A 55,797-nucleotide genomic window follows, 5' to 3' on the forward strand; every position below is an offset into this window, starting at 1 on the left:
GATCTCGTCGGAGCCGATGCGCGCCGCGCCCGGATCGTCGCCTTGCAGCTCGATGTCGGTGGTGCCGATCAGCGTGAAGTCGTCCTGGTAGGGAATCGCGAAGATGATCCGCTTGTCGGGGTTCTGGAAGATGTAGGCGTGGTCGTGGCCGAAGACGCGCGGCACCACGATGTGACTGCCCTTGACCAGCCGCAGGTGCCGCGTCGCCAGCGCCTCGCCCTGCGCCGAATGCGCCACGCCGCGCAGGAAGGCCTCGGCCCAGGGGCCGGCGGCGTTCACCACGGCGCGGGCACGCACGGTGCGCCGGCCGTCGGGACCCTCGAGCACCGCGGTCCAGCCGTCGGCACTGCGCTGCGCGCTCGCGCAGCGGGTGCGGGTCAGCACCTCGGCGCCGCGGGCGCGGGCGTCGAGCGCGTTCAGCACCACCAGGCGCGCATCGTCGACCCAGCCATCCGAATAGACGAAGCCGCGCTTGAACGCGGGCTTGAGCGCCGCACCGGCCTCGTGGCGGCCCAGGTCGACGGTGCGCGAGCCCGGCAGCACTTCGCGCTTGGCCAGGTGGTCGTAGAGGAACAGGCCGATGCGGATCATCCAGGCCGGCCGCATGGAAGGGTCGTGCGGCATCACGAAGCGCAGCGGCCACATGATGTGCGGCGCGCTCTTGAGCAGCACCTCGCGCTCCTGCAGCGCCTTGCGCACCAGGGAGAACTCGTAGTACTCGAGATAGCGCAGGCCGCCATGGATCAGCTTGGTCGACGAGGACGAGGTGTGGGCCGCGAGGTCATCCTTCTCGCACAGCAGCACGCGCCAGCCGCGGCCCGCGAGGTCGCGCGCGATGCCGCAGCCGTTGATGCCGCCGCCGACGATGAGCACGTCGCAGTCGGTGGCCGGCGGGGTCGGTGGCGAGGCGGTGGCGCTCACGGCGATAGGTTCCGATCCGATGTGACTTAGTTCACGATCAAGGGGCTTTTCGCTTTCGAATCTTTTCATTTTGGTTCCTTACGACGCGATTTTCCTAGTCGTTAACCCTAAAGTCCATTCGTTTTTGTTCGTTCTAAAGTAGAACGCGCCGCTTCCCCTTTTCCCCGTGAATTCCAACCCGCGCCAGCTCAAGCTTCTCAACACCGTGCGCTCGCGCGGCTCGATCACGGTCGAGCAGCTCGCCGACATGCTCGGCGTCACGCTCCAGACGGTGCGCCGCGACGTCCAGCGGCTGGCCGACGAAGGCCTGCTGGCGCGTTTCCACGGCGGCGTGCGGGTGCCAAGCTCGACCACCGAGAACATCGGCTACCAGCAGCGCGAGACGCTGCACGCCGAAGGCAAGGCGCGGATCGCACGCGCGGTGGCGGCCCGGGTGCCCAACGACTGCTCGCTGATCCTCAACATCGGCACCACCACCGAGGCGATCGCCAAGGCGCTGCTGCGCCACACCGGCCTGCGGGTGATCACCAACAACCTCAACGTGGCCAGCATCCTGAGCGACAACCCGGCCTGCGAGGTGATCGTGGCGGGCGGCTCGGTGCGGCTGCGCGACCGCGCCATCGTGGGCGAGGCGACGGTCGACTTCATCCGCCAGTTCAAGGTCGACATCGCGCTGATCGGCGTCTCGAGCATCGAGGACGACGGCACCTTGCGCGACTTCGACCTGCGCGAGGTGAAGGTGGCGCAGACCATCATCGCCCAGGCGCGCGAAGTCTGGCTGGCGGCCGACGCCAGCAAGTTCAACCGGCCGGCGATGATCGAGCTGGCGAAGCTGTCGCAGATCGATTGCCTGTTCACCGATGCCGAGCCGCCGCCGCCTTTTCCCGAACTGCTGGAGCGCGCCCAGGTACGCTGCGAGATCGCGCGCGACACCTGAAGGATTCTTGCCATGACCTACCTGCTGGCCCTCGACCAGGGCACCTCCAGTTCACGCAGCATCGTGTTCGATGCCGAAGGCCGCATCGTCGCCATCGCGCAGCGCGAGCTGACCCAGATCTACCCGCGTCCCGGCTGGGTCGAGCACGATCCGATGGAGATCTGGAACGGCCAGCTCGCCACCGCACGCGAGGTGCTGGACAAGGCCGGGCTGCAGCCCGCCGACATCCATGCCGTCGGCATCACGAACCAGCGCGAGACCACGCTGCTGTGGGACCGCAAGACCGGCCAGCCGGTGCATCACGCGATCGTCTGGCAGGACCGTCGCGCCGAGCCGCTGTGCGCCCAGCTGCGCGCCGACGGCATGGCCGACGCGATCCGCGAGAAGACCGGCCTGGTGATCGACGCCTACTTCTCGGGCACCAAGCTGCGCTGGCTGCTCGACAACGTGCCGGGCGCGCGCGCCGCGGCCGGGCGCGGGGAGCTGGCCTTCGGCACGGTCGACAGCTGGCTCATGTGGCAGCTGACCAGCGGCAAGGTGCACGTGACCGACGTCAGCAATGCCTCGCGCACGATGCTGTTCAACGTCCACGCCAACCAATGGGATGCCGAGCTGCTGAAGGCGCTCGACATCCCGGCCTCGCTGATGCCCGAGGTCAAGCCGTCGAGTGCGCATTTCGCCGACATCGACGCCGCCCTGCTCGGGCGCAGCCTGCCGATCGGCGGTGTCGCGGGGGACCAGCAGAGCGCCCTCTTCGGCCAGGCCTGCTTCGACGCCGGCATGGCCAAGAACACCTACGGCACCGGCTGCTTCATGCTGATGCACACGGGCGGCGCCTTCCAGCCCTCGCACAACGGCCTGCTGGTGACCAGCGCGGCGCAGACCAGTGCGACGCCGCAGTTCGCGATGGAGGGCAGCGTCTTCGTCGGCGGCGCGGTGGTGCAATGGCTGCGCGACGGCCTCAAGGCGATCCAGGGCAGCGCCCAGGTGCAGGCGCTGGCCGAGAGCGTGCCCGATGCCGGCGGCGTGATGATGGTGCCGGCCTTCACCGGGCTCGGCGCGCCCTACTGGGACGCCGACGCGCGCGGCACCATCACCGGCCTGACCCGCGGCACCACGGTCGCCCACATCGCGCGCGCGGCGCTGGAGAGCATCGCCTACCAGAGCGCCGCGCTGCTGCAGGCCATGAGCCGCGACGCGGTCGCCGCGGGCGGCATGCCGGTGGCGGAGCTGCGGGTGGACGGCGGGGCCTGCGTCAACGACTTGCTGATGCAGTTCCAGGCCGACCTGCTGGGGATTCCGGTGGTGCGGCCCGAGGTGACCGAGACCACGGCCCTCGGGGCCGCCTATCTCGCGGGGCTGTCGACCGGGGTCTATGCCGACGTCGGACAGCTGTCGAAGCTGTGGCGGGTCGAGCGGCGCTTCATGCCGACCCTGAGCCGCGCCAAGGCCGAGGAGGCGATGGGGCGGTGGGAGCTGGCGGTGCGGAGGGCGACGCTGGTGTGAGGGCGGGCGGCTGCCTCAGTGCCCCGGCACCAGAAAGTCCTGGCTGATCCGCCACCCCAGCTCGTTCACCCGGTCGAGGAACTGCGTCAGGTAGGCATGCAGCCCGGTCGCGAGAATCTCGTCGACCCGCGCGTACTGCAGGTCGGCCAGCAGCTTGCCGGCGCGGCGCTGCGTTTCGGCGCTCTGCTCGTTCTTGACCATGTCGAGGTTGCTCACCACCTCGCGCAGGCTGGCGTGCAGCGAGCGCGGCATGTCGGCGCGCAGGATCAGGAGCTCGGCCACGCGCTCGGGCTTGATCACGTCGCGGTACACCTTGCGATAGACCTCGAAGGCCGAGACGCTGCGCAGGATCGCGCTCCAGTGATAGAAGTCGTACTCTTGGTCCTCCTCGGTGGCGGTGCCGAAGAACTCGCTGTTGAGCGCATGGAACTTGACGTCGACCAGCCGCGCCGTGTTGTCGGCCCGTTCGAGGAAGGTGCCCAGGCGCGAGAAGTAGAAGGCCTCGTCCTGCAGCATGGTGCCCAGCGTCACGCCGCGCGACAGGTGCGAGCGGAATTTGACCCACTCGAAGAACTGGCCCGGGTCGCGCTCGAAATCGCCCGCGCGCAGCATCCGGTTGACTTCCAGCCAGGTCGTGTTCTGGGTCTCCCAGGCTTCGGTCGGCAGCGAGCCGCGCACGGCCCGCGCGTTCTCGCGCGCGGCGCGCAGGCAGGACAGGATCGACGACGGGTTCGACTCGTCCTTGACCATGAACTCCATCACCTCGTCGGGCTTGAATCCCTGGTGCTCCTCGTTGTAGAGCGGCAGCAGCTCGCTGATCGACAGCAGGCCCTGCCAGCCGTACTGCGCGACCTCGGCCGACTGCGGCAGCATCGAGGTCTGGTAGTTGACGTCGAGCATGCGCGCGGTGTTCTCGGCCCGCTCGGTGTAGCGCGACATCCAGTAGAGGTGATCGGCGGTGCGTGACAACATCATGGGTGTGCTTCCGTGTGCTCTCTTCTTATGATCATGACTGGCTTTGCGACTGCGCCGGCGCGCGCGGCCGGGCGCTGCGATCGGCCTCGAGGATCCAGGTGTCCTTGGTGCCGCCGCCCTGCGACGAGTTGACCACCAGCGAACCCTCCTTGAGCGCCACGCGCGTGAGGCCGCCGGGCACCATCTGGACCTCCTTGCCCGACAGCACGAAGGGCCGCAGGTCGATGTGGCGCGGCGCGATGCCGGCGTCGACGAAGGTCGGCGAGGTCGACAGGCTCAAGGTCGGCTGCGCGATGTAGCCGTCGGGCTTGGCGAGCACGGCCTTCTTGAAGTCCTCGATCTCGGCCTGGGTCGCGGCCGGGCCGATCAGCATGCCGTAGCCGCCGGCGCCGTGCACCTCCTTGACCACCAGGTCCTTCATGTTGTCCAGCGTGTAGGCAAGCTCGTCCTTGTTGCGGCACATGTAGGTCGGCACGTTCTTCAGGATCGGCTTCTCGCCGAGATAGAACTCGATCATCTTCGGCACGTAGGGGTAGATCGACTTGTCGTCCGCCACGCCGGTGCCGACCGCGTTGCAGATCACGACGTTGCCTTCGCGGTAGGCCTGCATCAGGCCGGCGCAGCCGAGGGTGGAGGTCGGGCGGAACACCTCGGGGTCGAGGAAGTCGTCGTCGACCCGGCGGTAGATCACGTCGACCCGGCGCGGGCCGCGCGTGGTGCGCATGTAGACGAAGTCGTCCTTGACGAACAGGTCCTGCCCCTCGACCAGCTCGACGCCCATCTGCTGGGCCAGGAAGGCGTGCTCGAAGTAGGCGCTGTTGTACATGCCGGGCGTCAGCACCACCACCGTCGGCTCGGCGGTGGCCGGCGGCGCCGAGGCGCGCAGGGTCTCGAGCAGCAGGTCGGGATAGTGCGCGACCGGCGCGATCCGATTCTGGCTGAACAGCTCGGGGAACAGCCGCATCATCATCTTGCGGTTCTCGAGCATGTAGCTCACGCCGCTGGGAACGCGCAGGTTGTCCTCGAGCACGTAGTATTCGCCGTTGCCCTGGGCATCGGGGGCGCGCACGATGTCGATGCCCGAGATGTGCGAATAGATGTCGTTCGGTACCTTGACGCCCACCATTTCGGGCCGGTACTGGGCGTTGTTCAGGATCTGCTCGGCGGGGATCACGCCGGCCTTGATGATCTCCTGCCCGTGATAGACGTCGTGGATGAAGCGGTTCAGCGCCGTGACCCGCTGGACCAGTCCTTTTTCCATCGAGGCCCATTCGTGCGCCGGGATGATCCGCGGCAGCAGGTCGAACGGGATCAGGCGCTCGGTGCCCGAGCCGTCCTCGTCCTTCGCGCCATAGACGGCAAAGGTGATGCCCACCCGCCGAAAGATCAATTCGGCTTCCTCGCGCCGCGACCGCATCACCTCGCCGGGTTGCCTGGCGAGCCATTGGTCGTAACGCTTGTAGTGGCTCCGGACCGCCGCGCCGTTGTAGGGCAGCTGTTCGTACATCTCATCGAATTTGTGCATGGGACGACCAATCTCCTTGGCCATAGCTTAGCAAGTTCAAGGCCAAACCCGGGCGGCGAATGATGGAATTTGCGCCCGTGGGGCGTTCAGGGCGGAAGGTGATGCCAGTAGCGCCGACCCTGCACACGCTCGCACCGGAGCTGTTCCGGGGCACTGCTCGCCCAGGTGGCGGCACCGCAGCGCGCCGACTCCACCAGCGAGATATCCCGCGCCCGGTAGCGCGCCACCACCTCCCCGGCCGGATGCCCGAAGCGATTGCGCCAGCCGGCCTGGACCAGCGCGATGCGCGGCTGCACGGCGTCGAGCAGCAGCCCGCTCGACGAGGTCTTGCTGCCATGGTGAGGGACCAGCAGCAGGTCGGCACGCAGCCCGGGCGTGCGCGCCACCAGCGCCGCCTCCTGCAGTCGCTCGATGTCGCCCGCCAGCAGGGCGGCGACCCGGCCGTTGCCGATGCGCAGCACGCACGAGATGGCGTTCGGCTTCGGCGGCGCGAACACGGTGTAGTCGTCGGCCCGGGGATGCAGTACTTCGAAATCCACGCCGTCCCAGGTCCAGCGCTGGCCGGCCTCGCAGCGCTGCGCGGCACGCACCGCCTGCAGCGAATGCCCGGGCTCGATCGAGCTCAGCAGCGTCGACTGCGGCTGCGCAGCGAGCACCGCGGCGGCACCGCCGCTGTGGTCGCTGTCGCGGTGGCTCACCACCACCGCATCGAGCCGCTCGCCAAGCGCGCGCAGCAGCGGCACCAGCACCCGCTGCCCGGCATCGCTTTCGAGGCTGTAGCGCGGGCCCGTGTCGTAGAGCAGGCTGTGCGAGGCGGTGCGCACCAGCACCGCATTGCCCTGCCCGATGTCGGCGGCCAGCAGTTCGAACTCTCCCGCCGCCGGGCGCGGCGCCTGCCACACCAGGGCCGGCAGGAGCAGCGGCAGCCCCAGCATGCGCATCGACCAGGGCAGCCGCATCGCCAGCAGGACGCCGCCGGTCACGCCGGCGATGGCGGTCCAGAGCGGCGGCGCCGCCATCGACAGGGTCGCGAACGGCAGGCCGGCCAGCCACTCCAGCACGGCCAGCAGCGCCTGGACCGACCCGGCGGCCAGGTGCCAGAGCGAAGGCACGACGACGCCCAGCATCGCCAGTGGCGTCACCACCAGCGTGACCCAGGGGATCGCGATCGCATTCGCCAGCAGGCCGACGACCGAGACCTGCTGGAACAGGAGCAATGTGAGCGGCGTCAACGCCAGCGTCACGACCCACTGTTCGCGCAGCATGCGCAGCAGGCGGGCACCGATGCCCGAGGGCGCGTCGCCGGCCGCCGCGCCGTCGGCCGCGAACAGCACGCCGACGGCGACGAAACTGAGCCAGAAACCGGCCTGCATCAGGGCCCAGGGGTCGGCCGCGACCACCACCGCGCAGGCCAGCAGCCAGACGAAGGGCCAGGGCCAGCGCCGGCCCGCGAGACGCAGGACCCCGATGGCCGCGAGCATCAGCACCGTGCGCTGCGAAGGCACGCCCCAGCCGCTGAACACCGCGTAGAGGGTGGCGAGCAGCACGCCGCCGACCAGGGCGGCATGCGGCGCCGGCCAGCGCAGCATCAGGCCCGCACTGCGGCGCCACAGGGCGCCGACGCCCAACGTGGCGAGCCAGGCGAACATCGTGATGTGGAGCCCCGAGATCGACACCAGGTGGGCCACGCCAGTGGCGCGGAAGACATCCCAGTCGCTGCGCTCGATGGCGTTCTGGTCGCCGGTGACCAGCGCCGCGATCACGCCGGCATGGCGTGGCTCGTCGACCTGCTCGAAGATGGCGTCGCGCACCGCCTCGCGCAGGCGCTCCACGGGATGGCGCCAGGTCGATGCCAGCCGTTCGGGCTGCGGATCGCGGACGCCGTTGCGGACCTGGCCGCCGGCCCGCTCGCCCCGCTCCCACATCCACAGCTCGCGATCGAAGCCGTGGGGGTTCAGGCTGCCGTGCGGTGCCCTGAGCCGGACCGCCAGGCGCCAGCGCTCGCCCGCGCGGACCGACGCGGCCGGGGCCGCCGACGGTGCCGCGTCGGTTTCGGACCGGCCCCACAGGCCACCGCCCTGCGCGTACCAGGCGAGCGAAATCCGCGCCGGCACGCGCGGCGCTTCTTCGCCGTCCATCGATCCGGCGACCCAGCGCGCCGACGCCACCTCGAAGGTGAACCGCGTCACGCCCGCGCCATGCTGGGGCATGCCCGCGACCCGCCCCTCGACCCACAGGTCGCGACCCTCGACCGCCGCAGGCAGGGCACCAGCCGCGTACGCCACCGCGCGCCAGCCCGCCAGGCCGCCCCCCGCCATCGCACCGACCCACAGGGCCATCGACAGTTGCAGCCCGGCCGGCAGCCATCGGCTCTGCCCGCGCAGCGCGAACCATCCGGCCACCCCGACGCCGAGCAGCCCGGCATAGACAGCGCCATGCCACAACGCGCCCTGCTGCAGCTGCAGCGCAGCGCCCAGCACCGACCCCGCCATCGCGGCGAAGGCGGCCAGGGCGTGCCGCTCCCGGCCGGCCCTCAAGATCCGACTCCAGACTTCATGTGCAATTCACTCCCTGCGCACTTCTTTGGCGCGCAAATTGCTTTCTGTGTCGGCTAGTATGCGTCTCACTCCGAGGCACCCTCGACGCACCGAGAAACAATGTCCATCCACGCCGCACTCCACCACGTCACCCACTACAAGTACGACCGTCCGGTGCAACTCGGCCCCCAGGTGGTCCGGCTGCGCCCGGCGCCGCATTGCCGCAGCAACGTCATCTCGTATTCGCTGCAGGTCGAGCCCGCCGAGCATTTCGTCAACTGGCAGCAGGACCCGTTCGCGAACTACCAGGCGCGGCTGGTGTTTCCCGAGAAGACGCGCGAGTTCAAGGTCACGGTCGACCTCGTGGTCGAGATGGCGGTCTACAACCCCTTCGACTTCTTCCTCGAGCCGCAGGCCGAGAACTTCCCTTTCAAGTACACCGAGTCGCAGGCCCAGGAACTCGCGCCCTACCTGGTGGCCGACGAGGCGACACCGCTGGTCAAGGCCTACCTCGAGAAAATCGACCGCAAGGAACAGCGCACCATCGACTTCCTGGTCGGCCTGAACCAGCAGGTGCAGCAGGACGTCAACTACCTGATCCGCATGGAGCCCGGCGTGCAGACGCCGGAAGAAACGCTCGCCAACGCCTCGGGCTCCTGCCGCGACTCGGGCTGGCTGCTGGTGCAGCTGCTGCGCCACTGCGGGCTGGCCGCGCGCTTCGTGTCGGGCTACCTGATCCAGCTCACGCCCGACGTCAAGGCGCTCGACGGCCCGAGCGGCACCGAAGTCGACTTCACCGACCTGCACGCCTGGTGCGAGGTCTACCTGCCGGGCGCCGGCTGGGTCGGGCTGGACGCCACCTCCGGTCTGCTGGCCGGCGAAGGCCACATCCCCCTGGCCTGCACGCCGACGCCCTCGAGCGCCGCACCGATCGAAGGCGTGGTCGACGATGCCGAGGTCGAGTTCGGCCACGAGATGAAGGTCACGCGCATCTACGAGTCGCCGCGCGTCACCAAGCCCTACACCGACGAGCAATGGACCGAGATCGTGGCCCTGGGCGATGCGGTCGACAAGCGCCTGAAGGCCGGCGACGTACGGCTCACGATGGGCGGCGAGCCGACCTACGTCGCCACCAGCGACCGCGACGCGCCCGAATGGAACACCGACGCACTCGGCCCGACCAAGCGCGGCTATGCCACCGAACTGGTGCACAAGCTGCGGGCCGAATACGGCCAGGGCGGCTTCCTGCATTTCGGCCAGGGCAAGTGGTACCCGGGCGAGCAGCTGCCGCGCTGGGCGCTGTCGATCTACTGGCGAGCCGACGGCCAGACGCTCTGGCACAACCCCGAGCTGTTCGCCGACGAGCGCCATCCCACGCACTACACCAGCGAGGACGCGCGCCGCTTCACCACCGTGCTGGCGCATCGCCTGGGCCTCACCGAGCGCTACATCCAGCCCGGCTACGAGGACGTCTACTACTACCTGTGGCGCGAACGCCGGCTGCCGGTCAACGTCGATCCCTTCGACTCCAAGCTCGACGACGAGATGGAGCGTGTCCGCTTGCGACGGGTGTTCACGCAGAAGCTCAATGCGGTGATCGGCTACATGCTGCCGATCGAGGCCGGCAACGCCGACCCCGACGCGCCGGCGCTGGCCGGCCCGGGCTGGAAGACCGGCCCCTGGTTCCTGCGCGACGACCGCATGTACCTGATCCCCGGCGACTCGCCGATGGGCTACCGGTTGCCGCTCGACTCCCAGCCCTGGACCAGCAAGGGCGACTACCCCTACCTGGTCGAGCGCGACCCGACCGCGCCGCTCGGCAGCCTGCCCAGTGCCGCCGACTACCGCGCCCGTTACAGCGGCCCCGCGCCGAGCGGCGCGAGCGGCGACCGGGGTGCCGTGCCCTATGCCTTCGGCGCGCCCGAAGCGGCGCCGGCGGCGCTGCGCATGCAGTCGCCGGGCGACGGCCCTGCCCGCACGACGGACGAAACCATCGATCCGACCACGCCGCGCCAGCCGCGGCGCGGCGAGTCGGCGCACTGGATCACCCGCAGCGCGCTCTGCGTCGAGGTCCGCGACCCGCGCCGCGCCAACGGCCCGGCGGCCGAGAAGCTCGGCAGCGCGTCGGGCGTGCTGTATGTCTTCATGCCGCCGCTGGCACGGCTCGAGGACTACCTCGACCTGGTCGCGGCGATCGAGGCCACGGCCGAGCAGCTCGGCGTGAAGATCGTCATGGAAGGCTACCCGCCGCCGCGCGATCCGCGCCTGAAGCTGCTGCAGGTCACGCCGGACCCGGGCGTGATCGAGGTCAACATCCACCCTGCGCACAACTGGCGCGAGCTCGTGGACCACACCGAGTTCCTCTACAACGCGGCCTTCGAGACCCGCCTGTCGGCCGAAAAGTTCATGACCGACGGCCGCCACACCGGCACCGGCGGCGGCAACCACTTCGTGATGGGCGGCGCGGTGCCCACCGACAGCCCCTTCCTGCGCCGGCCCGAACTGCTCGCCAGCCTGCTGCTTTACTGGCACAACCATCCGTCGCTGAGCTACCTGTTCTCGGGCATGTTCATCGGCCCGACCAGCCAGGCGCCACGGGTCGACGAAGCCCGCAACGACCAGCTCTACGAACTCGAGATCGCGCTCAAGGAGATCGCCCGCAACCGCGAGATCTACGGCCAGAACATGCCGGCCTGGCTGGTCGACCGCACCTTGCGCAACATCCTGGTCGACGTCACGGGCAACACGCACCGCAGCGAGTTCTGCATCGACAAGCTCTATTCGCCCGATTCCAGCACCGGCCGCTTGGGCCTGCTCGAGCTGCGCGCCTTCGAGATGCCGCCGCATGCGCGCATGAGCATCGCCCAGCAGCTGCTGCTGCGCGCCTTCATCGCCCGCTTCTGGGACGCGCCGTACCAGGCGCCGGCCACGCGCTGGGGCACCGAGCTGCACGACCGCTTCCTGCTGCCGACCTTCGTCAAGATGGACTTCGACGATGTCATCAGCGAGATGCGGCAGGCCGGCTTCGCCTTCGACCCGAACTGGTTCGCGCCGCATTTCGAGTTCCGCTTCCCGCTGGTCGGGCAGGTGCAGGCGATGGGCGTCGAGCTGTCGCTGCGCAATGCCCTCGAACCGTGGCACGTGATGGGCGAGGAAGGCTCGGCCGGCGGCACCGTGCGCTATGTCGACTCGTCGCTCGAACGCATCGAGGTGCGCGTCACCGGCCTCAACGAGAGCCGCCACGTCGTCACGGTCAACGGCCGCGTGCTGCCGCTGCAGCCCACCGGCACGGTCGGCGAGTTCGTGGCCGGCGTGCGCTACAAGGCCTGGAACCCGCCGTCGTCGCTGCATCCGAGCATCGGCGCCCATGCGCCGCTGACCTTCGACATCGTCGACACCTGGATGAAGCGCTCCCTCGGCGGCTGCCAGTACTTCGTCGCCCATCCGGGCGGGCGCAACTACGACACCTTCCCGGTCAACGCCTACGAGGCCGAGAGCCGGCGCCACTCGCGCTTCACGCGCATGGGCCACACGCCGGGCCTGATGAGCACGCCGCCGGCGACCATCGAGCTGGCCGGCAGCCGCGAGTTCCCGTTCACGCTCGACCTGCGGCGCTGAGCGGATGTCGAGGCGGCGCGGCGTTTCGGACTTTTCTCACGCGAGCGCATCTTGTCGTCGTGACCGCAGTGTGACAATCGGCGCACCGTGGACCCACTGAACGAATCCCTCTTCGACGCCCAGGCCCTGGAAGCGCCTGCGGCGCTCGCGGCCGCGCTCGCACCGCCGGCCGCGCCCGGCCATTTCGACGAATTGCGCGGCGGCGCGACCCCGGAGGACGAAGCGCGCCAGGCTGTCCCGTCGCAGCCGGCGCCGCTCTACGACGCCTCTGCCCCCCGTCCCGAGACGCCACCCGCGCAGGCGGACGAAGATGCCGGCGACCAGGCACCGCTGGCGCCCGCCTGGAGCGGCTTCTTCGAGAACCTCGGTCCGGGCGGCTTCGACGACCTGCCGCGGCGCGCGATCAGCCTCGAGCGCCAGATCCGCGACAACGGCGTCACCTACAACGTCTACGCCGACGCCGACGGTCCGCAGCGGCCATGGTCGCTCGACCTCTTTCCGCTGATCGTCTCGGCGGACAGCTGGGCCCAGATCGAAGCCGGCGTGCAGCAGCGCGTGCGGGTGCTCGACCACGTGATGGCCGACGTCTACGGCCCCCAGCAGCTGCTCGCCGAAGGCCTGCTGCCGCCGGCGCTGGTGCAGGGCCATCCGGGCTACCTGCGGGCGCTGCACGGCGTGCGCCCGCCGGGCGACACCTGGCTGCACATCGCCGCCTTCGACCTCGCACGCGGGCCCGACGGCAACTGGTGGGTGGTCTCGCAGCGCACCCAGGCGCCTTCGGGCCTGGGCTACCTGCTCGAGAACCGGCTCGCCATCGCACGCCAGTTTCCGCAGGCCTTCGAGAACCTGCAGGTGCAGCGCCTGGCCGCCACCTACAACGCGATGATGGAGGGCCTGCAGCGCATGTGCCCGGCCGGCCAGCCGCCGCACATCGCGCTGCTGACGCCCGGCCCCTACAACGAGACCTACTTCGAGCACGCCTACCTGGCGCGCTACCTCGGCATCACGCTGGTCGAGGGCAACGACCTCACGGTGCGCGACCAGCGCCTCTACCTCAAGACGCTGCAGGGCCTGCGGCCGGTGCACGGCCTGGTCAAGCGGCTCGACGACCAATTCCTCGATCCGCTCGAACTGCGGCCCGACTCCACGCTCGGCGTGCCGGGCCTGCTGCAGGCGATCCGCGCCGGCAACGTGCTGGTGGCCAACATGCCCGGGTCGGCCTTCCTCGAATCGCCGGCGCTGCTGGGTTTCCTGCCGGCACTGGCGCGGCGGCTGATCGGCGAGAAGCTGCAGCTGCCCGCGCTGCCGACCTGGTGGTGCGGCGAGCGCGCGGCGATGGAAGCCGTGCTGCCGCAGCTGGCCGACTGCGCCATCAAGGCGACCTACCCCGATGTCGACGCCCACACCAGCTTCGATGCCGTGCTGGGGCGCCACATGGGTCGCCGCGAACTCGACGAGTGGGCGGGCCGCATCGTGCGCCAGGGCGACGCCCATACGGTGCAGAGCTATCTGCCGCTGTCGCAGATGCCGACCTGGACCCAGGACCTCGGCCGCGGCCACATCGCGCAGCGCTCGGTGCTGCTGCGGGTGTTCGCGGTCAGCGACGGTCCGCGCTCCTGGCGCGTGCTGCCGGGCGGGCTGGCGCGGCTGGCCGGACGCGACGCGCAGATCGCCTCGATGCAGCGCGGCGGCAGCAGCGCCGACGTGTGGGTGCGCACCGACGGCGAGGTCGACCGCACCACGCTGCTGCAGCCGCACGCCACGCCGGCCTCGCTGGCGCGGCACCGCGCCCCGGTCACCAGCCGCGCGGCCGAGAACATGTTCTGGCTCGGGCGCTACACCGAGCGGGCCGAGAACGCGGTGCGCCTGGCCCGGCTCACGCTCGACCTGCTGAGCGGCGAAGACCAGTCCTCGCGAGCCCTGCTGGTCTGGCTGCATCAGCTGGCCCAGCGCAATGCGCTGGTGCCGCCCGAAGTACCGAGCCTGCCCAAGTCGCGGCGCGTCTTCGAGCGGGCGCTGATCGCCGAGCTCGGCAACGTCGACACCGGGGGCAGCGTGGGCTGGAGCCTGCGCTGCATCCGCCAGTCGGCCGCCGCGGTGCGCGAACGCCTGTCGCAGGACCACTGGAACCAGATCGTGCGCGCCGAGTCCGACTTCCTGCGCCGCAGCGCCGAACAGGCCGGCGAGAAAGCCGAGGGCGGCTACGCCACCGGCATCGCGCTGCGCCTGCTCGAATCGGCCAGCACCTCGCTGTCGGCCATGACCGGTGCCCAGACCGACCGCATGACGCGCGACGACGCCTGGCGGCTGCTCTCCATCGGCCGCCACATCGAGCGCCTCGGCTTCCTGTCGAGTGCGCTGGCCGCCGGCTTCGAGCATGGCTCGGTGCACGAGGTCAGCGGCTTCGAGGCGATGGTGGCGCTGTTCGACAGCACCATCACCTTCCATGCGCGCTACCAGCAGCGGCGCGACGTCGCCACCCTGGTCGACCTGCTGGTCCAGGACGGCGACAACCCGCGCTCGCTGGCCTGGGTCACGCACACCCTGCGCAAGCGCATCGCCAAGCTGGCGGGCAGCGCGCCCGACAAGCTCACCGCGCTGTCGTACGACCTGCCCGACCCCGACACCTGGACCCTCGAAGGGCTTTGCGAGGCCGGTCCGGATGCCCAGTACCCGACGCTGGTGCAGCTGTTCGCGGCCAGCGAAACCGCCGCCTACCATGTGTCGGATGCCATCGGCACCCGCTACTTCACGCTGACCTCCGAATCGCTGCGTTCCGTGGGCGCCTGAAGCGGCCCGCCTGGGGCGAGTAAAGTCCCGTCCATGCTGCTTCACGTCACCCACGCCACCCGCTACGACTACGCGCCGCCGGTCGAGACGGCGCAGCACCTGGCGCACCTGAAGCCGATGAACACGGCCTCCCAGCGCCTGGTGAGCCACGCGCTGACGATCAGCCCGACCCCGGCCCAGCACGGCGAGTCGCCGGACGTCTACGGCAACGCCCGCGCCTTCTTCGCGCTCGAAGCCACCCACGAGGAGCTGGTGGTCACCGCCGAGAGCGTGGTCGACACCGCCCAGCCGGTGCTGTCGCCGGCGATCGCCCGCGAGTTGCCCTGGGAAGAGGTGCGCGAGCGCTTCCGCTACGTCAAGGATTCGAGCTACGACCCGGCCTCGGATTTCGTCTTTCCGTCGCGCTACGTGCCGCGCCATGATGACTTCGCCGCCTACGCACGGGCCAGCTTCGCGCCCGGCCGGCCAGCCTTCGACGCCGCGATGGACCTGACGCTGCGCATGTACCGCGATCTCGAATACGACGCCGGCAGCACCGAGATCAGCACGCCGGCGATCGAGGCGCTGGCCCAGCGCAAAGGCGTCTGCCAGGACTTCGCCCACATCATGATCGCTTGCCTGCGCACCCTCGGACTGCCGGCCCGCTACGTGAGCGGCTACCTGCTGACCCAGCCGCCGCCGGGCCGGCCGCGCCTGATCGGCGCCGACGCCTCGCATGCCTGGGTCTCGGTCTACCTGCCGGGCGCCGACGGCCCCGGCGACTGGGCCGACTTCGATCCGACCAACGGCCGCCAGCCCGGCGAGGACTACGTGACGCTGGCCATCGGCCGCGACTACTCCGATGTCTCGCCGATGCGCGGCGTGCTGCATGGTGGTGCACGCCACACGCTCGCGGTCAGCGTCACGGTGCGGCCGCTCGAAGAGCTGAAGGAGCAGGCGGCGGCCGTGGCGGCGTCGCAGTCCCAATCACAGTCCCAATCCCAATCCCAGAACAAGGAATCCCCATGAGCGTCTACGACAAACTCACCGCCCTCGGCATCACCCTGCCCCCGGTGGCCACGCCCGCCGCGGCGTACGTGCCCTTCGCGCGCACCGGCAACCTGGTCTTCCTCTCCGGCCACATCGCCCGCAAGGACGGCAAGCCCTGGGTCGGCCAGCTCGGCGGCGCACTCGGCACCGACGAAGGCAAGCAGGCCGCGCGCGCGATCGCGATCGACCTGCTCGGCACCCTGCACGCGGCGGTCGGCGACCTGAACAAGGTCAAGCGCATCGTCAAGCTGATGAGCCTGGTCAATTCCACGCCCACCTTCACCGAGCAGCACCTGGTGACCAACGGCGCCAGCGAGCTGATGGCCGAGGTCTTCGGCATCGAGAAAGGTGCCCATGCGCGCAGCGCCTTCGGCGTGGCGCAGATCCCCTTCGGAGCCTGCGTCGAGATCGAACTGATCGCCGAAGCAGAATAAGTGATTCATTGGACGACACCGACCGCCACCTGCTGAGCCTGCTCCAGGCCGACGCCCGCGAGCCCGCCGCGATGCTGGCGCGCAAGCTCGGCGTGGCGCGCACCACGGTGGTCGCCCGCATCGCGCGGCTGGAGCGCGACGGCGTGATCGCCGGCTATGGCGTGCGGCTCGGCCAACGCCTCGAACACGCAGCCGTGCGCGCGTACTGCGGCCTCAGCGTGGCGCCGAAGGCCGGCGCCACGGTGGTTCGCGCGCTCGAACGGCTGCCCGAAGTCGAAGAACTCTCGGCCGTCAGCGGCCAGTACGACTACATGCTGGCCCTGCGCTGCGAGACCAACGAGCAGCTCGACGCGCTGCTCGACCGCATCGGCCTGATCGAAGGCATCCAGCACACGCACACCTCGGTGGTGCTGAGCCGCAAGATCGACCGGCGCAGCGCGGTGCCGCCGGGGCAGGCCCAGGGCGAACGAGATTGATTTTCCACAGCGGAAGGTTCAAATTCAGCGGCAGGAGTCCCGCCCATGCCTGCCGTTCGCCGCGCCGCTGTCGACGGCCTGTTCTACCCGGCCGCGCCCTCGGCGCTGCGCCAGCAGGTCGAACGCTGCCTGGGCGAGGCCGCTGATGACAACCACTGTCGTGCTGGCGGGCCGCCGAAGCTCCTGATCGCACCCCACGCCGGCTACGCCTACTCCGGCGCGGTGGCCGCCGCGGCCTATGACCTGCTCGGACGCGGGCGCCATGCGGCGGTCACCCGTGTCGTGCTGCTCGGGCCCGCGCATCGGGTCTGGGTGGACGGCTTGGCCGCGCCCGACTGCGCCGCGTTCGAGACCCCGCTCGGGCGCACGGCGATCGATACCGACGCGCTCGCGAAGATCGACGGCCTGCCGCAGGTGCTCCGCAGCGACCGGGCGCACGCGCAAGAGCATTCGATCGAAGTCCAGCTTCCCTTCCTGCAGTGCGTGCTCGACGCCTTCTCGCTGGTCCCGCTGGTCGTCGGCGACGCCGACCCGGAGGCGGTGGCACGGGTCTTGGATCGGCTTTGGGGCGGGCCCGAAACCCTGATCGTGATCAGCTCGGACTTGTCGCACTATCTGCCCTACGCGCAGGCGCAGGCCGCGGACCGCGCGAGCGTGCAGCGCATCCTGGACCTCGATGCCGGCCTCGCGCCGCAGCAGGCCTGCGGAGCGGCGGCGATCAACGGCGCCCTGCGGGCCGCCCGGGCGCATGGGCTGGCGCCGCGACTGCTCGACCTGTGCAACTCCGGCGATACGGCGGGCGATCGCAGCCGGGTGGTGGGCTACGCGGCCTTCGCCTTCGAGCAAGCGCCATGACCAACCTCGACACACGGACGGCCGGTTCGGCCCCTGCCCGCTGGTGGCACCGGCTCGACGACGGCCGCGTCCAGTGTGACCTGTGCCCGCGCGACTGCCGCCTGCACGAGGGCCAGCGCGGACTGTGCTTCGTGCGCCAGCGTGTCGGCGACGCGATGGTGCTCACGACCCATGGCCGCAGCTCGGGCTTCTGCATCGACCCGATCGAGAAAAAGCCGCTCAATCACTTCCTTCCCGGCAGCAGCGTGCTGAGCTTCGGCACCGCGGGCTGCAACCTCGCGTGCAAGTTCTGCCAGAACTGGGACATCTCCAAGAGCCGCGAGCAGGACCGGCTCACGGACAGCGCCTCGCCGCAGCGGATCGCCGAGGCGGCGCGCGCGAACGGCGCCTCGAGCGTGGCCTTCACCTACAACGACCCGGTGGTCTTCGCGGAGTACGCGATGGACACGGCCGACGCCTGCCACGCCATGGGCCTGCACAGCGTCGCGGTCACGGCGGGCTACATGCATGCCGAGCCGCGGCGCGACTTCTACGCCCGGATGGACGCGGCCAACGTCGACCTGAAGGGCTTCACCGAAAGCTTCTACTTCCGGCAGACCGGCGCCCACCTCGCGCCGGTGCTCGACACCCTGCTCTACCTGCGGCACGAAACCGGCTGCTGGCTCGAGATCACGACGCTGCTGATTCCCGGACTCAACGACAGCGATGCGGAGATCGACGCCATGACGCGCTGGATCGCCGATCGGCTCGGCCTCGACGTGCCACTGCATTTCACGGCCTTCCATCCCGACTACCGGATGCTCGACCTGCCGCCGACGCCCCCCGCCACGCTCAGGCGCGCCCGCAGCATCGCCCTGGCCAACGGCCTGCACCACGTCTACACCGGCAACGTGCACGACATCGAGGGCGGCACCACCTTCTGTGCGCAATGCCACGCGGCACTGCTGCGGCGCGACTGGTACGAGGTGCTGGACTGCCGGCTCGACGAGCATGGCGCCTGCCCGCATTGCGGCACACGGGTCGCCGGCCGTTTCGGCACCGTCGCGCGCGCCTTCGGCCGCCGCCGCATCCCGGTGCGGCTGGCGGCCTGAGCGGCTCGCGTTCATGCCTGCGGCTCCTTGCGCGCGCGACGTCGCGGCTGAGGCGGCCAGGTATGAGCGAAGGTGGCGCCGCGATGCGGGCTGGCCGACGCCGCGCCGCTGCCCGGTTCGCCGAGTGCGGCATAGCAGCTGCCGACGCGCGTGGCCAGGAAGTCCTCGAGCGCCGCCTGCTCCTGCCCCACGAAACCCCGCGCCGGCAGGCGGCCCGTGCGCAGCAGCTCGAACACGCCGACCACGCCCGCCGCGGTGGCGAGCTCGATCGCGGTGCGGTCCACGCCGCGCAGGCGGCCACCCTGGATGCGGGCCATGCGCGTCTCCTGTTCGAGGCGCCCGCCACGCAGGCCGGAGGCCGAGGCGAACACGATCACCACGTCTTCGCGGCTGTGCGGCACGGCGTGTTCCAGCACCTCCCGCAGCAGGTCGCGCCGCTCGGCCAGCCGCAGGTCGTGCAGCAGCAGCGCCATCGCATCGCGGTGGCCCGGGTAGCGCAGCGTCTTGTAGTCGAGGTTGCGCACCCGGCCCGCCAGCGTCTCGCACAAGGTGCCGAGCCCGCCCGAGGTGTTGAAGGCTTCGTAGGTGTCGCCGTCGAGCACCAGGGTCTCGTACCCTTCGAGCGGCTGCGCCGACACCGGCTGGCCCTGCACGATGGCCGCGCACGGATGGCAGTACTCGTTGATCAGGCCGTCGATGCTCCAGGTGAAGTTGTAGCGCAAGCCGTTGGTGGCGTGGCGCGAGAGCGCACCGACGCGCAAGTGCAGGTCGTGCAGATCGTCGAAGCGGCCGGCGAGGTGCGCGCCCAGCATGCCGATCACGCCGGGCGCCAGGCCGCACTGCGGCATCAGCACGGTCTCCGCGCCGTCGGCCAGGCCACGGATGACGCGGGTGGCCGCGACATCCTCGGTCAGGTCGAGGTAGTGCACGCCGAGCGCGCGTGCGGCGGTGGCGACGCGCCCGGCCTGCTGGAAAGGCAGCGCGTTGACCAGCAGCTGGTGCCCGGCCAATGCGGCCGCCAGCGCGGCGGTGTCCTCGACGTCGAGCACGGTGCGCCGAACCAGCGGGTCGTCCAGCGCGCGTCGCGGCGGATCGCGGTCAGCGAGCGTGACCGGAATCCGGTGGTAGTCGGCCAGCATGTCGGCCACCGTGCCACCCACCTTGCCGGCCCCCAGCACCAGCACGTTGCGAATCGAGATCATCGGGTCCTCCCTTGCGGCATCGGATGAACCGACTCTAGGAGGCCTCGCGGTCGGGCGGAAGCCGCCATTGCGTCGACGGAGCGCCTCGCGCCGACGAAACGACGGCCCGGACGATCGAAAGGTCAGAGAAAAAGATGGCGGCTTGTAAAGCCGTTGACATACGGCGCTCCGACCGGTTCCTACACTGGGCCGCCATCGACCCGGGTTCAATCACAACACCACGGCCCGCTGCCTCAGCGCCTGCATCTCTCGAATCACGCAATGCGACTTGACCATCTCGATCACGCCCTGCGCCTGCAGCTGCATCAGCACGTTGGAGGTCATGACCCGGCTCAGGCCGGCGAGGTTGGCCATCTCCTGGTGGGTGAACGAGATCCGGATCGCGACGCCCTGCCCCTGCGCCTCGCCGTAGGTGCCGGCCAGCTGCACCAGGTGATGGACCACCCGCTGCGTCGCCGTCGCCTGGCTCAGCAGCAGGTTCTGGTGCGCAAGCACGCGCAGCTTGACGTTCATGAGCCAGAGCACCTGGCGCATGCAGGCTTCGTCGCGCGCCATCCCCTGCTGCAGCAGCGCCGACCTGCCGAGTGACCACGTCCGACGAGGCCACCGCGGTGACCGAATGCCTGCCATCCAGGAACGCGCTGCATTCGCCGACCATCCCCTGCGTTCCGACGATCGCCATGTGCTTCTCGTGGCCGGCCTCCGACAGCAGCACCAGCCGGACACGCCCCTGCTCGACGACGTGGACATGGGTCACGGCGTCGCCCTGCGAGAACAGGGTCTGGCCCTTGCGGAAGTCCACCCGCGGCGCGCCCTGCGCCGTCAGCATCTCCCAGCGGAAGTGCGGCACCTCGATCCACGCCGAAGGGGAAGCCGTCGTCTCTGCGTTCTTGTTCATCGCCTCGAAGCCCGCATGTTCCGGTGGGCCGTTTCATGAAACATCCATTCTCCTCATACCGAAAGCTCTTTCCCATCCTGGACAACGCGGTGCAGCTGTCGAGCTGCTCGCAAAGCGCGCTGAGCCTGCCGGTGCGCCAGGCCATCGACGAGTACCTCGACGTCTGGGTCCGCCGCGGCGCCGACTGGGGCTACTGGATGGACCAGGTGGCCCTGGCCCGCGCCGAGTTCGCTCGCATGATCCACGCCAACGCCGAGGACATCGCGGTGCTGGGCAGCGTGTCGGATGCCGCGTCGGCCATCGCCTCGGCGCTGCGCTTCGACGCCGGACGCCCCGAGGTCGTGACGAGCACGCTGGACTTTCCCTCGATCTGCCACGTCTGGCTGGCGCAGCAGCCGCGCGGCGCGCGGGTGCGCCTCGTCGAAGCCGAGGCGGGCCGCACTGATACCACCCAACGGATCGCGGCGGCAATCAACGACCGCACGGCGCTGGCGTCGGTCTCGCAGGCCTGCTTCTACGATGGCCAGATCGTCGACATCGCGGCCACCGGGCGGGCGGCGCGCGCACAAGGCGCGATCCAGTTCGTCGATGCCTACCAGTCGGCCGGCTCGATCGCGATCGACGTCCGGGCGCAGGAGGTCGACATCCTGGCTGCCGGTGCCCAGAAGTACCTGCTGGGCATTCCGGGCATCGCGTTTCTCTACGTGCGGCCGGCGCTGGCGCGGCAGCTCGTGCCCACGGTCACCGGCTGGTTCGGCCGCGTCAATCCGTTCGCCTTCGATCCCGCGCAACTCGATTTCGCCGACAGCGCCACGCGGTTCAACACCGGCACGCCGCCGATGATGTGCGCCAGCGTCGCGCGCGCCAGCATGGCCCTGCTCAACGAGATCGGGGTTCCCGCGATCGAGGCCTACCTGCAGCAGCTGTCGGCCGTGGCCATCGAGGAAGCAGCGCGCCTGGACCTCGAAGTCGCGAGCCCCCTGGACCCCGCCGCCAAGGGCGCGAACACCGCGATCCGCATCGCCGACGCAGCTGCGGTCGAAGCGCGGATGCTGCAGTCGGGCTACGTGGTCTCGGCACGCAACGACGTGATCCGGATCGCGCCGCACTTCTACAACACGGCCGACGACGTGGTGGGCGCCCTGCGCGAGCTGGCTCGCCTGACGCGATGACGGCCACCCACAGCGCTTCGGTGCTCTGCCGCGCGAGTCCGCAGCAGGCCCTGGACTTCCTTGGCGATGGCCAGGCCCTCGGCCAGTGGGCCCTGGGCTGCTGGCAGACCGAGTCGATCGGCGGCGGCGTGGTGCGCGGCCATTCGCTGTTCGACGACACGCCGAGCTGGGTGCGCCCGGTCGTCGACAGCGCGCGCCTGACCGTGACCTACCACGTGGGCGGCGCGCCCGATGCGCTCGCCCCCCGCATCCACGCCACGGTCGAGCCCGATGCGGCCACCGGCGGCTGCCGCATCGCCCTGCATGCATCGCGCGGCGCCGACATGGACGACGCCCGCTGGCTGCGGCTGGTGCGCTGCCACGAGCTCGAGGTGCTGCTGATCCAGGCCCGCCTGGAACGCAGCGCCGCCGCGGACGCGGCGCAGATTCTGAAACCACGATGAGGAAGAGATGATCATGAACCGACGCCGACTCGGCCAGGCATTCACGGCCGCGCTGCTCGCACCCGCACTCTCGTCGCCCTGGATCGCCCACGCGAACACCAAGGCCTACAGCGGCCCGATCCGCGTTCTGGTGGGCTTCCCGCCGGGCGGGGCCACCGACGTGGTGGCGCGGGCGGTGGTCGACAAGCTCGGCAAGGCCATGAACGGCCAGGTGTTCGTGATCGACAACAAGGCCGGCGCCGGCGGCCAGATCGCTGCCCAGCTCCTCAAGGCGGCGCCGGCCGACGGCTCGACGATCATGCTGTCGATCGACCACACGCAGGTCATCATCCCGCTGACCATTGCCGCGGCCGGCTACGACCCGGTGAACGACTTCACCGCGCTGGCGGGCGTGGCCTCGTACTACAACGTGCTGGCGGTCAGCGCCGCCACCGGCATCAAGACCATGGCCGAGCTCGGCGCCTGGGTCAAGGCCCATCCCAACGAGGCCAACTACGGCGTCCCCGCGGCCGGAAGCGTGCCGCAGTTCATCGGCCACATCATCGGCAAGTCCCTCGGCGTCACGATGAACTCGGTGCCCTACAAGGGCGGCGCGCCGATGGTGCAGGACCTGCTTGCGGGGCAGATCCCGATCGGCATCGCGTCGATGACCGAGCTGATCGAGTACCACCGCGCCGGCAAGGTGCGCATCCTCGCGAGCTCGGGGCAGGAGCGCAGCAAGACCGCGCCCGAGATCCCGACCTTTCTCGAACTCGGCTTCAGCGGCATCGACAAGAACCCCTGGCTGGCCTTCTTCGGACCGAAGGGCCTGCCGGTCGAATTCGTCGAGCAGTTCGACCGCGCGATGAAAAACGTCCTGGCGCAGCCCGACCTACAGGAGAGGCTGGCCAAGATGGGCAACGAGGTCACGGCGGCACCGTCGAAGGAGGTCGAGCAGTGGGTGGTCGATGCCTCGCGCAGCTGGGGCAAGGTCATTCGCGATTCGGGGTTCAAGGCGCAATGAGCGCCGCCCCTCGCACTTTCATCCAGAGCGGTTCACGCTGGGAAGAGCTGGCCGGGTACTCTCGCGCCGTCGTCGACGGCGACTGGGTCTTCGTCTCCGGCACGATCGGCCAGGATTTCGCCAGCGGCGAGTTCCCGGCCACGGCCGAGCGGCAATGCGAACTGGCGCTCGACACCATCGAAGGCGCACTGGCGCAAGCGCAGGCCAGCCTCGCCGACGTGGTGCGGGTGCGGGTCTACGTGCCTGATCGTGCCGACGTGATCGCGGTCAGCGGCGTGCTCAAGCGCCGCCTTGGCGACAACCGGCCCGCCAACACGACCCTGTGCAGCGCACTGGCGGTCGAAGGCGCCAAGGTCGAGATCGAGGTCACGGCCCGGCGCCGGACCTGAACGAGCCAACGAACAAACGAATCTTTCCCACGGATAGGAAACCCCCGATGAGCATCCTGACCCACCTCGCCGCGGCCCTGCGCGATCGATCGATCCGCACGATCGACCTGACCCACACCCTGAGCGAAGATTTCCCGCCGCTGCAGTTGCCGCCTCAATTCGGCCAGGTCGCGGCATTCAAGATGGAGCGCATCTCGCGCTACGACGAAGCCGGTCCCGGCTGGTACTGGAACAACTTCACTTGCGGCGAGCACACGGGCACGCACTTCGACGCGCCCGCCCACTGGGTGACCGGCAAGGACCATCCGGGCAACACGGTGGACACCATCGACGCCAGCAACTTCATCGCGCCGGCGGTGGTGATCGATGCCAGCACCGAGGTGGCAGAGCATGCCGATTGGCTGCTGACGGTGGACTTCCTGCGGGCCTGGGAGGCGCGCCACGGCCGCATTCCCGAAGGCGCCTGGGTGCTGCTGCGCACCGACTGGTCCAAGCGCATCGCCGACCCGGCCGCCTTCGTCAACATGCGCGAGGACGGCGCCCACACACCGGGTCCGACGCAGGAGGCGGTCGAGTGGCTGATTGGCGAGCGCAAGGTGCATGGCTTCGGCGTCGAGACGATCAACACCGACGCGGGACAGTCGCATGGATGGCCGATGGCCTACCCTTGCCACACGCTGATGCACGGCGCGAACCGCTACGGACTGCAATGCCTGAAGAACCTCGATCAGCTGCCGCCGACCGGGGCACTGATCGTATCGGCGCCGCTGAAAATCCAGGAGGGGTCGGGGAGTCCGCTGCGGGTGTTGGCGCTGGTCGAAGGGGGCTCGGGCGGCGCGCGCGGCTAGTCAACCCAGGGATTGATCACCGCCAGTCCAGCCGCCTCGAAAGGACGGGTGTCGCGGGTCGCGACGGAGAATGCGTGAGCACGCGCGATCGCCGCGATGTATCCGTCTGCCACCCCGATCGCCAAGCCGTCGTTCCGCGCGCGTGCCATCAGTTCGGCATAGGCTTGCGAAGCGGCCAGGTCGAACGGCAGCACGCGGCCAGTGAACAGTGGAAGCACCCGGTTTTCAATCTGGTCGTGCAAGGCATCGCGGCGCTTGCCGGCCGGCATCGCCGCCACGCCGAAGCGCAACTCGGCAACCGTGATCGCGGCCAGGTACAGGGTCTCTATTCGCTGGGCATCGATCCATGCCACCACGCGGCCATCGGCAACGCGCATGGGTTCCGATATGACGTTGGTGTCGAGCAGGATCATTCAAATCTCAAAGGCTCCGCGGGCGTCTTGTCCCGGCTGATTTTCAGATCGATGCCCCCGAGTTCGCGGCCGATTCCTGCCAGCAAAGTGCCCAGCTTGACTCGCCCTTCGGGCGTTACAGCCGCCTCAAGGATGAAGCGGATTTCAGCCTCGGTGCTCCGACCATGCGTGGCCGCACGCACGCGGATGGCGCGGTGTACCTCGTCGGGGAGATTGCGAACGGTGATGACCGGCATTGACTTCACCTTTTTTGGTTGCATTCAATGCTGTCATTTTACTATTTTGACGTCACCGCAGCAAGGCTTGGGCAACGTCACACCACGACCGCCCGGCCTCACCCCCCGCCCGACGACCCCCGCACCACCAGCTCCCCCGGCAGCAGCAGCTGCCGCGCCGGCCCCTCCAGCCCTTGCAGCCGCTCCAGCAGGCAGATCGCCGCCGTCCGGCCGATTTCCTCGGTCGGCTGCGCGATGGCACTCAGGCCGGGCCCGATCAGCGGCGCCCATTCGGGATCGTCGAAGCCCACGAAGCCGATGTCCTCGCCGAAGCGCAAGCCCAGCCGCGCCATCGCGGCGGCCACGCGCAGGGTCACGACTGCATTGCCCGCCAGCACCGCCGCGCGCTTGCCGCGCTTCGCCCGCTTGTGCAGGGCGCGCAGCGCCGCATCGAGGCCATCGCCGTCGTCGCCCGTGGATTCGTACACCTCGCCGGCCACGCGCGGCTCGTGCGCCGTCACGCAGTCGCCGAAAGCCGCGGTCCGCTCGCGCCGCGAGCTCACGCCCTTCAGCGGCTCGGTGATGTAGAGCAGCTCGCGATAGCCGCCGTCGACCAGATGGCTGCAGGCCGACTTCATGGCGGCGGCGTTGTCCAGCGAGACGAAATCGGTGTGCATGCCCGCATGGCGGCGGTCGACCAGCACCGCCGGCTTGCCGTGCAGCGCGTCGGCGTCGATCAGGCCGGCGCCGCGCCCGAGCGTGTTGAGGATGAAGCCGTCGACCTGGTAGCCGGCCAGCGCATTGATCGCCTCGCGCTCGCGGTCGATGTCGTTGCCGAGGTTGAACAGCATCACCAGGTAGCCCGCATCCTGGCAGGCCTTCTCGGCGCCGCGCAGCACGGCCACCGAATAGGGATTGGTGATGTCGGCCACGATCAGGCCGATCAGGCGCGAACGGCCATGGCTCAGGGCCTGCGCCATCGGGCTCGGCGTGTAGGCCAGCTTCGCCACCGCGGCCTCGACCCGGGCCGCGATGTCGGGGCTCAGCAGCCGCTCGCGGTGGTTCAGGAAACGCGACACCGTGGCCTTCGAGACGCCGGCCGCCTTGGCCACGTCGGCGATGGTGGCGCGCGCCGGCCGCGGCGCTGGGGCGGCGGCGCTCACGCGGAAGCGGTGTCGAAGACCGCCGCGGGGCGTTCGCCGGCGAGCGCCTGCAGCAGGTTGGTGGTCGCCAGCTCGGCCATGGCGTGCCGGGTCTCGTGCGTGGCCGAGCCGATGTGCGGCAGCGGCGTCACGCGCGGATGGGTGCGCAGCGGCGATGCCGCCGGCAGCGGCTCGGTCGCGAAGACATCGAGGCCGGCGGCCCGAAGCGTGCCGTGATCGAGCGCCGCCAGCAGCGCGTCTTCCTGCACGGTGGCACCCCGCCCGCCGTTGATGAAGACCGCGCCCGGTTTCATCGCAGCGAAGAAGCTTGCATCGATCATCCCGCGCGTGCTGTCGGACAACGGCAGCATCGCGACCACGAAATCGGCGCCCGCCAGCAGTTCGGCGAGCGGCGTATGGACGGCCCGGCCATGCAGCTCGGGCGCCTGCGAGGCAAGGTCGACCGGCCGGCGTGCGTGGTACAGCACGGGCATGCCGAAGCCCAGCGCAGCGCGGCGGGCGATGGCCTGCCCGATGCGGCCGAAGCCCAGCAGGCCCAGCGTCTTGCCGTGGACATCGAAGCCGAACAGGTCCTCGCCGATGTTCTTGGTCCAGGCGCCGTCGCGCACCAGATTGGAGAGTTCGACGACCCGGCGGCTGGTGGCCATCAGGAGCGCGAACACGGTATCGGCCACGGTCTCGTCGAGCACGCCCGGCGTGTGGCACAGCAGGATCCCGCGCGCATGCAGCGCGGCCAGTGCGTAGTTGTCGACGCCGACCGAGACGCTGGACACGACCTCGAGCCGTGGCGCGCGCGCCAGCAGCGCTTCGTCGACCGGAAAGCTGGAACCGATCAGGCCATGGGCCAGCGGCAGCGCCGCGTCGAAGGCGGCGCGCTGCGAGCGCGGATCGGCGACCGTGACCTCGTGCGCGGCCTGCAGCCGCGCCAGTTGATCGTCGGGCAACTCCCGAAAAACAAGGATGTTCTTGCGTGTCACAGGCCGGTCTCCTCAAGTTGGGCGCGCGTCGGCAGGCCTTCGGTGTCGCCGAGCACCTGCACCGCGCGGGCGCCGATCCAGGCACCGCGGCGGACCGCCTCGGGCACCGTCCGGCCTTCGAGCAAGGCACTGACCACGCCGGCCGCAAAGCCGTCGCCGGCGCCCACGGTGTCGACGATCTCCTTGACCGGGAAACCGTCGACGCGTCCCGTGCCGGCCACGTCGCTGTCGTAGTAGGCGCCTTCGGCACCGAGCTTCACGACCACCAGCTTAGCGCCGCGTTGGCGATAGAAGCGCGCCACGCCCTCAGGCGTCGTCTCGCCGGTGAGGATCAGGCCCTCCTCCATGCCGGGCAGCACCCAGTCTGCGCGCGACGCCAGGTCGTTGATCCAGTGCCGCATGGTCTCGGGCGACGCCCACAGGGTCGGCCGCAGGTTGGGGTCGAAGGAGATCGTGCGGCCGGCCTGGCGCATCACGTCCATGCTCTTGATCGCGGCCTGCAGGCTGGTGTCGGAGATGGCCGCGAACACGCCGGTGGCGTGCAGGTGGCGCGCCGAGCGCAGCCAGGCTTCGTCGACGTCGGCCGGCCCCATGTGGCTGGCGGCCGAGCCCTTGCGGTGATATTCGACCGGCGGGTCGCTGCCGTCGGTCACGCGGCCCTTGAACTGGAAGCCGGTGCGCTGCGTCGCATCGCAGATCACGTGCGAGCAGTCGATGCCCTCGCCCTGCATGGTCGCCAGCAGCGCGCGGCCCATCGAGTCGGTGCCGAGCCGGCTGGCCCAGCCGACCTTCAGGCCGAGGCGCGACAGGCCGATCGCGACATTGGTCTCGGCACCGGCGGTGCGCTTGTGGAAGGCGGTGGCGTTTTCGATCGGGCCGGGCCGGTCGGCAACCAGCAGCAGCATGGCTTCGCCGAACAGCGCGACATCGAAGGCGGATGAGGTCATGGCAGTGGTCACAGGGAGCGGATGTGGGCGACCTGGTCGCGCGTGACGGCCAGCAGGTCGTCGCCGATCAGCGGATATTCGATGGCACGCGGCACGTCGGCCGGCAGCGCCCGCAGCACGGCGCGCCAGGGCGCCACCGAATCGGCCAGCGGCACGGCGACCCACTTGGCGGGCAGCCGCTGCGCGCCCTTGCAATGTACGTAGCGCACCCGCCGGCCCAGGGCCTGCGCCGCCTGCAACGGGCATTCGCCGACCCAGTGCCAGTTGCCCATGTCGAAGGTCATGCCGAGGTCGAGGCCGGCGCGGTCGGCGGCGTCGAAGAAGGCCTGCATCGCGGGCAGGGACCCGGCCGAGACGGTCTGGTCGTTCTCGATCACGAGCTCGATCCGGGTCTCGGCCAGCTGCACCTTGAGGCCCCACAGCGAGCCGTGCGAGCCCGGGCCGAAGTCGCCGATCGACATCTTGAGCCGGCGGGCGCCGAGCGTCGTGGCGGCGGCGATGCCGCGGCCGAGCGCCGCGCTGTCGAGCCATCCGCCCTCGGCCCAGAGGCCCTCGGGGCTGGAATAGACCGAGGCCAGACCCGCCATCGCAGGCAGTTCGGAGGCTGGGTCGCGCAGCAGCTCGCCGCGCACCTCGACGCTGTCGGCGCCGGCGGCACGCGCCAGCTGCGCGCACCAGAGCTGGCCATGGCGCCCGGTCTCTGCGGCGCCGAAGGAGGAAAGGGAAATCAGGACGGGCGGCGGCATGGCGATGAGGGCGGGCGCTTCAATGCGCCTGATGGGAGCTGAGGATCTGGCCCAGGAACTGGCGTGTCTTCTCGTTCTTCGGGTTGCCGAAGAACTCCTGCGGCGGCGCCTGCTCGACGATCTTGCCATCGGCCATGAAGATCACGCGGTCGGCCACGCTGCGCGCGAAGCCCATCTCGTGCGTCACGCACAGCATGGTCATGCCGTCTTCGGCCAGGCCGATCATGGTGTCGAGCACTTCCTTGACCATCTCGGGGTCGAGCGCCGAGGTGGGCTCGTCGAACAGCATGATCTTGGGCGCCATGCACAGCGCGCGCGCGATCGCCACCCGCTGCTGCTGGCCACCCGAGAGCTGGCTCGGGTACTTGTGGGCCTGCTCCGGGATGCGCACCCGCGTCAGGTACTTCATCGCCACCTCTTCGGCCTCGGTCTTGCTCATGCCGCGCGAGCGCATTGGCGCCAGCGTGCAGTTCTGCAGGATCGTGAGGTGCGGGAACAGGTTGAACTGCTGGAACACCATGCCGACCTCGGCGCGCACCGCGTCGACGTTCTTGCCGCCGGCCGTGAGGTCGATGCCATCGACCACGATCTTGCCCTGCTGGACCGTCTCGAGCCGGTTGATGCAGCGGATCAGCGTCGACTTGCCCGAGCCCGAGGGCCCGCAGATCACGATGCGCTCGCCGGTGCGCACCGACAGGTCGATGCCGGTCAGCACCTGGAAGCTGCCGTACCACTTGTTGACCGCCTCCATGCGGATGATGGGGTCGGCGGCGGTCGCGACTGCGTCAGTCATGGATGTTCCCTGGAGTTGTCCGGTTTACTGCAGCTTGGGCAGGTCGGTCTGCAGCCACTTCTGGTAGAGCTTGTTCAGCTCGCCGTTGGCCGAGTTCTTGGCCACGAAGTCGTTGACGTTCTTGAGCAGGTCGTCCTGGCCCGGGCGCATGGCGATGCCCATGTTCTGCTGCACCAGGTTGAACTTGTTCTCGAAGGTGTTCGGCGGCACGCGCTTGGCGATCTGCGCTGCGACCGTGGTCGAGGCGCCGATGGCGTCGACCTGGCCCGACATCAGGGCCTGCATGGCCGAGGCGTCGTCGTCGAAGCGGCGGATCTCGGTGCCTTCGGGCGCCGCCTTGGTCACGGCCACGTCCTGCGTGCTGGCACGCGCCACGCCCACGCGCAGGCCCTTCAGGTCGGCCGCGCTCTTGATCGGCGTGCCGGTCTTGCCGTAGAGCACGATGGTCGCGGCCGCGTAGGGCTGCGAGAACTGGACCTGCTTGGCGCGCTCGGGCGTGATCGCCAGCGAGGCGACCAGCAGGTCGACCTTGTTGGTCAGCAGGAAGGGGATGCGGTTCGGGCCGGTGACCGGCACGATGTTGGCCTTGACGCCCCACTCCTTGGCCAGCAGCTTGGCGACGTCGGCGTCGTAGCCGTCGGGCTGGTTCTTGGCGTCGGTGGTGCCGTAGGGCGGGAAGTCGACCAGCATGCCGATCGTGATCTCGCCCTTCTTCTTGATATCGGCCACGCTCTGGGCCGAGGCGAAAGGCGCGAAGGCGGTCAGTGCGGCGCCCAGGCCGAGGGCTGCGAGGGCAGCGCGGCGGGTGGTGGAACGGATCATGTCAGGTCTCCTAGGTTGAGGACTGGAATCGAAGAACGGAAAAACTCAGCGAGCCAGAGCGCGGGCGCGCTTGCGCTCCATGCGCGCGGCGAGCAGCGACAGCGGCCAGCAGATGACGAAGTAAAGCGCCGCCACGGTGGTGAACACATGCAGCGGCTGGAAGGTGGCGTTGTTGATGATCTGGCCGGCCCGCGTGATCTCGGTGAAGCCGATGATGGCGGCCAGCGAGGTGCCCTTGATGATCTGCACTACGTAGCCCACGGTCGGCGGCAGCGCGATCTTGAAGGCCTGCGGCAGCACCACGTCACGCATCCGCGCGCCGTAGTGGAGGTTCAGCGCCTCGGCCGCTTCCCACTGGCCGCGCGGGATCGCCTCGATGCAGCCGCGCCAGATCTCGCCCAGGAAGGCGGCGCTGTTGAGGATCAGCGCCACCCCGGCCGCGATCCACGGATTGATCTCCAGCCCCAGCACCGGCGCGCCGAAGAAGATCAGGAACAGCTGCAGCAGCAGCGGCGTGCCCTGGAAGATCTGGATGAAGCCGGTCGACAGTACGCGTGCCGCCTTGCTGTCGGAGGTGCGCGCCAGCGCGATCGCGAGGCCGAGGATCGCGCCGCCGACGAAGGCGATCGCCGACAGCGCCAGCGTCCACTGGGCCGCTTCGAGGATGAACAGGAATTCGGGGAAACCGAAGGTACGCATGGTGTTCAGCGCCGATCCGGATAGTTGAGGGTGCGCTTGTAGATCAGCTTGAACAGCGCCGAGAACGCCAGCGACAGCGCCAGGTAGATGCAGGCCACGACGATGTAGATCTCGAAGCTGCGGAAGGTCTGCGATTGCAGGTTGGCCGCCACCGAGGTCAGGTCGTCGGCCGAGATGACCGACACCACGGCCGAGCTCAGCATCAGCAGGATGAACTGGCTCGTGAGCGCCGGGTAGATCGCCTTCAGCGCCGGCTTGATGATCACGAAGCGGAAGATCTCCCAGGGCTTGAGGTTGAGCGCCCGGCCGGCCTCGATCTGGCCCTTGGGGATCGACTCGATGCCGGCCCGCACGATCTCGGCCGCATAGGCGCCGAGGTTCACCACCATCGCGGTCAGCGCCGCGGTGTAGGGCGACCAGCGCAGCCCGATGGCCGGCAGCGCGAAGAAAAAGAAGAACAGCTGCACCAGGAACGGCGTGTTGCGGATCACCTCGATGTAGGCATTGACGACGAAGCGCAGCCAGGCCGGCCCGGAGGTCTTGCCCCAGGCGCAGAAGACCGCCACCACCAGGCCCAGCAGCGTCGCCACCAGCGACAGCTGGATCGTGATCCAGGTGCCTTTCAGCAGCAGGGGCCAGGCGGCGAAGACGGCATCGAACTGGAATTGGTAGTTCACGGGGGGCGTCGATTCGAAGGCAGGTTCGGTGTTGGTGCATCCCCGCAGTCGAAAGACTTCATCGGGGGGCAGCGAAGTATATTTGAAACCGGTTTCAGCACCGTCCTAGGGATTCCCCTAGGTCGGAGCGATGCCTACACTGGGCGCCATGCCTATCACCGAACTGGCGGACGTCGAAGCAGAGCTTTCCGGCGCAGTTGCAGCACCCGCCGTGCAGCACCTGCGTCAAACCCTTCTCTGGCCGCTGCGACTGATGCCGACCCAGCAGCCGCGCCATGCGCAGCGCGGCCCGTGGCAGGTGCTGCGGGACCTGGGCGACGCCTCGCCCTGGCGCGAGGAGATCGACGAATACACCGGCGCCAGCGACCGTTTCCACGAGCGCCACTACAACGAGTTCGTGAGCTTCCTGCCCTACGTGCAGCGCTTCCTCTACGGCGATGGCCGCAAGGGCCGCGCCGCCGGCGGCGCCAACGGCGGCGATTCGCCGATGCGCGTGTTCCGCCGCAGCGACGTGGCGGCGGTGCGCGTGGTGGCGCGTCCCGGCACGCCGCCGATCACGCTCGAGGTGGTGCATGTCGACCTCTACTTCTTCTTCGATGTCGATGTCGTGATGCTCAACGTCGAAGTCGGCGCCGACCGGCTGAGCCTTGCGCAGGCGCACGAGGTGCTCTATCGCTTCGGCCGCGCCTACCCCGGCGGTTGGGACGCGCAGGGCCAGGCGCTGCACTGCATGAGCAGCGTCGAGTGGCTGGCGGCCGATGGCAGCGTGCTGGCGGCGTCTGACGCGCAGCAGCGCGAGGCCTTCCTGTCGCACGTGGCCGAGCACCGCGCGCCGCGCCTGGCCGCGCACTGGGCCTGGCTCATGCGGCCGCTGGTCAGCGACCATTCGGACGAAGCCGGCGCGCTGCGCTTTCGCCAGATCGAGTACTACCGCATGCCCGTGATGGCCTATCTGGCACTCGACGATCCGCGGCGGCTGTCGCGCAACGACTTCATCCGGCTGGCGCTGGTGACCGGCGCCGCCGAGCCGGCCACCACCGGCGGCGGACCGCTGCCCTATGCCGACGAGCTGATGCAGGACTTCGAGCAGCGCTATTGCTACGACCGCTTCTGGGTCGATGCCGGCGCCGCGCCGCGCACCCGCTACCTGTGCAACGGCCGCGCCCTGATCGTCGTCGGCGACGCCCACGCCGACTACTTCTGCTGCCGCGACCGCGGCGTGCTGGCGCAATTCCGGCACCAGCACTTCCTGCTGTTCGTGATCGCGCATTTCCAGAAGGCGGCGCTGCTGATGTATTCGGACCGCCTGGTCGAAGCCTTGCGCAATCTGGACGTCAACGACGTCGCCAGCGTCAAGCGATTCAAGCGCGCGATCCGCGCCAGCTTCGAGGGCTTCCTGCGCTTCACGCACCGCTACTGGTTCCACGAGATCTCGGAGCAGGCGCAGGTGCGCGCGCTGTCCCACCTGTGCACCACCCACCTCGGGCTCGATCCGCTCTACGACGAGGTCAAGGAGCGCATCGCCGACATGAACACCTACCTCGAGGCCGACAGCCTGCGCCGGCAGGCCAACACGGTGGTGCGGCTGACGGTGGTCACGCTGTTCGGCCTGATCGGCACCATCACGACCGGCTTCCTCGGCATGAACCTGCTGGCGGAAGCCGAGGCGCCGTTGTGGCGCAAGCTGCTGTGGTTCGGCATCGTCTTCGGCTTCACCACCTGGCTCACGGTCTACACCATGGTCAAGTCGAAGCGGCTGTCGGACTTCATCGATGCGCTGTCCGACGAGCGCAATACGCTGCGCGACAAGCTCGGCGTGCTGGCACGGGTCTGGCGCCCCGGCTCGGACTAGGGCGTGTTCACCACCCTCGGTAACCAGACTTCGATCGCCCCCGGGTCCGTCAGGCCGGGGCGCGGCAGCAGCCGGATCGCCCAGGGCTGGCCGGTCGGCGACTCGGCGGTCTCGGTCAGGGCCTCGGCGCAGGCACGCGCGGACTCGTCGCGGATGACGACGGTCGGCACCGGATGCCCCACCGGCGGTGCCCGGCCGGCGCGGCGCGAGGTGCTCAGCACGTCCTCGATCGGCGGCACCGAGGCGCCGAGTTCGCGCCACGGGCCGCGCCAGGCGCGCGCCTTGTCACGCAGGCCGGTGCCATAGGTCAGGATGTAGACCACCGTGCCTTCGCAGGCATCGGCCGCGATCGGCGTGGCCGGCCCGCGGGTGCCGTCGGGCGACGGCGCGGCGGTCGGCGGCGGCGCGCTCGCGACCCGGTCGCCCGCCCCGAATCCGGCAACGCGGTCGCGCAGCCAGACGGCGAGCTGGAAGGGCTGCGGCAGCGTGCCGCTGCAGTTCTGCTTGGAGCCGGTCTGGCCGCTGTAGTCGCGGGCCCAGTAGCGCGGCGCGCACGGCGGGGCCTGCGCCGGCTGCAGGCAGTCGATGCCGTTGCCGGGATCGAGCAGCCGCGCGCACGCCGGCGAGCGCTGGCCCGCGGCCTCGCCGGCGCAGGCCTGCTTGGCGTCGTCCACCATCCGCACCGAGAGCCGGAACTTGGCCATGAAGTTGTCGCTGCCCTCGCGGCACAGCAGATCCCCGGTGCGCAGCAGTTCGGCCGCCAGCAGGGCCGGCGCATCGCCGCCGCCGCCGCCGTGCAGTCGGGCCCAGCGCTCGGTGAGGTCCTTGAAGGCGCTGTTCTCCGACTTCTCCTGGTCGGCGCGCTGGGCGCGCCAGCTGTCGATGCCCTGCCAGGCGGCGACGCCGAAGGTGGCGGCGGTGCCGATGCCGATCGACGCCGTCACCGCCCCGGCCTTCAGCACCCGCGCCTGCAGCCGGCTCATCGAGCCCACGGCGGCCGCCGCGGCGCTGTCCTTGTCGCCCGGCTTGGCGCCGCGGGCGCTCGAATCCGGCTGGCCGTCGTCAAGCATGAACAGGCCCGGCGCCCCCTGCGCCACGTGCTCGAGCATCTCCTCGTCGAGCCGGAAGCCGATCTCCGAGCCGAGCCGGAAGTAGCTTTCCCACTGCGCCTCGTCGAAGAACTGGTCGGTGGTCGGCTGCTGCGGGAACAAGGGGTTCGCAGCCTTGAAGTTGACCAGGTCGACCGGCAGCGAGGCCGACACATTGGGCTTGACCAGCACGATCTGCCCGGTCTGGCCGCTTGCGTAGCGCACCTGCGCCAGCGCCAGGCAGGCCTGGCTGCTCGGCGAGGCCAGGTCGTTGAGCGAGCCGAAGGCGCCCAGGTGCGTCCATTCGGCATCCGGGCGCGGCTTCATGAAAGTGATCTCGGCGTTGAGGTCGATGCGGGCCCGCCGGATCAGGACCTCGAGATCGCAGAAGCGGTAGTCCGGATCGGCGCCGCAGTCGGCGATCACGATCAAGGCCGCCTCCTGCCGCAGCAGCGCGTAGGCGCCGGTGTTCTCGAAATGGCCGCCGTCGCTCAAGTACCAGTTGGCCGAACTGCTGCCCGGAAAGGCGCCGAAGCATTCGAGCAGCAGGAAGCGGGTCTTCATGAGGAGCGGGCTCGCATGCACCACCGCGCCGTGCTGAACGATCCCGGCCCCGGCGCTGTTCCACCAGTAGCCCAGTCGCAGGCCCGCGAACACCGACAGCGCCGAGATACCGCGCTTGGTGAGGCGGCCCAGCCCCGGGGCGAAGGCCGCGCCCGAGATCGCCATCCAGCCGCCGAGCGTCAGCGCACCGTCGCCATGCGCCTGCGCCCAGGGCGCGCCGCCGGCCTGCATCCAGCCCAGCGGGCCGATGGTCAGCGGCTGGCTCTTGCGGTCGCGGTTGAAGAGCCTTTCCTTGGTGTCGTGCGTCTGGTTGATGCAGACGTTCGCCAGGTGCACCGGACCGCCCTGGGCGTGCGGCGCGTAGCGCAATTGCGAGATGTCGTCGTGCGGGTCGACCTCGCCCACCGGCACCTGCGGCGGCTCCAGGCCCGACACCTTGTCGGTCGGCTGCGCGCCGAGCCGCCGCGCATTGGCGGCTCCGAGGTAGCCGCGCACGATCCGCGCCTTGTAGAACATGTGCAGCGACGACGCATTGAGAAAGGCGAAGTTGCGCCCGGTCGCCAGTGCGTAGACGCCGATGATCACGGCGATGGTGCCGAGCCAGGCCCAGCCGCGCATGAAGTCCAGCCCGGCCGGCGTGAAGACCGGCAGCAGCACCGCCGCATAGACCACGCCGATCCACCAGGCCGCCAGGCAGAAGGCCAGCACCAGCCCGAGCAGGCTGGCCAGGGTGAGCATCACGGTCTTGCCGACGCCGGGCAGTTCCTGCCGGTGCGACAGCAGCATCGGCAGCACGCCGCGCAGCACCGCGGCCGCCACCAGCAGCACCGCGCCATAGGAGACCCGCTGCTGCTGGCCCTCGGCGGCCAGCCACCAGGCGCTGCGGTCGAGCAGGCCCAGCATGACGATCAGCAGCGCGGTGTTGAGCACCGAGGCCAGCCGGTCGGTCAGATCGTTGCGCAATTCGGCCGGCGACCGCCGCCGGCTTCGGTGCAGCACCCACAGCAGCGCGATCACCCAGCAGGCCGCGAAGGCCTCGAAGCTGGGCGCCAGCCACGGCGGCCCGCTGAAGCGCAGCATCAGTTCGGGCGCGACGAAGGCGGCCCCGATGCCGAGCGCCAGCCACATCGCGACCTGCAGCAGCATCGACGAGGTCGATGGCTTGTCGTGCACCGACCAGTAGGCGCAGGCCAGCACCACCGAGGCGAGGAAGGGCCCGACCAGCGTGAACCACAGCGTCGGCCACAGCGTGGCCCACTCGACGGCAAGCCGCATGAACTGCGCGGCATTGACCTGGGTGCTTCGCACCACCGCGTCGGGCGGCACGCTGTTGAGGTCGACCGCGCGGAACACCGCATCCCAGAGCAGGAGGTTGGTGGCCGCCAGCACCATGCCGATCAGGCTGGCGGCGATCGCCAGCTCGATGTGGGTGGCCAGGAGATTGCGCAGGTAGAGCGCGGTGGCGAACAGGGTGTCGCGCATGCCCCCCGGGATCAGGTAGCGGCCGTTGGCGCGCAGCCACCAGCCGAAGCGGGCGCGGTCGACGTCGCCGAGCGCGCTCTCGATCGCGCGCACCTCGCCCGCCGACTTCGCGTTGGTGCACAGCCGCCCGAGTGCCGCGCCGATGTAGCCGCCACCCGAGACGGTCGACATCAGGTCGAACTTGAGCAGTTGCCGCCGCACCGCGAGCGCCTTCAGCAGGCCCAGGCAGAAGGTGGCGCTGCGGATGCCGCCACCCGACAGTGCCAGGCCCCAGGGCCGTCGGCCATCGTCGGCGCCATGCAGGGCGCGTCGACGCTCGGCGACCAGCTTCTGGATGGTCTCGTCCATTCGACTCCTCGTCGTTCGATGCAATATTTCATGCCTGCGGCGGGGTATCAATGGCTCGAACGGCCTATGCCGGCGCCCTGGAAACAGCACGAAGGCGCCGCATTGGTTAAGCTCGCGGCGCCCCGGCCTGCCCCTTTTTCCGGAAATCCCGCCCATGACCACTGCGCTCTCCCGTGCCGCGACTGCCGCCCTGGCACTGGCGGCTGGGGCGCTGCTCGCCGGCTGCGCGAGCAGCGCCCAAGCCTGCGAGAGCCCCTACGCCGCTTCGCCCCAGTTCAAGGACTGCGGTTTCAGCAATCCGCCGAACCCGGACGCCCTGCCCTCCGCCGGCACCTGGAAGATCTGGTCGCGCTTCCTCCTCGAAACCAAGACCGACACCGTGCCGACCGACCCGATCCCGGTGCAGGCACTCGACGGCGCGCAGCTCTCGGCGCTCGACCCGCAGGCCAACCACCTGGTGCGCCTGGGCCACTCGTCGCACCTGCTCAAGCTGCAGGGCCGCTACTGGCTGATCGATCCGGTGTTCAGCGAACGGGCCTCGCCCTTCCAGTGGCTAGGCCCGCGACGCTTCCACCCGCCGCCGATCGCGCTTGAACAATTGCCGCCGATCGCCGGGCTGATCCTGTCGCACGACCACTACGACCATCTCGACGTCGCCACCATCGGCTACCTGGCGCAGCGGGTGCAGCGCTACTTCGTGCCGCTGGGCGTCAAGGCGCGGCTGGTCGAGCTCGGCGTGCCCGCCGACCGGGTCACCGAGCTCGACTGGTGGCAGCAGGCGCAGTTCGACGGCGTCGAGCTCACCGCGACCCCGGCGCAGCATTTCTCCGGCCGCACGCTCAACGACCGCGACCGGACGCTGTGGGCATCGTGGGTGATCCAGAGCGGCGGCCAGCGCATCTTCTACAGCGGCGACTCGGGCTATTTCAAGGGCTTTCGCGAGATCGGCGAGCGCTTCGGCGGCTTCGATCTGGCCATGATGGAGAACGGCGCCTACGACGCCTACTGGCCGGCGGTCCACATGACGCCCGAACAGAGCGTGCAGGCCTTCGAGGACCTGCGCGGCAAGGTCCTGTTCTCGGTCCACAACAGCACCTTCGACCTCGCCTTTCACACGTGGCACGATCCGCTGGACCGCATCGCCGACCTGTCGGAGGCCCGGAACATCACGCTCGCGACGCCGGTGATCGGCGAGGTGCTGACGGTCGGCCGGCCGCGCACCAACGTGCGCTGGTGGGCCGGGTTGAAGTAGCGTCCGACGAGGCTCAGCGCTTCTGCTGCCGCTCCCGCGCCCTTCGCACCTGCCGGCTCTGCCCGGCCTCGGCCGCCGCGCGCGCCTGGTCGGCCTTCTTCTGGCGCCGCCGCTTCGACAGCCAGCGCCCCAGGGCGAAGCTCGCCAGACCGCTGAGCAGCGCGATCACCAACCCGATGATTCCGATTTCCATGCGCGGCTCCGCTACAGCACGCGCACGACCGCCGAGGGCTTGAACCCGAGGTCGGCGGCCTTGCCCTTGCGCGCCCGGGCGCCGCGGGCGTTGTTGAGCGTGCGGATCTCCAGCGTCTCCTCGCGCTCCTTGCCGCCGCGGCCGATGCCCTCGATCTTCACGCTGCGCGTGTAGGCCGCGGCACCGGCGAGCGTGTCCTTGGCCTCGAGGTCGATCAGCGTCAGTCCGCGCCCGCCCTTCGGCAGCGCCTTGAGTTCGCCGATCTCGAAGGTCAGGATGCGGCCGCCGGTCGAGGCGCAGGCCACGTGGGTCGCCGCCGGCATCGGCTCGGCGCCGCCGGCCCCGCCGACCAGCGAGGGCCGGCACAGCTGCTCGCCCTCGCCGACGTCGATGAAGGCCTTGCCGCCGCGCTGGCGCGAGACCATGTTCTCGACCGCCGCGATGAAGCCATAGCCGCCGGTGTTCGCCAGCAGCAGGCTCGCACCGAGCGGGCCCGCGAAGTAATGCGCCACGTGCGTGCCGCTGTCGAGGTCGATCAGGGTCGTCACCGGCTGGCCGTCGCCGCGGCCGCCCGGCAGCGACGCCACCGGCACGCTGTAAACCCGCACGCCCTTGTCCTTGGCGGTACCGAAGACCAGCAGCGTGTCGACCGAGCGGCATTCGAAGGCACCGTAGAGCGCATCGCCCGACTTGAAGGTGTACTCCGGCGCCGCGGCGCCGGCGGCGCGCTCGCTGGCCCAGCCCTTCTGCGTGCGCACCCAGCCCTTCTGCGACACGATCACGGTCACCGGCTCGTCGACCACGCGCACTTCGGCCACGGCGCGCTTCTCGGCCTGGATCAACGTGCGGCGCGCATCCTCGAAGCTCTTGGCGTCGGCCTCGATCTCCTTCACCAGCAGGCGGCGCAGCGCCGCCGGGCTGGCGAGGATGTCTTCGAGCTTCTTCTGTTCTTCGCGCAGGCCCTTGAGCTCCTGCTCGATCTTGATCGCCTCCAGCCGCGCCAATTGGCGCAGCCGGATCTCGAGGATGTCCTCGGCCTGCCGGTCGCTCAGATTGAAGCGCGCGATCAGCGCCGCCTTCGGGTCCTCCGCCGCGCGGATGATCGCGATCACCTCGTCGATGTTGAGCAGCACCAGCTGCCGCCCCTCGAGGATGTGGATGCGGTCCTGCACCTTGCCCAGCCGATGCCGCGAACGCTTCTCGACCGTGATCTCGCGGAAGGCGATCCACTCGTTGAGCATCTGCCGCAGCGACTTCTGGGTCGGCTTGCCATCGATGCCGACCATCGTCAGGTTGATCGACGACGAGCTCTCCAGCGAGGTCTGCGACAGCAGCATCGTGGTGAACTCGTCCTGGCTGATGCGCGAGGTCTTGGGCTCGAACACCAGCCGCACCGGCGCGTCCTTGCTCGACTCGTCGCGCACCACGTCGAGCAGCGACAGCACCGCGGCCTTCAATTGCGTCTGTTCGGCCGACAGCGCCTTCTTGCCGGCGCGGATCTTCGGGTTGGTGAGTTCCTCGATCTCTTCGAGCACCTTCTGCGAGCTGACGCCCGGCGGCAGCTCGTTGACCACCAGCTGCCATTGCCCGCGCGCCAGTTCCTCGATCTTCCAGCGGGCCCGCACCTTGAGCGAGCCCCGCCCCGTGCGGTAGGCGTCGGCGATGTCGGCCGCGCTGCTGATGATCTGCGCGCCGCCCGGATAGTCCGGCCCCGGCACCAGGGCGAACAGCTCGTCGTCGGTCAGCTTGCCGTTGGCCTTGATCAGCGCCACGCAGGCGTCGGCGACCTCGCGCAGGTTGTGGCTCGGGATCTCGGTCGCCAGGCCGACCGCGATGCCGCTGGCGCCGTTCAGCAAGGTGAACGGCAGCCTGGCCGGCAACAGCCGCGGCTCCTCGGTCGAGCCGTCGTAGTTCGGGATGAAGTCGACCGTGCCTTCGTCGATCTCGTCGAGCAGCAGGCTGGTGATGCGGGCCAGCCGCGCCTCGGTGTAGCGCATCGCCGCGGCGCCGTCGCCGTCGCGGCTGCCGAAATTGCCCTGGCCGTCGACCAGCGGGTAGCGCTGCGAGAAATCCTGCGCCATCCGCACCAGCGCGTCGTAGGCGGCCTGGTCGCTGTGCGGATGGAAGCGGCCGAGCACGTCGCCGACCACGCGCGCACTCTTCACCGGCTTGGCGCCGACGGTGCCGTTGGCGCCGCCGAAGCCGAGCCCCATGCGCGACATCGAATAAAGGATGCGCCGCTGCACCGGCTTCTGGCCGTCGCTGACATCCGGCAAGGCGCGGCCCTTGACCACGCTCAGCGCGTATTCGAGGTAGGCGGTCTGGGCATAGTCGGCCAGCGTCAGCGCGCCATCGTCTTCGGGGCTCTGCAGATCGAGCGAAGGTTGGGAATCCATGGGAGAGAAAGAAGCGAAGAGAAGAGGTTTCGGGGTTCAGGGCGCCACCGGGGCGCCGGGTTCAACGTCCGCCGGGGGCGGCAGGTCGGGCAATTCCGGGATCTGGGGCATGCGCGACCGGTCGGACGGCATGTTGCCACGTCCGAGGGCGCCGCCCTTGGGCACCGCCAGTTCCATGTGGATGCGGCCGGCCGACCGGCCGCCGCGCCCCAAGGCCGCCGAGGGCTTCAGATACGCGTAGAGCTGCAGCACGGTCGTCACGTAGTTCTGGGTTTCGCGGTAGTTGGGAATCTTGTTGCCGGCACGCTGCACGGCGCCCTCGCCGGCGTTGTAGGCCGCCAGCGCGAGTTCGATCCGGCCCGGGAACATCGCGATCAGGTCGCGCAGGTAGCGCGATCCGGTGGCGATATTGACGCGCGGATCGAAGAGCTTGGTTTCGATCGACGCCCGCTTGTCCGCCGCCACGCCGTAGCGCTGGGCGGTCGCCGGCATCACCTGCATCAGGCCGAGCGCGCCCTTGGGCGACACCGCCTGCGCATCGAAGCCGGATTCGGTCGCGATCAGGGCCTGCAGCAGCTCGTAGTCGATGTCGTGCTTGCGCGAGGCATCGCGCAGCGCCGACTTCGCGACCTTGTAGCCCGGCGAAGCCTCGACCAGCGCCACCAGGGCCTGCGAGGCGCGCGGCGCCTTGCCGTCGGCCGCGCCCCCACGGCGCAGCGGCGCCAGGCCATCCGCCGTGTCGAAGCTCTGGCCGCCGCGAAAGAACAGCTGGTAGCGCTCGTCGAGCTTCTCGGCCGCGAAGTGGGCGCCGCCCTTCTCGTCGACGTAGCCGTAGATGTCGGCGGCCCGCGCCGACGGCGCCAGGACCGCCAGCGAACCGGCCAGCAGCATCGACAGCAAGGGAGCCCGCATCGGAATCGCCATCCGGCACTATGCCGTCGCGCCGCCCGGCCCGGTGATTCGCGGTGTCACGATTTGTTCGCCGCCGTCACACGTCGATGTCGACGTCGTCGGCGCGCAGCTCCATCAGTTCACGCCGCGCCGCCGCCTCGCCCTTGCCCATGAGCTTGGTGATCTCGCCTTCGGTGCCCTGGGTGTCGAAGCGCCCGAGCCGCACCTGCAGCAGCCGCCGCGTGTCGGGGTTGAGCGTGGTTTCCCACAACTGCTCGGCGTTCATCTCGCCCAGGCCCTTGAAGCGGCTGATGCTCCAGGCGCCTTCGCGCACGCCGTCCTTGCGCAGCTTGTCGAGGATCGCCGTGAGCTCGCCCTCGTCGAGCGCATAGAACTTGGAGGCCGGCTTCTTGCCGCGCGCCGGCGCATCGACGCGGAACAGCGGCGGCTTCGCCACATACACGTGGCCGGCCTCGATCAGCTTGGGGAAATGGCGGAAGAACAAGGTCAGCAGCAGCACCTGGATGTGCGAGCCGTCGACGTCCGCATCGCTCAGGATGCAGACCTTGCCGTAGCGCAGGCCCGACATGTCGGGCGTGTCGTTGGGTCCGTGCGGATCGACGCCGACCGCCACCGAGATGTCGTGGATCTCGGTGTTGGCGAAGAGCCGGTCGCGCTCGACCTCCCAGGTGTTCAGCACCTTGCCGCGCAGCGGCAGGATGGCCTGGCTCTCCTTGTCGCGGCCCATCTTGGCGCTGCCGCCGGCCGAGTCGCCCTCGACCAGGAAGACTTCGTTGTGCGCCGTGTCCTTGCTTTCGCAGTCGGTCAGCTTGCCGGGCAGCACGGCGACGCCGGAGCCCTTGCGCTTCTCGACCTTCTGGCCGGCCTTCTGCCGCGTCTGCGCGGCCTTGATGGCCAGTTCGGCCAGCTTGCGCCCGTAGTCGACATGCTGGTTCAGCCACAGCTCGAGCGCCGGGCGCACGAAGCTCGACACCAGCCGCACCGCATCGCGCGAGTTGAGGCGCTCCTTGATCTGGCCCTGGAACTGCGGGTCCAGCACCTTGGCCGACAGCACGTACGAGGCCCGCGCGAACACGTCCTCGGGCAGCAGCTTGACGCCCTTGGGCAGCAGCGAATGCAGCTCGATGAAACTCTTGACCGCGTTGAACAGGCCGTCGCGCAATCCGCTTTCGTGGGTGCCGCCGGCACTGGTCGGGATCAGGTTGACATAGCTCTCGCGCACCGGCTGGCCGTCCTCCGTGAAGGCCACGCACCACTCGGCGCCCTCGCCTTCGGCGAAGTTGTCGGCGTTCTTGTCGGCATGGCCAGCGCCTTCGAACAGCGGGATCACCGGATCGCCGTTGAGCGTCTGCATCAGGTAGTCGCGCAGGCCGCCCTTGTAGAGCCAGGTCTGGGTTTCCTTGGTCTTCTCGACCACCAGCGTGACCGTGACGCCCGGCATCAGCACCGCCTTGCTGCGCAGCAGGTGGGTGAGTTCGTTGATCGGCAGCGCGGCGGATTCGAAATACTTCGGATCGGGCCAGGCGCGCACCGTGGTGCCCTGCCGGCGGTCGCGCGCGCCCTCGCCGTTCGAGGCCGAAGCGCTCTCCTGGGGCCGGACCTTGAGCTGCTCGACGACGTCGCCGGCCGAGAACGCGAGCTGCGCCACCGAGCCTTCGCGGTACGAGGTCACTTCGAGCCGGGTCGACAGCGCGTTGGTCACCGACACGCCGACGCCATGCAGGCCGCCCGAGAAGCTGTAGGCGCCGCCCGATCCCTTGTCGAACTTGCCGCCCGCGTGCAGCCGGGTGAACACCAGCTCGACCACCGGCGCCTTTTCTTCCGGATGCAGGCCGAACGGAATGCCGCGGCCGTCGTCCTCGACGCTGACCGACCCGTCGGCGTGGAGAACGACCTTGATTTTCTTGCCATAGCCCGCGAGCGCCTCGTCGGCCGCGTTGTCGAGCACTTCCTGAATGATGTGCAGCGGGTTGTCGGTGCGGGTGTACATCCCCGGCCGCTGCTTGACGGGCTCGAGGCCCTTGAGGACGCGAATCGAGGATTCGCCGTAACTGCCTGGTTCCTTGCTTGCCATGGCGCCGGATTCTAGGCCCCCACGCTCCCCCACTTCGTGTGGGTCGCTGCCCCCCGAGGGGGTGCGGTCCGCCTTGGGGCGGCCCGGCGGCGGACCAGGCCCCCACGCTCCCCACTTCGTGTGGGTCGCTGCCCCCCGAGGGGGTGCGGTCCGCCTTGGGGCGGCCCGGCGGCGGACCAGGCCTTGGTCCCTGCCCGCCCGACGCCATTCGCGCCGCAAGCATCAAAGAGGTCCAAAAATATCAACAATCCCGATCCCCGGGTCGCCGACGCCGCTCACGGCTTTTGGGTACATTTTCTGCCATGACAACCACTTCCCAGCCGCTCAGCATCCAGCGGGTGCTCATCTGCGGCGCCCTCATCGTCACCCTGTCGATGGGCGTTCGCCATGGCTTCGGGCTGTGGCTGCAACCGATCACCCAGGACCAGGGCTGGACCCGCCAGGCCTTCTCGCTGGCGCTCGCGATCCAGAACCTTTCATGGGGCATCGTCGGCGTCTTCGCCGGCATGCTGGCCGACAAGTTCGGCGCGCTCAAGGTCATGGTGGCCGGCGCCGTCTTCTATGCGCTGGGGCTGGCCGGCATGGCGCTCTCGCACACGCCGCTGATGTTCGCCCTGACCGCCGGCGTGCTGATCGGCGCCGCCCAGGCCGGCACCACCTATGCGGTGATCTACGGCGTCATCGGGCGCCAGATTCCGGCCGAGCGCCGCTCCTGGGCGATGGGCGTCGCGGCCGCGGCCGGCTCCTTCGGCCAGTTCCTCATGGTGCCGGTCGAGGGCCAGCTGATCGCCCGGCTCGGCTGGCAGACCGCGCTGCTGGCACTGGCGGCCCTGGCGCTGCTGATCATCCCGCTGGCCTTCTCCCTGCGCGAGCCGCGGCTCGCCGCCGCCAGCGGCAAGCGCGACCAGACCATCCTGCAAGCGGTGCAGGAAGCCTTCAAATACCCGAGCTTCGTGCTGCTGATGGCGGGCTACTTCGTCTGCGGCTTCCAGCTGGCGTTCATCGGGATCCACATGCCGAGCTACCTGCGCGACAAGGGGCTCTCGCCCGAGGTCGCCAGCTACGCGCTGGCCCTGATCGGCCTGTTCAACATCTTCGGCACCTACACCGCCGGCGCGCTCGGCGCCCGGCTGGCCAAGCGCAAGCTGCTGGCGGCCATCTACCTGAGCCGGGCAGCAGCCATTGCGCTGTTCCTGCTGGTGCCGCTGTCGCCGCTCACGGTCTATGTGTTCGCCGCGGCGATGGGCTTCCTGTGGCTCTCGACCGTGCCGCTGACCAGCGGCATCGTGGCCCAGATCTTCGGCGTCGCCCACCTCTCGATGCTGGGCGGCTTCGTCTTCCTGAGCCACCAGGTCGGCTCCTTCCTCGGCGTCTGGCTCGGCGGCTACCTGTACGACCGCCTGGGCAGCTACGACCTGGTCTGGTACCTCGCGATCGCGTTCGGCGTCATGGCGGCGCTGGTCAACCTGCCGGTCAAGGAAAGCGCGATCGCGCGGCCCCGGCTCCAGCCCGCCTGAGCCATGTCCCGGATCGCGCGCCTCCGCCTCGTCCGCGCCGCCTGGCTCGGCGCCGCCGCGCTCGCGCTGGCGGGCGTGTTCGCGCTCTACACCCGCCCGACCTTCCTGGTCACGCTGGTCGACCAGATCTGGGCCTGCTTTTGAATCACGCCAGCCTCACCCCTTCGCCCTGGATCGTCCGCTGGTCCCACCTGCCGGCGCCCGGCGCCGGCGTGCTCGACGTGGCCTGCGGCAGCGGCCGCCACATGCGCTGGTTCGCCGAACGGGGCCATGCGGTGACCGGCGTCGACCGGTCGCAGGAGGCGGTCGATGCCGCGGCGGCCTTCGGCCATGCCGTGCTGGCCGACATCGAGTCGGGGCCCTGGCCTTTCGAGGGCCAGCGCTTCGGCGCGGTGGTCGTCACCAACTACCTTTGGCGCCCGCGGCTGGCGGACATCGTCGCGGCGGTCGCGCCCGGCGGCGTTTTGCTCTATGAAACCTTCGCCGCGGGCAACGAGCAGGTGGGAAAGCCGTCCCGGCCCGATTTCCTGCTCCAGCCCGGCGAATTGCTGGCCGCCTGCGCCGGGCTGCGGGTGGTGGCGTACGAGGACGGCTTCCTGGGCGACCCCGAGCGTTTCGTCCAGCGGATCGCCGCCGTCCGCCCGCAGGCCGCCTCCGCAATGCCGCCCAGACATCTCCTCCAAGCGCCCTAGCCGGGCCGGCCGTATCGAAGGACGGGCCCAGGTCAGTAGAATGGCTGCTTTTCGGGCAACCCACAAAGAGATTCCCTTGGAGCAACTGACAGGTAGCATCGTTGCGCTCGTCACGCCGATGCATGACGACGGCAGTGTCGACTATCCCGCCCTGCGCCGGCTGATCGACTGGCACATCGACGAAGGCACCGATTGTCTCGGCGTCGTCGGTACCACCGGCGAATCGCCGACGGTCGACGTCGAAGAGCACTGCGAGATCATCCGCGTCTCGGTCGAGCAGGCGCGCGGCCGCGTGCCCGTGATGGCCGGCTGCGGCGCCAACTCCACCAAGGAAGCGATCGAGCTCGCCAAATACGCCCGCGGCGTGGGCGCCGATTGCCAGCTCCAGGTCGTGCCCTACTACAACAAGCCGACCCAGGAAGGCCAGTACCAACACTTCAAGGCGATCGCCGAAGCGGTGGGCGACCTGCCGACGGTGCTCTACAACGTGCCCGGGCGGACCGTCGCGGACATGGCGCACGACACCGTGCTGCGCCTGGCGCAGGTGCCCGGCATCATCGGCATCAAGGAAGCCACCGGCAACATCGAGCGCGCCCAGTGGCTGATCCGCGAGCTGCCGAAGAACTTCGCCGTCTATTCCGGTGACGACCCGACCGCGGTCGCGCTGATGCTGTGCGGCGGCCAGGGCAACATCAGCGTCACCGCCAACGTCGCGCCGCGCAAGATGCACGAGCTGTGCGTCGCGGCGATCGCCGGCGACGTCCGGCGGGCCATGCAGATCCAGTTCGAACTGATGCCGCTGCACCGCAACCTGTTCGTCGAACCGAATCCGATTCCGGTCAAGTGGGCGATGGCACGGCTGGGGCTGTGCGGCGGCGCGCTGCGGCTGCCGCTCACCGAACTCGCCGAAGGCGGCCGGCCGGCGGTCGAAGCCGCGCTGCGCGCCAGCGGCCTGCTCAAGAATTGACCCCACCTTTACAAGCCGGCGTTCGCGGACGCCGGCAACCTTTTGCCCGGAGCCCGCTCAGAGAGAGCGGGCGCGTGCCCACCGATCGAGCTCAACATTCCAAAAGGAAGTAGACGTTGAAAACAATTTCGCGATTCGCATTGCTGGCCCTGGTCGCCGGTCTCGCCGCCTGCTCGGCCCTCGAGAGCGAAAAAATCGACTACAAGAGCGCCGGCAAGGCCCCGACGCTCGAAGTCCCGCCCGACCTCACCCAGCTGTCGCGAGACAACCGCTACGCGGTGCCGGGCGGCGCGGTCACGGCCAACTCCTACCAGGCCGGCCTGGCCAATGCGCCCAGCCTGCCGACCGCGGTCAGCTCGGTCGGCGACGTCAAGATGGAGCGCGCCGGCACGCAGCGCTGGCTGGTCATCAACCGCCCGGCCGACCAGCTCTGGGAACCGGTGCGCGACTTCTGGCAAGAAAGCGGCTTCCTGCTGACCACCGACCAGCGCAATCTCGGCATCATGGAAACCGACTGGGCCGAGAACCGCGCCAAGCTGCCGCAGGACATCATCCGCGGCACCATCGGCAAGCTGATGGACTCGCTCTACTCGACCGGTGAACTCGACCGCTTCCGCACCCGCCTGGAACGCACCCCCAACGGCACCGAGATCTTCATCAGCCACCGCGGCATGGAAGAGGTCTACAGCAGCTCGCGCAAGGACCAGACCGTCTGGCAGCCGCGCGCCAGCGACCCCGAACTCGAGGCCGAATTCCTGCGCCGCCTGATGGTCAAGCTCGGCGTCTCGCAAGAGCAGTCGAAGGTCATCGCCGCCGCCGGCGCCGCGCCGCAGACCGCCAAGGTCGCCAATGTCGGCGGCCAGCCGATGGTGCAGATCAACGACAACTTCGAGCGCGCATGGCGCCGCGTCGGCCTGGCGCTCGACCGCACCGGCTTCACGGTCGAAGACCGCGACCGCACCGCCGGTACCTACTTCGTACGCTACGTGCCGCCGAATCCGAACAAGTCGGACCCGAGCTTCTTCTCCAAGCTGTTCAGCTCGGGCAAGACCGAGGCGCCGCTCAAGTTCCGCATCCTGGTCAAGGGCCAGGGCGAAACCAGCACGGTCTCGGTGCTGAACGAAGCCGGCGCGCCGGACAGCACGGCCAATGCGCAGCGCATCGTGCAGGTCATCGCCGACGACCTGAAGTAAGCCGGACGCGATGCTGCGCTTCCGCAGTCTGGGCAGCGGCAGCACCGGCAACGCCACGCTGGTCGAGGCGACGAGCGGCGGCCGCGTCACGCGGCTGTTGATCGACTGCGGCTTCGCGCTGCGCCACCTCGACACGCGGCTGGCCGCCGCCGGCCTCGCGGCCGCCGACATCGACGCCGTCTTCATCACCCACGAGCACGGCGACCACATCGGCTGCGCGCGCGCCTTGTCGCGCCGCGAGCAGATCCCCGTGTGGATGAGCGAAGGCACCTGGCTGGCGACCGGCGGGCACGACTACGAGGGCCGGCTGCACCTGGCGCGCGACGGCATCGACATCGAGGTCGGCGACCTCTGCATCCAGCCCTTCACGGTGCCGCACGATGCACGCGAACCGCTGCAGCTGCGCTGCACCGACGGCGCGCGCCACCTCGGCGTGCTCACCGACCTCGGCCATGCCACCCCGCACGTGCTGGCCCGCCTGATGGGCCTGGATGCCCTGCTGCTGGAGTTCAACCACGACAGCGACCTGCTGGCCGGTTCCGCCTACCCGCCTTTCCTCAAGCAGCGCGTCGGCGGCAATTACGGGCATCTGTCGAACAGCGCGGCCGCCGCCATCGCGCGCGCGGTGCACCATGGCGGCCTGCGCCACCTGCTGGCGGCGCACCTGAGCGAGCAGAACAACCGGCCCGACATCGTGCGCGACGCGATGGCGGCGGCGCTGGGCGCCAGCGCAAACGAGATGCTCACGGCCACGGCAGCCGAAGGCTCGCCCTGGCTCGACCTCTGAGCCCATGAAAAAGGCCGCCCGAGGGCGGCCCGCAGAATCAACGACTGCCCTCAGGGCTTGGCCGGCGGCGTCTCGGCGTTTTTCTTCGCTGCCTCGGTCGCCGCATTGGCGGCATCGAGCGCGGACTGCGCATTGGGCGCCGGTGCCGGCGCAGGGGCGGCCGGCGGCGTGACCACGGCGGGTGCCGGCGCGACGACGGCGGGCGGCTCGTCCTTCTTTCCGCAGGCCGTCAGCGCGGCGGCAGCCATCAGGGCAGCGATCAACAGGGACTTCTTCATTGGGGGACTCCTTTGGATGAAGACAGCAAGGAAAAAATTCTAGACCCCTGCCCCGGTCCCGCGCCCCGATCCGGTGCGATTCGCGGCTTTGGCTTACAAGCCCAGCGTGCTCGCCGGAAAGGCCGGCCGCGCATGCCGAAGGCATTCGTCGATCCGCTCGCGCAGCGCGCGCCGCGCCTCGGGCGTGCGCCCGCAGGTGCCGCGCACGTGTTCGAGGTCGAGGCGATGCAGGAACCAGCCCGGCGTCCAGATCGCGCTGGGCACCGGCGGCAAGCCCGGACCCTGGCAGGCCCGGGCATCGACGATGTGGCTCCACATGCGCCGCCAGTGCACGAAGCGTGCATGTTCGCGCGCGAAGACGTCGAAACGCTGCGCCAGCAAGACCATGCTGCGGCCGGCCGCGGACCAGGCCTGCAGCGCCTCGACGATGGCGCGCTCGCCCAGCGGCCAGTCGACGAAGTCGGGGTCCGACAGCACGATCTCACGCCAGTTCTGGCGCGCCGCGGCGCCGAGCGCAGCTTGCAGATGGTCATGGAAGGCCCGGCGACCGTCGAAAGCGCCGTCGGGCAGGTCGACCGCGGCCACGTCATCCGGCATGCAGCCACCCCGCTTCGCACCAGTCGCCCAGCAGTGCCAGCGCATCCTCGCTGGCCCCGGCCAGTTCGCGCGGCCCGAGTTCACGTTGGTCCGCCAGCCTGCGCATCAGCGTGGCGTCGCGCCCGCCGGCACGGAAGCTCTCGCCATTGATGTAGAGATGGCGCGCGTCGTAGAGCATGCGGGTGCGGCGATCCAGCATCACGGCGTTCCACTGCCCGGGCGCCTCGCCGGCATCGAACCAGACCGTCGGCTTCGGCTCGGTCATCGACTCGCCGAGCGCGCGGTCGATCACCTCGCCGTCGCGCAGCGCGGCCAGCACCGCTTCGCGCGCAAAGGCCTGCAGCGCCGGCGGCATCGCGGCCGGGTTCGCGAGCGCGTCCTGCGTGGGGTCGCGGTAGTGCACGGCGGCCCTCGCCGGTTCGTCCTGGAGCGCATCGGCATGGGCCTCGGCGATGCGCGCCAGCAGGTCGGCCCCAAGCGGAGCGGCAGCCGGCGAGCGCAGGCCGATCGAGCAGGTCATGCAGTCGTCGCCGACCGCCACGCCGTCGTGCGCATAGCGCGGCGGCAGGTAGAGCATGTCGCCGGGCTCGAGCACGAAGCTCTGCTCGGCCTCGAAATTCGAGAGGATCTTGAGCGGCACGCCGGGCTGCAGGCTCAGGTCGCGCTGTTTGCCGATCGACCAGCGCCGGCGCCCCTGGGCCTGGAGCAGGAATACGTCGTAGCTGTCGAAATGCGGACCGACGCCACCACCGTCGCTGGCGTAGCTGATCATCAGGTCGTCGAGCCGGGCGTCTGGCACGAAACGGAACTGTTGCAACAGATCGTGAACCCCCTGATCATGCAGGTCGACGCCCTGCACCAGCAGGGTCCAGCCGGGTTGGTGCAGGCCCGGCAGCGCACGGCGCGCGAAGGGCCCGTGTTTCAGGGCCCAGCCGGACTTGCGATGGCGGACCAGGCGCGACTCGACCTCGTCGCGCGCGGCCAGGTCGAACAGCGCGGGCCGTGCGATCGGTGGCACCATGCCGGGCACGGCCTGGCGAACGAGCAACGGCTTCTTCTGCCAGTGGCGTCGCATGAACTGGCGGGCGCTCAGGCCGCCGAGCAGAGGCAGGGGTAGATCAATCTCCATGGGAGAATTGTCCAATGGAAATCACTGAACAATGCGTGGTGGGACTGACCTGGACGCTGAAAGATACGCTGGGCGAAGTCCTTGACGTGCTCGACGACCCGGTGGAGTTCCTGGTCGGCGGCGGCGACCTCTTCGATGCCATCGAAGCCGCCCTGCTCGGCCATGAACCCGGCGCCCGGGTGCAATTGCAACTCGAACCCGAACAGGCCTTCGGGGACTTCAACGACCAGTTGCTGTTCCTCGAGCCGCGCTCGCTGTTCCCGCCGGAAACCGAAGAAGGCATGACCTTCGACGGCGCGGCGCTGCCCAAGGGCGTCAACCCCGACATGCCCAAGGACGTGCTCTACACCGTGAGCGAGATCTACCCCGAGCACCTGGTGCTGGACGGCAACCATCCGCTGGCCGGCATCGCGATCCGGCTCGACATGACCGTGAAATCGGTGCGCGACGCGACCGAGGACGAGGTCGGTCGCGGCACCGCAGGCACCGGCTTCTTCAAGATCCCGCCCTCCGCTCCGGGCAACGACCTGCTCCACTGAAGCTTTCGCGGTCGACAAAAAAGCCGGGCATGCCCGGCTTTTTGGTTTGTCGCGCGGTCGCTCAGAAGCGGGAGATCTGGCCGTTGTCGATCCGCACGCGGTCGCCGATGCGCAGGTCGCCCGGGCTCGGCACGTCGAAGGCGCGGTAGCCGCCGTTGTCGGTCTGGACCGAGACACGATAGCTCTGGTAGGTGCGCGGCGCTCTGTTGTTCGACTCGACGGCATTGCCGATCAGGGCACCGCCCACGGCGCCGGCAATGGTCGCGGCGGTGTTGCCGCGGCCGCTACCGACCTGGTGCCCGAGCACGCCGCCGACCACGCCGCCAGCCACCGCCCCGACGCCGCTCGGGGCCGCGCCCGCACTCTGGCTCTGGACGACCTCGATGTTTGCAACCCGGCCGTATTCCACATAGGGACCCTGTTGCACCGGCTGCGGCGGCTGATAGGGGTAACTGGAGGTCTGGTAGACCGGCGCCGGCGCGACGCAGGCGGTCAAGGTGGCGAGTGCCAGCATCGAAGCGCTGACGGAAATGAGTCGAATTGGGATCTTCATGATGTTGTGCTCCTCAAGGATATCTATCTGTTCAACGCGGCACAGGCGCGCCGGATGACCTGAACCGATCGTCGCCGATTGGAGCGCCGCGGCCATGGCCGGTTCCTGTCTTTACGTGTGAGCAACAAATGCCGATCGCTGAAGGCGCCGCCCTACAAGGCCGCGCTGGCGTCAATACTTGCCGGTCGAACCGTAGCCGCCCTCGCCCCGCTCGCTGGGCGGGAACTCGGCCACCACCTGGAACGTCGCCTGCACCACCGGCACGATAACCAGTTGCGCCAGCCGTTCCATGGGCTGCAGCACGAAGGGCGTGTCGCTGCGGTTCCAGGCGCTGATCTTCAGCTCGCCCTGGTAGTCGCTGTCGATCAGGCCGACCAGGTTGCCGAGCACGATGCCGTGCTTGTGGCCCAGGCCCGAGCGCGGCAGGATCAGCGCCGCGAAACCCGGGTCAGCCAGGTGGATGGCGATGCCGGTGCCCACCAGTTGCCAGCCATTGGGCTCCAGCGTGACCGGCGCGTCGAGGCAGGCCCGCAGGTCCAGCCCGGCGCTGCCGGGGGTGGCGTAGGCGGGCAGTTGGTCCTGCATGCGGGGATCGAGGATGCGAACGTCGACTTTCAATTCGTGTGACCTGTTGCGTGAGATGAAAACGAGCCGGCTCAACGCGAGCCGGCGGAAGGAAGGCGAGCCGCGATCTCGGCCACCAGATCGCGCGCCAGCGTCAGCTTGGGGGCGCGCGGCAGTTCACGCACACCCTGGGCGTCGACCAGCAGCAGGCTGTTGTCGTCCTGGCCGAAGGTGAGCGGGCCAATGTTGCCGACCAGCAGCGGGATGCCCTTGCGTTCGCGCTTGGCCTTGGCATGGGCCTCGAGATTCTCGCTCTCAGCGGCGAAGCCGACACAGAACAGCTGGCCGGCCTTGGCGCGTGCGCCCTGGGCCACGGTCAGCAGGATGTCGTCGTTCTCGACGAAATGCAGCACCGGCGGCTTGCCGCTGCCGTCCTTCTTGATCTTCTGCGCGCTGTGCGACGCCGGGCGCCAGTCGGCGACCGCCGCGGTGGCGACGAAGACCGAAGCCGATTGCGTGGCCTGCAGCGTGGCTTCGAGCATGTCGCGGGCAGATTGAACGTCGACCCGGCGCACGCCGCGCGGCGTCGGCAGGTGCACAGGGCCGGCCACCAGCGTGACCTCGGCGCCGGCGTCGTGCGCGGCGCGGGCGATGGCGAAGCCCATCTTCCCGGACGAATGGTTGGTGATGCCGCGGATCGGATCGAGCGCCTCGAAGGTCGGCCCGGCGGTGACCACGACCTGCTGGCCAGCCAGCACCTTGGGCTGGAACTGCGAGATCACTTCCTCGAGCAACTGCTGTGCCTCCAGCATGCGGCCGTCGCCGGTCTCGCCGCAGGCCTGCCAGCCATTGCCCACGCCGAGCACGCGGGCGCCGTCGGCATCGACCTGGCGCAGGTTGCGCTGGGTCGCCGGATGAACCCACATCTCCCGGTTCATGGCCGGAGCGATCAAGAGCGGCACCCGCTCGGCCGGCCTTGCCAGGCACAGCAGGCTCAGCAGTTCATCCGAGCGCCCCTGCACCAGGCGGGCAATGAAATCGGCACTGGCCGGCGCCAGCAGGATCGCATCGGCCTCGCGGCTCAGGTTGATGTGCGGCATGTTGTTGGGTTCGCGCGCATCCCACTGCGAGCCGTAGACCGGGCGGCCCGACAGCGCCTGCATCGTGACCGGCGTGATGAACTGCTCGGCCGCCTCGGTCATGACCACCTGCACCGTGGCGCCGGCCTTGACCAGCAGCCGGCACAACTCGGCCGACTTGTAGCAGGCGATGCCCCCGGTCAGCCCCAGAACGATGTGTTTTCCGCCAAGTTCTTCCATGGCCGGCAGTGTATCTGTCGCCCCCTGGCTGCGTCACTGCGTGACGCGCCGCCCCCCAAGGGGGCCGGCCGCTTGGGGCGGCCCGGCGCCGGCCGGGGGCAAATCCCCCCGCCTATAATCGACATTTCCCACTTCCCGGATCTGCGTCCGGAACTGGCATGACCAAATTCGTCTTCGTCACCGGCGGTGTGGTGTCTTCCCTGGGCAAGGGAATCGCCTCCGCCTCGCTCGCCGCCATCCTTGAATCCCGCGGCCTCAAAGTCACCCTCATCAAGCTCGATCCGTACATCAATGTCGACCCCGGCACGATGTCGCCGTTCCAGCATGGCGAGGTGTTCGTCACCGATGACGGCGCCGAGACCGACCTCGACCTCGGCCACTACGAGCGCTTCATCACGACGCGCATGCGCCGTGCCAACAATTTCACGACCGGCCAGATCTACAAGTCCGTGCTCGAGAAAGAGCGCCGCGGCGACTACCTCGGCAAGACGGTGCAGGTGATCCCGCACATCACCAACGAGATCCAGGAATACGTCAAGCGCGGCGCCGGCATCGGCACCGCCCACGAGGTCGACGTCGCGATCGTCGAGATCGGCGGCACCGTCGGCGACATCGAGTCGCTGCCCTTCCTCGAGGCGGTGCGCCAGATGAGCCTGCGCATGGGCCCGAACAACTCGGCCTTCGTGCACCTGAGCTACGTGCCGTGGATCGCCGCGGCCGGCGAACTCAAGACCAAGCCGACCCAGCACACGGCCAAGGAGCTGCGTGCCATCGGCATCCAGGCCGACGCCCTGCTGTGCCGCGCCGACCGCCCGATCCCCGACGACGAGCGGGCCAAGATCTCGCTGTTCTCGAACGTGCCCGAATGGGGCGTGATCTCGATGTGGGACGTCGACACCATCTACAAGGTGCCGCGCATGCTGCACGAGCAGGGCCTCGACGGGCTCATCTGCGACAAGCTGCGCATCAACACGCCGCCGGCCAAGCTCAAGCGCTGGGACGACCTGGTCTATGAGGTCGAGCACCCGAAGAAGGAAGTCACGATCGCGATGGTCGGCAAGTACGTCGACCTGTCGGACAGCTACAAGTCGCTCAACGAGGCGCTGCGCCATGCCGGCATGAAGAACCATGCCCGCGTCAAGATCGACTACATCGACTCCGAGACCATCACGCCGCAAGACGTGGCCCGGCTCGGCAAGTACGACGCCATCCTGGTGCCGGGCGGCTTCGGCCAGCGCGGCGTCGAGGGCAAGATTGCGGCCGCCCGCTTCGCCCGCGAGACCAAGGTGCCCTACCTGGGCATCTGCCTGGGCATGCAGGTCGCGACCATCGAATACGCACGCAACGTGGCCGGACTCAAGGGCGCCAACAGCACCGAGTTCGACCCCGAGACCCCGACC

Annotated in this window: 51 protein-coding genes and 1 pseudogene (2 of these 52 cut by a window edge); 24 read left to right on the forward strand and 28 right to left on the reverse strand. The window is 69.4% G+C overall.

What is annotated here, in order from left to right; genetic code table 11:
* A protein-coding gene (glpD, locus tag QTI68_RS22720; RefSeq protein ID WP_286524732.1) for a glycerol-3-phosphate dehydrogenase crosses the window boundary here: on the reverse strand, positions 1-990 show its 5' portion. The gene continues 675 nt to the left of window position 1, outside the view; 990 of the gene's 1,665 nt are visible here — the first part of the coding sequence; it begins with the start codon at positions 988-990; the stop codon falls past the left edge of the window.
* A gap of 97 nt (positions 991-1,087) precedes the next feature.
* Here glpD and QTI68_RS22725 point away from each other — a divergent pair, with 97 nt between their 5' ends.
* Together QTI68_RS22725 and glpK are read left to right on the forward strand one after the other, a co-directional pair.
* A complete protein-coding gene (locus tag QTI68_RS22725) occupies positions 1,088-1,858 on the forward strand; it encodes a DeoR/GlpR family DNA-binding transcription regulator (protein WP_286524733.1) in 771 nt (256 codons plus the stop codon).
* 12 nt (positions 1,859-1,870) lie between these two features.
* On the forward strand, positions 1,871-3,364 hold the full coding sequence (gene glpK, locus QTI68_RS22730; protein WP_286524734.1) for a glycerol kinase GlpK: 1,494 nt from the start codon (positions 1,871-1,873) through the stop codon (positions 3,362-3,364).
* 15 nt (positions 3,365-3,379) lie between these two features.
* Here glpK and QTI68_RS22735 read toward each other — a convergent pair whose 3' ends face one another.
* The 3 genes from QTI68_RS22735 to QTI68_RS22745 all read right to left on the reverse strand — a co-directional run bounded on the left by QTI68_RS22735 (position 3,380) and on the right by QTI68_RS22745 (position 8,356).
* A complete protein-coding gene (locus QTI68_RS22735) occupies positions 3,380-4,336 on the reverse strand; it encodes an alpha-E domain-containing protein (RefSeq protein WP_286524877.1) in 957 nt (318 codons plus the stop codon).
* A 34-nt stretch (positions 4,337-4,370) separates the two neighbouring features.
* A complete protein-coding gene (locus tag QTI68_RS22740) occupies positions 4,371-5,864 on the reverse strand; it encodes a circularly permuted type 2 ATP-grasp protein (RefSeq protein ID WP_286524735.1) in 1,494 nt (497 codons plus the stop codon).
* 86 nt (positions 5,865-5,950) lie between these two features.
* Entirely contained in the window at positions 5,951-8,356 is a 2,406-nt protein-coding gene (locus QTI68_RS22745; protein WP_286524879.1) for a DNA internalization-related competence protein ComEC/Rec2, read from the reverse strand.
* A gap of 165 nt (positions 8,357-8,521) precedes the next feature.
* Here QTI68_RS22745 and QTI68_RS22750 point away from each other — a divergent pair, with 165 nt between their 5' ends.
* From QTI68_RS22750 to amrS, 7 genes are all read left to right on the forward strand, one after another.
* Positions 8,522-12,019: a transglutaminase family protein gene (locus QTI68_RS22750; protein WP_286524736.1), complete on the forward strand. Its 3,498-nt coding sequence runs from the start codon at positions 8,522-8,524 to the stop codon at positions 12,017-12,019.
* An 87-nt stretch (positions 12,020-12,106) separates the two neighbouring features.
* Positions 12,107-14,809: a circularly permuted type 2 ATP-grasp protein gene (locus tag QTI68_RS22755; RefSeq protein ID WP_286524739.1), complete on the forward strand. Its 2,703-nt coding sequence runs from the start codon at positions 12,107-12,109 to the stop codon at positions 14,807-14,809.
* A 33-nt stretch (positions 14,810-14,842) separates the two neighbouring features.
* On the forward strand, positions 14,843-15,817 hold the full coding sequence (locus QTI68_RS22760; protein WP_286524740.1) for a transglutaminase family protein: 975 nt from the start codon (positions 14,843-14,845) through the stop codon (positions 15,815-15,817).
* Positions 15,814-16,272, forward strand: a complete 459-nt coding sequence (locus QTI68_RS22765; RefSeq protein WP_286524741.1) for a RidA family protein — start codon at positions 15,814-15,816, stop codon at positions 16,270-16,272. Before QTI68_RS22760 ends, QTI68_RS22765 begins: the two co-directional genes overlap by 4 nt.
* Positions 16,269-16,748 (forward strand): Lrp/AsnC family transcriptional regulator, encoded by a 480-nt coding sequence (locus QTI68_RS22770; RefSeq protein WP_286524880.1) that lies wholly within the window; start codon positions 16,269-16,271, stop codon positions 16,746-16,748. The genes QTI68_RS22765 and QTI68_RS22770 overlap by 4 nt, the downstream gene beginning before the upstream one ends.
* Before the next feature lie 45 nt (positions 16,749-16,793).
* A complete protein-coding gene (amrB, locus tag QTI68_RS22775; RefSeq protein WP_286524743.1) occupies positions 16,794-17,603 on the forward strand; it encodes an AmmeMemoRadiSam system protein B in 810 nt (269 codons plus the stop codon).
* Positions 17,600-18,694, forward strand: coding sequence for an AmmeMemoRadiSam system radical SAM enzyme (gene amrS / locus QTI68_RS22780; RefSeq protein WP_286524745.1), 1,095 nt, complete (start codon positions 17,600-17,602; stop codon positions 18,692-18,694). The genes amrB and amrS overlap by 4 nt, the downstream gene beginning before the upstream one ends.
* A gap of 11 nt (positions 18,695-18,705) precedes the next feature.
* On the opposite strand, the gene QTI68_RS22785 is transcribed toward amrS, so the two are convergent.
* The 3 genes and pseudogenes from QTI68_RS22785 to QTI68_RS22795 all read right to left on the reverse strand — a co-directional run.
* A complete protein-coding gene (locus tag QTI68_RS22785) occupies positions 18,706-19,896 on the reverse strand; it encodes a saccharopine dehydrogenase family protein (RefSeq protein WP_286524746.1) in 1,191 nt (396 codons plus the stop codon).
* Between the two features lie 210 nt (positions 19,897-20,106).
* On the reverse strand, positions 20,107-20,451 hold the full coding sequence (locus QTI68_RS22790) for a Crp/Fnr family transcriptional regulator (protein WP_286524748.1): 345 nt from the start codon (positions 20,449-20,451) through the stop codon (positions 20,107-20,109).
* 79 nt (positions 20,452-20,530) lie between these two features.
* Positions 20,531-20,794 (reverse strand): annotated as a pseudogene (locus QTI68_RS22795) (Crp/Fnr family transcriptional regulator); the annotation flags it as partial.
* A gap of 35 nt (positions 20,795-20,829) precedes the next feature.
* On the opposite strand from QTI68_RS22795, the gene QTI68_RS22800 reads away from it, so the two are divergent.
* From QTI68_RS22800 to QTI68_RS22820, 5 genes are read left to right on the forward strand one after another with little or no spacing between them, the layout of a single operon-like run.
* Positions 20,830-21,966, forward strand: coding sequence for an aminotransferase class V-fold PLP-dependent enzyme (locus QTI68_RS22800; RefSeq protein ID WP_286524749.1), 1,137 nt, complete (start codon positions 20,830-20,832; stop codon positions 21,964-21,966).
* Positions 21,963-22,409 carry a hypothetical protein gene (locus QTI68_RS22805; RefSeq protein WP_286524750.1) on the forward strand — a complete coding sequence of 149 codons (447 nt, stop codon included), beginning with the start codon at positions 21,963-21,965 and terminating at the stop codon, positions 22,407-22,409. The genes QTI68_RS22800 and QTI68_RS22805 overlap by 4 nt, the downstream gene beginning before the upstream one ends.
* Before the next feature lie 13 nt (positions 22,410-22,422).
* On the forward strand, positions 22,423-23,412 hold the full coding sequence (locus tag QTI68_RS22810; protein ID WP_286524752.1) for a Bug family tripartite tricarboxylate transporter substrate binding protein: 990 nt from the start codon (positions 22,423-22,425) through the stop codon (positions 23,410-23,412).
* Positions 23,409-23,801 (forward strand): RidA family protein, encoded by a 393-nt coding sequence (locus QTI68_RS22815; protein WP_286524753.1) that lies wholly within the window; start codon positions 23,409-23,411, stop codon positions 23,799-23,801. The genes QTI68_RS22810 and QTI68_RS22815 overlap by 4 nt, the downstream gene beginning before the upstream one ends.
* A 47-nt stretch (positions 23,802-23,848) precedes the next feature.
* Positions 23,849-24,649, forward strand: coding sequence for a cyclase family protein (locus QTI68_RS22820; RefSeq protein ID WP_286524754.1), 801 nt, complete (start codon positions 23,849-23,851; stop codon positions 24,647-24,649).
* Here the strand turns inward: QTI68_RS22820 and QTI68_RS22825 are convergent.
* From QTI68_RS22825 to QTI68_RS22870, 10 genes are all read right to left on the reverse strand, one after another.
* Positions 24,646-25,062 carry a type II toxin-antitoxin system VapC family toxin gene (locus tag QTI68_RS22825; protein ID WP_286524755.1) on the reverse strand — a complete coding sequence of 139 codons (417 nt, stop codon included), beginning with the start codon at positions 25,060-25,062 and terminating at the stop codon, positions 24,646-24,648. The two genes, QTI68_RS22820 and QTI68_RS22825, sit on opposite strands and share 4 nt — an antisense overlap.
* Positions 25,059-25,298, reverse strand: a complete 240-nt coding sequence (locus QTI68_RS22830; protein WP_286524756.1) for a FitA-like ribbon-helix-helix domain-containing protein — start codon at positions 25,296-25,298, stop codon at positions 25,059-25,061. Before QTI68_RS22830 ends, QTI68_RS22825 begins: the two co-directional genes overlap by 4 nt.
* Positions 25,299-25,396: 98 nt before the next feature.
* Positions 25,397-26,440 (reverse strand): LacI family DNA-binding transcriptional regulator, encoded by a 1,044-nt coding sequence (locus QTI68_RS22835; RefSeq protein ID WP_286524758.1) that lies wholly within the window; start codon positions 26,438-26,440, stop codon positions 25,397-25,399.
* Entirely contained in the window at positions 26,437-27,417 is a 981-nt protein-coding gene (locus QTI68_RS22840; protein WP_286524760.1) for a 2-hydroxyacid dehydrogenase, read from the reverse strand. Before QTI68_RS22840 ends, QTI68_RS22835 begins: the two co-directional genes overlap by 4 nt.
* Entirely contained in the window at positions 27,414-28,364 is a 951-nt protein-coding gene (locus QTI68_RS22845) for a sugar kinase (protein ID WP_286524761.1), read from the reverse strand. The genes QTI68_RS22840 and QTI68_RS22845 overlap by 4 nt, the downstream gene beginning before the upstream one ends.
* A gap of 8 nt (positions 28,365-28,372) precedes the next feature.
* Positions 28,373-29,110 carry a sugar phosphate isomerase/epimerase family protein gene (locus QTI68_RS22850; RefSeq protein WP_286524762.1) on the reverse strand — a complete coding sequence of 246 codons (738 nt, stop codon included), beginning with the start codon at positions 29,108-29,110 and terminating at the stop codon, positions 28,373-28,375.
* A 19-nt stretch (positions 29,111-29,129) separates the two neighbouring features.
* The gene (locus QTI68_RS22855) at positions 29,130-29,903 is read right to left on the reverse strand and encodes an amino acid ABC transporter ATP-binding protein (protein ID WP_286524764.1); all 774 of its coding nucleotides are present in this window, start codon (positions 29,901-29,903) and stop codon (positions 29,130-29,132) included.
* Between the two features lie 24 nt (positions 29,904-29,927).
* Positions 29,928-30,725: a transporter substrate-binding domain-containing protein gene (locus QTI68_RS22860; RefSeq protein ID WP_286524766.1), complete on the reverse strand. Its 798-nt coding sequence runs from the start codon at positions 30,723-30,725 to the stop codon at positions 29,928-29,930.
* Between the two features lie 45 nt (positions 30,726-30,770).
* Positions 30,771-31,424: an amino acid ABC transporter permease gene (locus QTI68_RS22865; RefSeq protein WP_286524768.1), complete on the reverse strand. Its 654-nt coding sequence runs from the start codon at positions 31,422-31,424 to the stop codon at positions 30,771-30,773.
* 5 nt (positions 31,425-31,429) lie between these two features.
* On the reverse strand, positions 31,430-32,101 hold the full coding sequence (locus QTI68_RS22870) for an amino acid ABC transporter permease (protein WP_286509859.1): 672 nt from the start codon (positions 32,099-32,101) through the stop codon (positions 31,430-31,432).
* A 148-nt stretch (positions 32,102-32,249) separates the two neighbouring features.
* On the opposite strand from QTI68_RS22870, the gene QTI68_RS22875 reads away from it, so the two are divergent.
* A complete protein-coding gene (locus QTI68_RS22875; RefSeq protein ID WP_286524769.1) occupies positions 32,250-33,953 on the forward strand; it encodes a magnesium transporter CorA family protein in 1,704 nt (567 codons plus the stop codon).
* Here QTI68_RS22875 and QTI68_RS22880 read toward each other — a convergent pair.
* The gene (locus tag QTI68_RS22880; protein WP_286524770.1) at positions 33,950-37,435 is read right to left on the reverse strand and encodes a patatin-like phospholipase family protein; all 3,486 of its coding nucleotides are present in this window, start codon (positions 37,433-37,435) and stop codon (positions 33,950-33,952) included. The genes QTI68_RS22875 and QTI68_RS22880 overlap by 4 nt on opposite strands.
* A 154-nt stretch (positions 37,436-37,589) precedes the next feature.
* Here QTI68_RS22880 and QTI68_RS22885 point away from each other — a divergent pair, with 154 nt between their 5' ends.
* Complete coding sequence (locus QTI68_RS22885; protein ID WP_286524771.1) at positions 37,590-38,687, forward strand: MBL fold metallo-hydrolase; 1,098 nt, start codon at positions 37,590-37,592, stop codon at positions 38,685-38,687.
* Positions 38,688-38,700: 13 nt separating this feature from the next.
* Here the strand turns inward: QTI68_RS22885 and QTI68_RS22890 are convergent, their stop codons facing one another.
* The 4 genes from QTI68_RS22890 to QTI68_RS22905 form a co-directional block, all read right to left on the reverse strand.
* On the reverse strand, positions 38,701-38,880 hold the full coding sequence (locus QTI68_RS22890) for a hypothetical protein (RefSeq protein WP_286524772.1): 180 nt from the start codon (positions 38,878-38,880) through the stop codon (positions 38,701-38,703).
* A gap of 11 nt (positions 38,881-38,891) precedes the next feature.
* Positions 38,892-41,276, reverse strand: a complete 2,385-nt coding sequence (gene parC, locus QTI68_RS22895; RefSeq protein ID WP_286524774.1) for a DNA topoisomerase IV subunit A — start codon at positions 41,274-41,276, stop codon at positions 38,892-38,894.
* A 36-nt stretch (positions 41,277-41,312) separates the two neighbouring features.
* Positions 41,313-42,188: a lytic transglycosylase domain-containing protein gene (locus tag QTI68_RS22900; RefSeq protein ID WP_286524776.1), complete on the reverse strand. Its 876-nt coding sequence runs from the start codon at positions 42,186-42,188 to the stop codon at positions 41,313-41,315.
* Between the two features lie 76 nt (positions 42,189-42,264).
* Positions 42,265-44,262: a DNA topoisomerase IV subunit B gene (locus tag QTI68_RS22905; RefSeq protein ID WP_286524777.1), complete on the reverse strand. Its 1,998-nt coding sequence runs from the start codon at positions 44,260-44,262 to the stop codon at positions 42,265-42,267.
* 302 nt (positions 44,263-44,564) lie between these two features.
* Between QTI68_RS22905 and QTI68_RS22910 the strand changes: the two genes are divergently transcribed.
* The 6 genes from QTI68_RS22910 (at position 44,565) to QTI68_RS22935 (ending at position 49,418) form a co-directional block, all read left to right on the forward strand.
* Positions 44,565-45,779, forward strand: coding sequence for an MFS transporter (locus QTI68_RS22910; RefSeq protein ID WP_286524779.1), 1,215 nt, complete (start codon positions 44,565-44,567; stop codon positions 45,777-45,779).
* 3 nt (positions 45,780-45,782) lie between these two features.
* Positions 45,783-45,923 (forward strand): hypothetical protein, encoded by a 141-nt coding sequence (locus QTI68_RS22915; protein WP_286524780.1) that lies wholly within the window; start codon positions 45,783-45,785, stop codon positions 45,921-45,923.
* Positions 45,920-46,471 carry a class I SAM-dependent methyltransferase gene (locus QTI68_RS22920; RefSeq protein WP_286524781.1) on the forward strand — a complete coding sequence of 184 codons (552 nt, stop codon included), beginning with the start codon at positions 45,920-45,922 and terminating at the stop codon, positions 46,469-46,471. Before QTI68_RS22915 ends, QTI68_RS22920 begins: the two co-directional genes overlap by 4 nt.
* Positions 46,472-46,511: 40 nt before the next feature.
* Positions 46,512-47,438, forward strand: coding sequence for a 4-hydroxy-tetrahydrodipicolinate synthase (gene dapA / locus QTI68_RS22925; protein WP_286524782.1), 927 nt, complete (start codon positions 46,512-46,514; stop codon positions 47,436-47,438).
* A 116-nt stretch (positions 47,439-47,554) separates the two neighbouring features.
* Complete coding sequence (gene bamC / locus QTI68_RS22930) at positions 47,555-48,631, forward strand: NlpB/DapX family lipoprotein (RefSeq protein ID WP_286524784.1); 1,077 nt, start codon at positions 47,555-47,557, stop codon at positions 48,629-48,631.
* 10 nt (positions 48,632-48,641) lie between these two features.
* On the forward strand, positions 48,642-49,418 hold the full coding sequence (locus QTI68_RS22935; protein ID WP_286524786.1) for an MBL fold metallo-hydrolase: 777 nt from the start codon (positions 48,642-48,644) through the stop codon (positions 49,416-49,418).
* 50 nt (positions 49,419-49,468) lie between these two features.
* Here the strand turns inward: QTI68_RS22935 and QTI68_RS22940 are convergent, their stop codons facing one another.
* The 3 genes from QTI68_RS22940 to QTI68_RS22950 all read right to left on the reverse strand — a co-directional run bounded on the left by QTI68_RS22940 (position 49,469) and on the right by QTI68_RS22950 (position 51,422).
* Positions 49,469-49,696 carry a hypothetical protein gene (locus QTI68_RS22940; protein ID WP_286524787.1) on the reverse strand — a complete coding sequence of 76 codons (228 nt, stop codon included), beginning with the start codon at positions 49,694-49,696 and terminating at the stop codon, positions 49,469-49,471.
* Positions 49,697-49,789: 93 nt separating this feature from the next.
* The gene (locus QTI68_RS22945) at positions 49,790-50,293 is read right to left on the reverse strand and encodes a hypothetical protein (RefSeq protein ID WP_286524788.1); all 504 of its coding nucleotides are present in this window, start codon (positions 50,291-50,293) and stop codon (positions 49,790-49,792) included.
* Complete coding sequence (locus QTI68_RS22950) at positions 50,283-51,422, reverse strand: JmjC domain-containing protein (protein WP_286524789.1); 1,140 nt, start codon at positions 51,420-51,422, stop codon at positions 50,283-50,285. Before QTI68_RS22950 ends, QTI68_RS22945 begins: the two co-directional genes overlap by 11 nt.
* 14 nt (positions 51,423-51,436) lie before the next feature.
* Between QTI68_RS22950 and QTI68_RS22955 the strand changes: the two genes are divergently transcribed.
* Positions 51,437-51,961: an FKBP-type peptidyl-prolyl cis-trans isomerase gene (locus tag QTI68_RS22955; RefSeq protein WP_286524790.1), complete on the forward strand. Its 525-nt coding sequence runs from the start codon at positions 51,437-51,439 to the stop codon at positions 51,959-51,961.
* Positions 51,962-52,022: 61 nt separating this feature from the next.
* On the opposite strand, the gene QTI68_RS22960 is transcribed toward QTI68_RS22955, so the two are convergent.
* The 3 genes from QTI68_RS22960 to coaBC all read right to left on the reverse strand — a co-directional run bounded on the left by QTI68_RS22960 (position 52,023) and on the right by coaBC (position 54,397).
* Positions 52,023-52,514, reverse strand: coding sequence for a glycine zipper 2TM domain-containing protein (locus QTI68_RS22960; RefSeq protein ID WP_286524791.1), 492 nt, complete (start codon positions 52,512-52,514; stop codon positions 52,023-52,025).
* A gap of 171 nt (positions 52,515-52,685) precedes the next feature.
* Complete coding sequence (gene dut, locus QTI68_RS22965) at positions 52,686-53,132, reverse strand: dUTP diphosphatase (RefSeq protein ID WP_286524792.1); 447 nt, start codon at positions 53,130-53,132, stop codon at positions 52,686-52,688.
* A gap of 38 nt (positions 53,133-53,170) precedes the next feature.
* Positions 53,171-54,397, reverse strand: coding sequence for a bifunctional phosphopantothenoylcysteine decarboxylase/phosphopantothenate--cysteine ligase CoaBC (gene coaBC / locus QTI68_RS22970; protein ID WP_286524794.1), 1,227 nt, complete (start codon positions 54,395-54,397; stop codon positions 53,171-53,173).
* Between the two features lie 158 nt (positions 54,398-54,555).
* Between coaBC and pyrG the strand changes: the two genes are divergently transcribed.
* On the forward strand, positions 54,556-55,797 hold the 5' portion of the coding sequence (gene pyrG / locus QTI68_RS22975; protein ID WP_286524796.1) for a CTP synthase. The gene runs 429 nt beyond the window's last position; the window shows 1,242 of its 1,671 coding nt (coding positions 1-1,242); the start codon lies at positions 54,556-54,558; its stop codon lies off the right edge, out of view.

It is taken from the genome of Variovorax sp. J31P207, from assembly GCF_030316965.1.
Lineage (GTDB): Bacteria > Pseudomonadota > Gammaproteobacteria > Burkholderiales > Burkholderiaceae_C > Variovorax > Variovorax ginsengisoli_B.

Coding starts and splice junctions, on each gene's coding strand:
- glpK (WP_286524734.1), top strand. CDS start 1,871: ATGACCTACCTGCTGGCCCTCGACCAGGGCACCTCCAGTTCACGCAGC.
- QTI68_RS22735 (WP_286524877.1), bottom strand. CDS start 4,336: ATGTTGTCACGCACCGCCGATCACCTCTACTGGATGTCGCGCTACACC.
- QTI68_RS22740 (WP_286524735.1), bottom strand. CDS start 5,864: ATGCACAAATTCGATGAGATGTACGAACAGCTGCCCTACAACGGCGCG.
- QTI68_RS22745 (WP_286524879.1), bottom strand. CDS start 8,356: ATGGCGGGGTCGGTGCTGGGCGCTGCGCTGCAGCTGCAGCAGGGCGCG.
- QTI68_RS22750 (WP_286524736.1), top strand. CDS start 8,522: ATGTCCATCCACGCCGCACTCCACCACGTCACCCACTACAAGTACGAC.
- QTI68_RS22760 (WP_286524740.1), top strand. CDS start 14,843: ATGCTGCTTCACGTCACCCACGCCACCCGCTACGACTACGCGCCGCCG.
- QTI68_RS22765 (WP_286524741.1), top strand. CDS start 15,814: ATGAGCGTCTACGACAAACTCACCGCCCTCGGCATCACCCTGCCCCCG.
- amrB (WP_286524743.1), top strand. CDS start 16,794: ATGCCTGCCGTTCGCCGCGCCGCTGTCGACGGCCTGTTCTACCCGGCC.
- amrS (WP_286524745.1), top strand. CDS start 17,600: ATGACCAACCTCGACACACGGACGGCCGGTTCGGCCCCTGCCCGCTGG.
- QTI68_RS22785 (WP_286524746.1), bottom strand. CDS start 19,896: ATGATCTCGATTCGCAACGTGCTGGTGCTGGGGGCCGGCAAGGTGGGT.
- QTI68_RS22790 (WP_286524748.1), bottom strand. CDS start 20,451: ATGGCGCGCGACGAAGCCTGCATGCGCCAGGTGCTCTGGCTCATGAAC.
- QTI68_RS22800 (WP_286524749.1), top strand. CDS start 20,830: ATGAAACATCCATTCTCCTCATACCGAAAGCTCTTTCCCATCCTGGAC.
- QTI68_RS22805 (WP_286524750.1), top strand. CDS start 21,963: ATGACGGCCACCCACAGCGCTTCGGTGCTCTGCCGCGCGAGTCCGCAG.
- QTI68_RS22810 (WP_286524752.1), top strand. CDS start 22,423: ATGAACCGACGCCGACTCGGCCAGGCATTCACGGCCGCGCTGCTCGCA.
- QTI68_RS22815 (WP_286524753.1), top strand. CDS start 23,409: ATGAGCGCCGCCCCTCGCACTTTCATCCAGAGCGGTTCACGCTGGGAA.
- QTI68_RS22820 (WP_286524754.1), top strand. CDS start 23,849: ATGAGCATCCTGACCCACCTCGCCGCGGCCCTGCGCGATCGATCGATC.
- QTI68_RS22825 (WP_286524755.1), bottom strand. CDS start 25,062: ATGATCCTGCTCGACACCAACGTCATATCGGAACCCATGCGCGTTGCC.
- QTI68_RS22830 (WP_286524756.1), bottom strand. CDS start 25,298: ATGCCGGTCATCACCGTTCGCAATCTCCCCGACGAGGTACACCGCGCC.
- QTI68_RS22845 (WP_286524761.1), bottom strand. CDS start 28,364: ATGACCTCATCCGCCTTCGATGTCGCGCTGTTCGGCGAAGCCATGCTG.
- QTI68_RS22850 (WP_286524762.1), bottom strand. CDS start 29,110: ATGCCGCCGCCCGTCCTGATTTCCCTTTCCTCCTTCGGCGCCGCAGAG.
- QTI68_RS22855 (WP_286524764.1), bottom strand. CDS start 29,903: ATGACTGACGCAGTCGCGACCGCCGCCGACCCCATCATCCGCATGGAG.
- QTI68_RS22860 (WP_286524766.1), bottom strand. CDS start 30,725: ATGATCCGTTCCACCACCCGCCGCGCTGCCCTCGCAGCCCTCGGCCTG.
- QTI68_RS22865 (WP_286524768.1), bottom strand. CDS start 31,424: ATGCGTACCTTCGGTTTCCCCGAATTCCTGTTCATCCTCGAAGCGGCC.
- QTI68_RS22875 (WP_286524769.1), top strand. CDS start 32,250: ATGCCTATCACCGAACTGGCGGACGTCGAAGCAGAGCTTTCCGGCGCA.
- QTI68_RS22880 (WP_286524770.1), bottom strand. CDS start 37,435: ATGGACGAGACCATCCAGAAGCTGGTCGCCGAGCGTCGACGCGCCCTG.
- QTI68_RS22885 (WP_286524771.1), top strand. CDS start 37,590: ATGACCACTGCGCTCTCCCGTGCCGCGACTGCCGCCCTGGCACTGGCG.
- QTI68_RS22890 (WP_286524772.1), bottom strand. CDS start 38,880: ATGGAAATCGGAATCATCGGGTTGGTGATCGCGCTGCTCAGCGGTCTG.
- parC (WP_286524774.1), bottom strand. CDS start 41,276: ATGGATTCCCAACCTTCGCTCGATCTGCAGAGCCCCGAAGACGATGGC.
- QTI68_RS22900 (WP_286524776.1), bottom strand. CDS start 42,188: ATGCGGGCTCCCTTGCTGTCGATGCTGCTGGCCGGTTCGCTGGCGGTC.
- QTI68_RS22905 (WP_286524777.1), bottom strand. CDS start 44,262: ATGGCAAGCAAGGAACCAGGCAGTTACGGCGAATCCTCGATTCGCGTC.
- QTI68_RS22910 (WP_286524779.1), top strand. CDS start 44,565: ATGACAACCACTTCCCAGCCGCTCAGCATCCAGCGGGTGCTCATCTGC.
- QTI68_RS22915 (WP_286524780.1), top strand. CDS start 45,783: ATGTCCCGGATCGCGCGCCTCCGCCTCGTCCGCGCCGCCTGGCTCGGC.
- dapA (WP_286524782.1), top strand. CDS start 46,512: ATGGCTGCTTTTCGGGCAACCCACAAAGAGATTCCCTTGGAGCAACTG.
- QTI68_RS22935 (WP_286524786.1), top strand. CDS start 48,642: ATGCTGCGCTTCCGCAGTCTGGGCAGCGGCAGCACCGGCAACGCCACG.
- QTI68_RS22940 (WP_286524787.1), bottom strand. CDS start 49,696: ATGAAGAAGTCCCTGTTGATCGCTGCCCTGATGGCTGCCGCCGCGCTG.
- QTI68_RS22945 (WP_286524788.1), bottom strand. CDS start 50,293: ATGCCGGATGACGTGGCCGCGGTCGACCTGCCCGACGGCGCTTTCGAC.
- QTI68_RS22950 (WP_286524789.1), bottom strand. CDS start 51,422: ATGGAGATTGATCTACCCCTGCCTCTGCTCGGCGGCCTGAGCGCCCGC.
- QTI68_RS22955 (WP_286524790.1), top strand. CDS start 51,437: ATGGAAATCACTGAACAATGCGTGGTGGGACTGACCTGGACGCTGAAA.
- QTI68_RS22960 (WP_286524791.1), bottom strand. CDS start 52,514: ATGAAGATCCCAATTCGACTCATTTCCGTCAGCGCTTCGATGCTGGCA.
- coaBC (WP_286524794.1), bottom strand. CDS start 54,397: ATGGAAGAACTTGGCGGAAAACACATCGTTCTGGGGCTGACCGGGGGC.